General features: G+C 71.7%; 42 protein-coding genes and 1 pseudogene (1 of these 43 only partly in view). 22 read left to right on the plus strand and 21 right to left on the minus strand.

Annotated elements, in window-relative coordinates:
* Positions 1-780 carry the 5' portion of an MFS transporter gene (locus ABTZ54_RS09430; protein WP_351659053.1) on the minus strand. 627 nt of this gene lie to the left of the window's left edge, so 780 of the gene's 1,407 nt are visible here — the first part of the coding sequence; its start codon is at positions 778-780; its stop codon lies off the left edge, out of view.
* A 92-nt stretch (positions 781-872) separates the two neighbouring features.
* Here ABTZ54_RS09430 and ABTZ54_RS09435 point away from each other — a divergent pair, with 92 nt between their 5' ends.
* The 6 genes from ABTZ54_RS09435 (at position 873) to era (ending at position 6,451) form a co-directional block, all read left to right on the plus strand.
* Positions 873-1,760, plus strand: a complete 888-nt coding sequence (locus tag ABTZ54_RS09435) for a helix-turn-helix transcriptional regulator (RefSeq protein ID WP_351659055.1) — start codon at positions 873-875, stop codon at positions 1,758-1,760.
* 93 nt (positions 1,761-1,853) lie between these two features.
* Entirely contained in the window at positions 1,854-2,216 is a 363-nt protein-coding gene (locus ABTZ54_RS09440; RefSeq protein WP_351659058.1) for a cytidine deaminase-like protein, read from the plus strand.
* Between the two features lie 205 nt (positions 2,217-2,421).
* Positions 2,422-2,898: a hypothetical protein gene (locus ABTZ54_RS09445; RefSeq protein ID WP_351659061.1), complete on the plus strand. Its 477-nt coding sequence runs from the start codon at positions 2,422-2,424 to the stop codon at positions 2,896-2,898.
* A gap of 192 nt (positions 2,899-3,090) precedes the next feature.
* Positions 3,091-4,428, plus strand: coding sequence for a beta-xylosidase (locus ABTZ54_RS09450; RefSeq protein WP_351659064.1), 1,338 nt, complete (start codon positions 3,091-3,093; stop codon positions 4,426-4,428).
* Positions 4,429-4,492: 64 nt separating this feature from the next.
* Positions 4,493-5,479 (plus strand): DUF916 domain-containing protein, encoded by a 987-nt coding sequence (locus tag ABTZ54_RS09455; protein WP_502997207.1) that lies wholly within the window; start codon positions 4,493-4,495, stop codon positions 5,477-5,479.
* Positions 5,480-5,500: 21 nt separating this feature from the next.
* On the plus strand, positions 5,501-6,451 hold the full coding sequence (gene era, locus ABTZ54_RS09460) for a GTPase Era (RefSeq protein ID WP_502997208.1): 951 nt from the start codon (positions 5,501-5,503) through the stop codon (positions 6,449-6,451).
* A 4-nt stretch (positions 6,452-6,455) separates the two neighbouring features.
* On the opposite strand, the gene ABTZ54_RS09465 is transcribed toward era, so the two are convergent.
* From ABTZ54_RS09465 to ABTZ54_RS09475, 3 genes are all read right to left on the minus strand, one after another.
* Positions 6,456-7,259, minus strand: a complete 804-nt coding sequence (locus ABTZ54_RS09465) for a hypothetical protein (protein ID WP_351659070.1) — start codon at positions 7,257-7,259, stop codon at positions 6,456-6,458.
* A gap of 131 nt (positions 7,260-7,390) precedes the next feature.
* Entirely contained in the window at positions 7,391-7,657 is a 267-nt protein-coding gene (locus ABTZ54_RS09470) for a protealysin inhibitor emfourin (protein ID WP_351659073.1), read from the minus strand.
* Positions 7,658-7,677: 20 nt separating this feature from the next.
* Positions 7,678-8,742 carry a M4 family metallopeptidase gene (locus ABTZ54_RS09475; RefSeq protein WP_351659076.1) on the minus strand — a complete coding sequence of 355 codons (1,065 nt, stop codon included), beginning with the start codon at positions 8,740-8,742 and terminating at the stop codon, positions 7,678-7,680.
* A gap of 295 nt (positions 8,743-9,037) precedes the next feature.
* Between ABTZ54_RS09475 and leuA the strand changes: the two genes are divergently transcribed.
* From leuA to ABTZ54_RS09490, 3 genes are all read left to right on the plus strand, one after another.
* Positions 9,038-10,807: a 2-isopropylmalate synthase gene (leuA, locus tag ABTZ54_RS09480; RefSeq protein ID WP_351659079.1), complete on the plus strand. Its 1,770-nt coding sequence runs from the start codon at positions 9,038-9,040 to the stop codon at positions 10,805-10,807.
* A 239-nt stretch (positions 10,808-11,046) separates the two neighbouring features.
* Positions 11,047-12,381 (plus strand): choice-of-anchor A family protein, encoded by a 1,335-nt coding sequence (locus ABTZ54_RS09485; protein ID WP_351659081.1) that lies wholly within the window; start codon positions 11,047-11,049, stop codon positions 12,379-12,381.
* A gap of 154 nt (positions 12,382-12,535) precedes the next feature.
* Positions 12,536-13,231 (plus strand): tellurite resistance TerB family protein, encoded by a 696-nt coding sequence (locus ABTZ54_RS09490; RefSeq protein ID WP_351659084.1) that lies wholly within the window; start codon positions 12,536-12,538, stop codon positions 13,229-13,231.
* On the opposite strand, the gene ABTZ54_RS09495 is transcribed toward ABTZ54_RS09490, so the two are convergent.
* From ABTZ54_RS09495 to ABTZ54_RS09505, 3 genes are all read right to left on the minus strand, one after another.
* Positions 13,206-14,642, minus strand: a complete 1,437-nt coding sequence (locus ABTZ54_RS09495) for a tetratricopeptide repeat protein (RefSeq protein WP_351659086.1) — start codon at positions 14,640-14,642, stop codon at positions 13,206-13,208. The genes ABTZ54_RS09490 and ABTZ54_RS09495 overlap by 26 nt on opposite strands.
* A gap of 67 nt (positions 14,643-14,709) precedes the next feature.
* Positions 14,710-16,083 carry an FAD-dependent oxidoreductase gene (locus ABTZ54_RS09500; RefSeq protein ID WP_351659089.1) on the minus strand — a complete coding sequence of 458 codons (1,374 nt, stop codon included), beginning with the start codon at positions 16,081-16,083 and terminating at the stop codon, positions 14,710-14,712.
* Positions 16,084-16,217: 134 nt separating this feature from the next.
* Entirely contained in the window at positions 16,218-17,051 is an 834-nt protein-coding gene (locus ABTZ54_RS09505) for a hypothetical protein (RefSeq protein ID WP_351659091.1), read from the minus strand.
* Between the two features lie 645 nt (positions 17,052-17,696).
* Between ABTZ54_RS09505 and ABTZ54_RS09510 the strand changes: the two genes are divergently transcribed.
* The 6 genes from ABTZ54_RS09510 (at position 17,697) to ABTZ54_RS09535 (ending at position 22,140) form a co-directional block, all read left to right on the plus strand.
* Positions 17,697-18,290 (plus strand): hypothetical protein, encoded by a 594-nt coding sequence (locus ABTZ54_RS09510; protein WP_351659094.1) that lies wholly within the window; start codon positions 17,697-17,699, stop codon positions 18,288-18,290.
* A gap of 586 nt (positions 18,291-18,876) precedes the next feature.
* Entirely contained in the window at positions 18,877-19,443 is a 567-nt protein-coding gene (locus ABTZ54_RS09515) for a DUF1707 SHOCT-like domain-containing protein (protein ID WP_351659096.1), read from the plus strand.
* A 75-nt stretch (positions 19,444-19,518) separates the two neighbouring features.
* Complete coding sequence (locus ABTZ54_RS09520; RefSeq protein ID WP_351659099.1) at positions 19,519-19,983, plus strand: pyridoxamine 5'-phosphate oxidase family protein; 465 nt, start codon at positions 19,519-19,521, stop codon at positions 19,981-19,983.
* Positions 19,984-20,021: 38 nt separating this feature from the next.
* Positions 20,022-20,771, plus strand: coding sequence for a DNA repair protein RecO (gene recO, locus ABTZ54_RS09525; RefSeq protein ID WP_351659102.1), 750 nt, complete (start codon positions 20,022-20,024; stop codon positions 20,769-20,771).
* A 13-nt stretch (positions 20,772-20,784) separates the two neighbouring features.
* A complete protein-coding gene (locus ABTZ54_RS09530) occupies positions 20,785-21,609 on the plus strand; it encodes an isoprenyl transferase (RefSeq protein WP_351659105.1) in 825 nt (274 codons plus the stop codon).
* 15 nt (positions 21,610-21,624) lie between these two features.
* Positions 21,625-22,140 (plus strand): YcxB family protein, encoded by a 516-nt coding sequence (locus ABTZ54_RS09535; protein ID WP_351659108.1) that lies wholly within the window; start codon positions 21,625-21,627, stop codon positions 22,138-22,140.
* A gap of 59 nt (positions 22,141-22,199) precedes the next feature.
* Here the strand turns inward: ABTZ54_RS09535 and ABTZ54_RS09540 are convergent, their stop codons facing one another.
* The 4 genes from ABTZ54_RS09540 to ABTZ54_RS09555 all read right to left on the minus strand — a co-directional run bounded on the left by ABTZ54_RS09540 (position 22,200) and on the right by ABTZ54_RS09555 (position 25,394).
* Positions 22,200-22,610 carry a Fur family transcriptional regulator gene (locus ABTZ54_RS09540; protein WP_046905672.1) on the minus strand — a complete coding sequence of 137 codons (411 nt, stop codon included), beginning with the start codon at positions 22,608-22,610 and terminating at the stop codon, positions 22,200-22,202.
* A 71-nt stretch (positions 22,611-22,681) separates the two neighbouring features.
* Positions 22,682-23,575, minus strand: a complete 894-nt coding sequence (locus ABTZ54_RS09545; protein WP_351659111.1) for a metal ABC transporter permease — start codon at positions 23,573-23,575, stop codon at positions 22,682-22,684.
* Between the two features lie 11 nt (positions 23,576-23,586).
* Positions 23,587-24,375 (minus strand): metal ABC transporter ATP-binding protein, encoded by a 789-nt coding sequence (locus tag ABTZ54_RS09550; RefSeq protein WP_351659114.1) that lies wholly within the window; start codon positions 24,373-24,375, stop codon positions 23,587-23,589.
* Positions 24,376-24,410: 35 nt separating this feature from the next.
* Positions 24,411-25,394: a metal ABC transporter substrate-binding protein gene (locus ABTZ54_RS09555; RefSeq protein WP_351659117.1), complete on the minus strand. Its 984-nt coding sequence runs from the start codon at positions 25,392-25,394 to the stop codon at positions 24,411-24,413.
* A gap of 165 nt (positions 25,395-25,559) precedes the next feature.
* On the opposite strand from ABTZ54_RS09555, the gene ABTZ54_RS09560 reads away from it, so the two are divergent.
* A complete protein-coding gene (locus ABTZ54_RS09560) occupies positions 25,560-26,939 on the plus strand; it encodes a glycine--tRNA ligase (protein WP_351659120.1) in 1,380 nt (459 codons plus the stop codon).
* 100 nt (positions 26,940-27,039) lie between these two features.
* On the opposite strand, the gene ABTZ54_RS09565 is transcribed toward ABTZ54_RS09560, so the two are convergent.
* The 3 genes from ABTZ54_RS09565 to ABTZ54_RS09575 all read right to left on the minus strand — a co-directional run bounded on the left by ABTZ54_RS09565 (position 27,040) and on the right by ABTZ54_RS09575 (position 30,198).
* On the minus strand, positions 27,040-27,627 hold the full coding sequence (locus ABTZ54_RS09565) for a TetR/AcrR family transcriptional regulator (protein ID WP_351659123.1): 588 nt from the start codon (positions 27,625-27,627) through the stop codon (positions 27,040-27,042).
* Positions 27,628-27,644: 17 nt separating this feature from the next.
* On the minus strand, positions 27,645-28,685 hold the full coding sequence (locus tag ABTZ54_RS09570) for an aldo/keto reductase (protein WP_351659126.1): 1,041 nt from the start codon (positions 28,683-28,685) through the stop codon (positions 27,645-27,647).
* Positions 28,686-28,746: 61 nt separating this feature from the next.
* Positions 28,747-30,198 carry an MFS transporter gene (locus tag ABTZ54_RS09575; protein WP_502997209.1) on the minus strand — a complete coding sequence of 484 codons (1,452 nt, stop codon included), beginning with the start codon at positions 30,196-30,198 and terminating at the stop codon, positions 28,747-28,749.
* Between the two features lie 101 nt (positions 30,199-30,299).
* Here ABTZ54_RS09575 and ABTZ54_RS09580 point away from each other — a divergent pair, with 101 nt between their 5' ends.
* Positions 30,300-31,298, plus strand: a complete 999-nt coding sequence (locus ABTZ54_RS09580) for an MmyB family transcriptional regulator (RefSeq protein ID WP_351659129.1) — start codon at positions 30,300-30,302, stop codon at positions 31,296-31,298.
* On the opposite strand, the gene ABTZ54_RS09585 is transcribed toward ABTZ54_RS09580, so the two are convergent.
* Positions 31,253-32,749 (minus strand): MFS transporter, encoded by a 1,497-nt coding sequence (locus tag ABTZ54_RS09585; protein ID WP_351659131.1) that lies wholly within the window; start codon positions 32,747-32,749, stop codon positions 31,253-31,255. The genes ABTZ54_RS09580 and ABTZ54_RS09585 overlap by 46 nt on opposite strands.
* 52 nt (positions 32,750-32,801) lie before the next feature.
* On the opposite strand from ABTZ54_RS09585, the gene dusB reads away from it, so the two are divergent.
* The 5 genes from dusB (at position 32,802) to ABTZ54_RS09610 (ending at position 40,806) form a co-directional block, all read left to right on the plus strand.
* Positions 32,802-33,938 (plus strand): tRNA dihydrouridine synthase DusB, encoded by a 1,137-nt coding sequence (dusB, locus tag ABTZ54_RS09590; protein WP_351659134.1) that lies wholly within the window; start codon positions 32,802-32,804, stop codon positions 33,936-33,938.
* A 367-nt stretch (positions 33,939-34,305) separates the two neighbouring features.
* The gene (ppdK, locus tag ABTZ54_RS09595; RefSeq protein WP_351659137.1) at positions 34,306-37,017 is read left to right on the plus strand and encodes a pyruvate, phosphate dikinase; all 2,712 of its coding nucleotides are present in this window, start codon (positions 34,306-34,308) and stop codon (positions 37,015-37,017) included.
* A 562-nt stretch (positions 37,018-37,579) separates the two neighbouring features.
* Positions 37,580-38,614, plus strand: a complete 1,035-nt coding sequence (locus ABTZ54_RS09600; protein WP_351659140.1) for an ArsR/SmtB family transcription factor — start codon at positions 37,580-37,582, stop codon at positions 38,612-38,614.
* A gap of 81 nt (positions 38,615-38,695) precedes the next feature.
* A complete protein-coding gene (locus tag ABTZ54_RS09605) occupies positions 38,696-40,288 on the plus strand; it encodes a right-handed parallel beta-helix repeat-containing protein (RefSeq protein WP_351659143.1) in 1,593 nt (530 codons plus the stop codon).
* Between the two features lie 107 nt (positions 40,289-40,395).
* Positions 40,396-40,806: a VOC family protein gene (locus ABTZ54_RS09610; protein WP_351659146.1), complete on the plus strand. Its 411-nt coding sequence runs from the start codon at positions 40,396-40,398 to the stop codon at positions 40,804-40,806.
* Positions 40,807-40,825: 19 nt separating this feature from the next.
* Here ABTZ54_RS09610 and ABTZ54_RS09615 read toward each other — a convergent pair whose 3' ends face one another.
* The 6 genes and pseudogenes from ABTZ54_RS09615 to ABTZ54_RS09640 form a co-directional block, all read right to left on the minus strand.
* A complete protein-coding gene (locus ABTZ54_RS09615; protein ID WP_351659148.1) occupies positions 40,826-41,590 on the minus strand; it encodes an SDR family NAD(P)-dependent oxidoreductase in 765 nt (254 codons plus the stop codon).
* Positions 41,591-41,627: 37 nt separating this feature from the next.
* Positions 41,628-43,013, minus strand: a complete 1,386-nt coding sequence (locus ABTZ54_RS09620) for an MFS transporter (RefSeq protein WP_351659151.1) — start codon at positions 43,011-43,013, stop codon at positions 41,628-41,630.
* 75 nt (positions 43,014-43,088) lie between these two features.
* On the minus strand, positions 43,089-43,673 hold the full coding sequence (locus ABTZ54_RS09625; protein ID WP_351659154.1) for a TetR/AcrR family transcriptional regulator: 585 nt from the start codon (positions 43,671-43,673) through the stop codon (positions 43,089-43,091).
* 32 nt (positions 43,674-43,705) lie between these two features.
* On the minus strand, positions 43,706-44,032 hold the full coding sequence (gene nirD, locus ABTZ54_RS09630) for a nitrite reductase small subunit NirD (protein ID WP_351659157.1): 327 nt from the start codon (positions 44,030-44,032) through the stop codon (positions 43,706-43,708).
* Entirely contained in the window at positions 44,029-46,575 is a 2,547-nt protein-coding gene (gene nirB, locus ABTZ54_RS09635) for a nitrite reductase large subunit NirB (RefSeq protein ID WP_351659160.1), read from the minus strand. Before nirB ends, nirD begins: the two co-directional genes overlap by 4 nt.
* A gap of 1 nt (position 46,576) precedes the next feature.
* Positions 46,577-46,976: pseudogene (locus tag ABTZ54_RS09640) on the minus strand (hypothetical protein); the annotation flags it as partial.

Raw genomic sequence — 46,976 nt, forward strand, 5'->3', positions numbered from 1 at the left:
CGCCGTCAGCAGGGCGACGCCCGCGACCAGGGTGACCAGGACGTCCGCGCCGCCGAAGCCGCGCTCGGCCGCCGTCGACAGGGCGTAGATCAGCGAGAGCAGACCGCCGGTGACGGTCACCGCGCCCGGCACGTCCAGCTTCGGGCGCTCCGGGGTGCGGGACTCGGGCAGCAGGCCCGGCGCCAGCGGCAGCACGATCAGGCTGAACAGGGTGAGCAGGCCCATCGTGGAGCGCCAGCCCAGGGTGTCGGTCATGACCCCGCCGAGGACCATGCCGATCGTGAAGCCCAGCGACAGCAGGGTGCCGGAGATGCCGAGCGCCCGGTCGCGCAGCGGGCCCTCGGGGAAGGTGGTGGTCAGCAGCGACATGCCGGTCGGCACGATCATCGCCGCGCCGAGGCCCTGGAGGGCGCGCCCGGTGAGGAAGGAGGCCGGGTCCCAGGCGAGGGTGGCGAGCAGGGAGGCCGCGCCGAACAGGGCCAGGCCGGTGAGGAACAGCCTCTTGCGCCCGTACAGGTCGCCGAGCCGGCCGGACAGCAGCAGGAAGCCGCCGGACGGCAGGGCGAAGGCGGTGACCGCCCACTGGAGGGCGGCGGGGCTGAGGCCGAGGTCGGCGCCGAGCACCGGCAGTGCCACGTTCAGGACGGAGAAGTCCAGCGCCACCATGAACTGGGCGGCGCAGAGCACGATCAGGATGAGCCGGGAGCGGCCGGAGAGGGACGGGGGAGCGGGGGCGGGAGCCGGAGCGGTGGAGCGGTCCGGAGAGGTCACGGTTGCCATGCCCACGACTCTGGTGGCTCGGGAACAACGGTGGGGAGCGGGAACTTATCCTGTTGGTCGCACCACCAGGCATCCAGGGGGAGGAAGCAGACGTGGCCACGGCATTGGAGAGCACCGACGCGAAGGCGCACCGGCTGGCCGAGCTCCGCGAGTTCCTGATGAGCCGCCGGGCCCGGGTGAGCCCCGCCGAGGCGGGCCTGCCCGACGGCGGTGCGCGCCGCCGCACCCCGGGCCTTCGCCGCGAGGAGGTCGCCGTCCTCGCCGGGGTCGGGGTGTCCTGGTACCAGTGGCTTGAGCAGGGCCGGGACATCACGGTGTCGCCGCAGGTCCTGGACTCGGTGGCGCGGGTGCTGCGGCTCAGCCCGACCGAGCGGCGCCATCTGTACGTGCTGGCGGCGCTGAACCCGCCGGCGCCGGAGCTCGCCCCGGAGGACCGGGACATGTGCCACGGGCTGCGGCGGCTCATCGAGACCTGGATGCCGTTCCCGGCGCACATCATGGACCAGTACTGGAACACCGTGATGTACAACGACGCGGCGGCGATCGTGCTCGGCATGCGGCCGGAGATCGTGCAGAACTGCCTGATCGCCTTCTTCACGGACCCGATCTACCGGGTGCGTTCGCCGCGCTGGCACGAGGTCGCCCCGAAGGTCGTCGCCCAGTTCCGCTCGGCCTGCTCGGAGTGCCCCGACGACGAGGGCTTCCGGGAGGTGGTCGAGGAGGCGAAGGCGGCGAGCGGGGAGTTCGCGGAGCTGTGGGAGCGCCGGGACATCCTGCCCGGCGGCCAGAACCGCAAGGAGCTGGAGCACCCCCTGGTCGGCCCGCTGGTCGTGGAGGCCACCCAACTGCGCGTCCCGGCCCGCCCGGACCTGGTGATCGTCCTGCACACCCCGCTCGCGGAGGCGGACACGGCCGCCAAGCTGGAGTGGCTGGTCTCGCCGGAGGGGCGGCGCGGGGCGATGTATCCGGTGGCGGGCTGAGCGGCCCCCCCCGGGTGTCCGGGGTTCGGTAGGCCGGTGTCCGCAGGTCGGGCGGCCGCTCGTGGGCGGCTCGGGCCGTCCTATCCTCGGATCATGACACTCAACCGCGAGCACGACGACCTCGGTGCCGAGGACCTCAAGATCATCACGCTGGCGCGCAGCGCCCGCGCCCGCAACGGGGTGCCGGAGGGTGCGGCGGTACGCGACGAGACCGGGCGGACGTACGTCGCCGGCACGGTCGAGCTGGAGTCGCTCAAGCTGAGCGCGCTGCGGACCGCGGTCGCCATGGCGGTGGCCAGCGGCGCCCAGTCGCTGGAGGCCGCGGCCGTCGTCTCGGCCGCGGAGACCGCCTCCGCCGAGGACCGCGCGGCGGTGCGGGACCTGGGCGGGCCGGAGACCCCGGTGCTGCTCGCCGGCCCGGACGGGCGCCTCAAGGCGGCGGTCGCGGCGGGCTGAGCCCGTACTCCTGTGCTTCGAGGGGCCCGGCGCGCGTCGCGTGCCGGGCCTCTTGCGCGTTTGTGAAGGATCAACGGAACTTCTCTTGCCTTCCCCGCTCCGGTACGCATCAATAACAGCGACCGGTCCGACGGACCGTCAGATTCTCGCCACAGACGCAGTGTCCGCACCCCTGCGTTCGCCATCGGAAGGGGTACGACCCGTCATGAGAAGCAGAACCGCCTTGGGGACCACCGCGGCGCTCGCCGGAGCGCTCGCCGCCACCGCCCTCGCCTTCGCGCCCGGCGCCTACGCCGTGTCGCCCGGCACCGCCACCGCGAACTACGACTGCGGGTCCTGGGGCGGCGGCGGCGCCACCCTCACGGCCACGCAGAGCGGCACCACCGCGACCATCACCATCACCTCCGCGGTGAAGACGCCGGTCGCGGTCGCCAAGGACACCATCAACTCCACGCTGACGCTGGCCAAGGGCAGCGGCGGCACCCGGGTGTTCACCGGGACCAAGAACCCGGCCATCCCCATGAACGGGTCGGTCACCATGGGCCCGCTCACCGGGACGGTGGCCTCCGGCGACAGTCTCAACTCGTACTTCGGGGGCACCGCGCTCAAGATGGTGATCTTCGGTGTCACCGTGAACTGCGACGCCCTCAGCACGCAGTCGCCCGGGCCCTTCGTGTTCTGAGTCCTTCCCGCACGGCCGACCGGTACCGCCGATGGCGGTGCCGGTCGTTGCTGTGACCTGCGGAAATTCGACAACCGCAGCGATCTTGACAGTATCTGATGGGTCATCAGTCGATGGGTCTCGATTGCATTGACTTCTCTCGGCCCACAGCCGTCAATGGCGCCCTCTCATCCCTCAGGAGGGGACCCACACATGGCACTCGAACGAAGCCGCGCGGCGGCTCGAAGACGGCGTCGCTGGACGGCCGTCCTCGGCGCCACCGCGCTCGCGCTCACCGCCGGCGGCGCGCTCGCCGCACCCGCCGGAGCCTCCACGACCTCCGTCCCCGTGGACTTCGCCACGCACTGCGTGCCGCCGCCGATCGCGGGCATCCCGCCGATCGACGGCACCACCACGGCGCAGATCACGGTCGACAACGGCGCGCCCAAGGTCGGCGACACGGTCAAGGTCACCTACACGGTCACCAAGCCCGCCGCCTCCAACCCGGTGGACCTCGCCCTCCCGGCCGACATCATGACCCCGAGCGGCAAGGTCACCCTCGGCGGTGCCCAGTCCGGCGCGGTCACCGTCACCGGACTGAAGAAGAACCCGCCCATCCCGGGCAAGGGCACCTTCCCGGCGTTCTCCATGACCGGCACCTTCACGGTCACCACGCCCGGCGACATCACCCTCTCGCCCGGCGACTACAACATCCACACCAGCTACATCATGGAGCTGGACACCCCCTGCACCGTCAGCAACGCACCCGTCTCCGAGACGGTCACGGCGAGCGCGCAGCCCGGGGCCAACGAGCGCGCGCTCCAGCTCGCCAACGCCTCCGGCGCGCCCGGCGTCCGGGTCACCGTCTCCGGCTCCAAGTTCACCCCGCTCACCGACGTCACCGTCGTCGGCCGGGCCGGAGCCGCCGAGACCGGCGACCGGATGACCGTCACGACCGACAGCGAGGGCGGCTTCATGGCCCGCCTGAAGGTCAACGACAAGGCGACCACCGGGATCGTCGCGTACGAGGGCGCCGCCTGGGACCCCGCCAAGGGCGCGGGCCCCGTCGCGTACCAGGTCATCGACGACACCCCGGCTCCGCCGAACAGCCAGAAGATCACGGCCTCGGTCAAGGCGGGCCAGCTGTCGATGACCCAGGCCGGTGACACCGTGCAGCTCTCGGCCGTCGACTTCGGCCAGGGCGGCGCCGCCACCGGACCCCTCCAGACGGTGACCGTCAAGGACTTCCGCGGCGGCCCCGCGGGCTGGTCCCTGAGCGGCAAGGTCACCGACTTCACCGGACCGGGCGGGGCCATCGGCGCCGACCGGCTCAGCTGGACGCCGTCCTGCACCACCAAGGAGGGCAGCCCCAGCACCTGCGTCCCCGGCGCGGCCGGACCCGTCGGCGCCACCGGCGCCACCCTCGCCTCCACGCCCAACGGCACCCTCACCGGCGGCGAGTTCACCATCGACGCGGGGCTCTCCCTCGACGTCCCGGCGTTCACGGCGCCCGGCGGTTACGCGGGCGTGCTCACCCTGACGCTGTCCTGACCGCCCGACGGGCCGGCCGCGCACCCGGCCGGCCCGTCGCCGACTTCCCAAGGGGTCCGCACCCGTGCGCAAGCCGTACGTCCTCCTCCTGAGGGTCCTCCGCGTCCTGAGCCCGCTGGTCGCCGCCCCGCTGCTCGGCGGGCTGCTCGGCGGGCTCGCCGCCGCGCCCGCCTCCGCCGCCGAGAACGGCGAGTGGGCCGTCTACCCGGCCGCCTCCCAGCTCGGCAGCCGCCCGTACTTCTACCTCTCCGCGGACCCCGGCACCGCCGTCACCGACCGCGTCACCGTCGCCAACAAGACCGCCGCCCCGCTCAGCTTCCTGCTGTACGGGGCCGACGCGTACAACACCGAACGCGACGGCGGCTTCGCCGTCCGCACCCGGCAGGAGCGGCAGACCGGCGCCGGCGCCTGGATCAGGCCCGCCCGCGACCGGGTCACCGTCCCGGCGCACTCCGCCGTCACCGTCCCCTACACCCTCACCGTCCCCGCCGACGCCGAACCCGGCGACCACCCCGGCGCCGTCGTCGCCCTCGACGAACGGATCGCCAAGGGCTCCGGCGGCTCCGTCGCCCTCGGCGTGCAGCGCGCGGTCGCCGCCCGGGTCTATCTGCGGGTCGGCGGCCCGACCGTGCCCGCCCTCGGCGTCGAGGACGTCACCCTCGACCAGGACCGGCCGCTCGTCCCCGGCGCCGGCACGAGCACCGCCGTCGTCTCGTACACCCTGCACAACCGCGGCAACGTCACCCTCAACCCCAAGGTCGCCCTCAAGGCCCAGGGGCTCTTCGGGCGCACCCTGCTCACCCGCGACCTGGACCGGCTGCCCGCCGAGCTGCTGCCCCGGCAGAAGATCCGGCTCACCGCGCGGTGGACCGGAGCCCCGCAGCTCGACTGGGGCGACCTGACCCTGACCGCGACCGCCAAGGACGTCCGCGAGTCCGGCCGGGTCTCCTTCCTGGCCCTGCCCTGGCTGCCCCTCGCGGTGCTCGTCGCCGGGGGTGCGGCGGGCCTCGTCGGCCTCCGGATCCGGCGGCGCAGGGCACTGAGTACGTGAGGTGGCCGTCCATCGGGGAGAATGGCCCCCATGAGCGCTCGTACTGATGAGAACACCGCCCCCCACCGGGCCGGCTTCGCCTGCTTCGTCGGCCGCCCCAACGCGGGCAAGTCCACCCTCACGAACGCTCTGGTCGGCCAGAAGGTGGCCATCACCTCCAACCGGCCGCAGACCACCCGGCACACCGTCCGGGGCATCGTGCACCGCCCCGACGCCCAGCTGATCCTGGTCGACACCCCCGGCCTCCACAAGCCGCGCACCCTGCTCGGCGAGCGCCTCAACGACGTCGTGCGCACCACCTGGGCCGAGGTCGACGTGATCGGCTTCTGCCTGCCCGCCGACCAGAAGCTGGGCCCCGGCGACCGCTTCATCGCCAAGGAGCTCGCCGAGATCAAGAAGACGCCCAAGGTCGCGATCATCACCAAGACCGACCTGGTCGACTCCAAGACCCTCGCCGAGCAGCTGATCGCGATCGACCTGCTCGGCAAGGAGCTCGGCTTCGAGTGGGCGCAGATCGTCCCCGTCTCGGCCGTGGGCAACAAGCAGGTCCAGCTCGTCGCCGACCTGCTCATCCCGCTCCTGCCGGAGTCCCCGCCGCTGTACCCGGAGGGCGACCTCACCGACGAGCCCGAGATGGTCATGGTGGCCGAGCTGATCCGCGAGGCCGCCCTCGAAGGCGTACGCGACGAGCTGCCGCACTCCATCGCGGTGGTCGTCGAGGAGATGATCCCCCGCGAGAACCGCCCGGCGGACCGGCCGCTCCTCGACATCCACGCCAACGTGTACATCGAGCGCCCCAGCCAGAAGGGCATCATCATCGGCCCCAAGGGCAGCCGCCTCAAGGAGGTCGGCATGAAGTCCCGCAAGCACATCGAGGCCCTGCTCGGGACCCCGGTCTTCCTCGACCTCCACGTGAAGGTCGCCAAGGACTGGCAGCGGGACCCCAAGCAGCTGCGGAAGCTGGGCTTCTAGCAGGTCAGACGAGGGACGACGGGGCTCCCGCGACGGCGCCGGCGGGAACCCGGACCTTCACCGGCTCACCCTGCCCGGTGAGGGTCAGGGTGGTCGTGGACTCGATCACTCCCTCGATGATCATCTCCAGCCGGACCTGCGCGAGCCGGCCGCGTCCGTCGATCCACACATCGGCGGTGGCGGGTATCGCGCCGCCCAGCATGTCGCGCATCTGGTCGACCTTCTTCCGGGCGTCCGCCGACATGTTCAGCGTCAGCGCCGCATGGGTGAGCTCGCCCCGGTAGCGGGTGGCGGAGGTCCCGGCCAGGTCCTCCTTCCCGACCCGCTGGTAGCGCTCCGCCCGGACCGCCTGGCGCAGCAGGAACTCGGGGTCGTTGCCGGGGGCCTTGAGGAGCCGCTCGGCCTTCATCTCCGAGCGGTCCACGAACGTCCAGTCGGCCGACTCCAGCTTCGTCCCACCCCGCAGGTAGAGCCGCTCAGGGGTGAAGACCTGCTCGAACCGGGCCGCGTCCTCGATGCCGACCACGAGCGTTCCCCGCTTCTGCCTGAAGTCATGGCCGCCCTTGCCCGTGACGGCGTACGCGCGGTCACCCGGCCGGCCGACCTCCCACCGGTACGCCGTACGGGCCGAGGTGAGCCCCTCGACGGCCGCCTTCACCACCCGCGCGTGGTCGGCCTCGGCCGTCGCGGAGGCGGATGCGGATGCGGTGGGCGCGGTGGTCTTCGGTGCGGCGGCCGGGGCCTTGGCCGCGCACCCGGCGGTGAACAGCGTGAGGCAGGCCAGGGCCGAGGACAGGGAACGGCGCATGAGGGTGGAACTCCAGGAACAGACGACATGAAACGGGAGGACGGGCACGGCGTACGCCTGTGCCCGTCGTCCATTCGTGCAGCCTATCCAGGGCGTACCGAGGCCCTGACCTGGGCTTCCCCAGGCAGGAGCTACGCGCCCTCGTCGAGGACGAGCTGGATCAGCTCGCGCTGGTCGGGGGTGAGGTCCGGGTCGGCCCATTTCACGGTCTTGCCGTCGATCGTGATCTCGTAGCCGAAGCCGTCGGGGACGCCGCGGCTCTCCGGCTGGGGTGGGGCGGCGAGGGCCTCGCGGGCCAGGGTCCTCAGTCGCTCGTGTTCGGGTCGGCCGTCCGTTTCCAGCTCGGCCGACTTCTCGATGCCCGCGAAGCCCCCTGTGCGTACGACGCGAATCTTCATGGGGCCTGTCTACCGCACCCTCAGGAGGTCGGCACGCCGACGGTCGCCCAGGCCTTGAGGACGGCCTGGACCTCCTTGCCCTCGCCGTAGAGGGTGCGGGCCGTCGCGGCCGTGGCCCGCGCGAAGGCGGCGAAGTCGGCGTCCGACGCGAGCTCGCCGCCGGTCATCACCCCGTACCAGATCTTTCCGGCCCGGTCCCAGGCGTTGCCGCCGAGGTCGGTGGCCAGCAGGTAGAAGGCGTGGTTGGGGATGCCGGAGTTCAGGTGCACCCCGCCGTTGTCGCGGCTGGTGTGGATGTAGCCGTCCATGGTGGAGGGCTGCGGGTCCTTGCCGAGGACGTCGTCGTCGTAGGCGGTGCCGGGCTCCTTCATGGAGCGCAGGGCGACTCCCCGGTCGATGGCGGGGCCGAGGAGTCCTTCGCCGATGAGCCAGTCGGCCTGTTCGGCCGTCTGGCCCAGCGCGTGCTGCTTCACGAGCGAGCCGAAGACGTCCGACACGGACTCGTTGAGGGCGCCGGACTGGCCGTAGTACTCCAGGTTCGCGGAGTGCTGGGTGAAGCCGTGGGACAGCTCGTGGCCGATGACGTCCACCGGGATCGTGAAGTCGAGGAAGAGCTCCCCGTCGCCGTCGCCGAACACCATCTGCTCGCCGTCCCAGAAGGCGTTGTCGTACTTCTCGTCGTAGTGGACGCTCGCGTTCAGCGGCATCCCGTTGCCGTCGATCGAGTGATGGCCGAAGGCCTTCAGATAGAGGTCGAACGTGGCGCCGAGTCCGTCGTACGCGCGGTTGACGGTGGCGTCCGCGCTCGCCGGACCGCCCTCGTCGCGGACCTTGACGCCGGGCAGCGTGGTGCCGTGCCCCGCGTCGTACATCGTGCGCAGGGGCGTGTCCGACAGCGCGCCGGCCGGTGCGGCCAGGGGCGCGATCCCCCTGGCGGCGGTCACCCGGCGGCGGGTGCGCTGGGCCCCGTCGATCTCCAGGGTGCGCTGCGCGGGCTCGAAGAAGCGGGGGTCCTCGGCCTGCGCCAGCCGGTCCAGGAGGTGCGGCGGGACGATGGTGCAGAAGACGGGCGTGTGGGAAGTCATGACGGCAATGTCGCACTGAGTGCCCCGACTGTCACGACTAGCGACCATGATTGGCGAAATGGAGTGATGGATCACCTTTCGGGATTGACGCCGACACCGTCCCGCATACTGAAACGGGACGTCCGCCCCCGCCAGTGCTGGGCTATGGTGACGCACATCATGCGTTTCGGGCTGCTTCTCCTTAGCTGCCGCGGCGAGGGCCTGTAGTCGTAGGCCGACCCCCTCCCCGCGGGTTTCGGTGTTGCGTTCGACAGTCGGCCGTCCCTGTTCCAGGACTTCCGAGGAGCCCTACGCAATGTCCCAGTCGCCGTTCGTCAGCCGTCCGACGCCCGTCACCACCGCGACGCACACCCAGAAGCCGTCCGGGATGCCCGTCCACAAGTACGGGCAGTACGAGGCCGTCGACATCCCCGACCGCACCTGGCCCGACCGCCGCATCACCAAGGCGCCCCGCTGGCTGTCCACGGACCTGCGCGACGGCAACCAGGCCCTGATCGACCCGATGAGCCCGGCCCGCAAGCGCGAGATGTTCGACCTGCTGGTCCGGATGGGCTACAAGGAGATCGAGGTCGGCTTCCCGTCCTCCGGCGAGACGGACTTCGCCTTCGTCCGCTCGATCATCGAAGAGGGCGCGATCCCGGACGACGTCACCATCTCCGTACTGACCCAGGCCCGCGAGGACCTGATCGAGCGGACCGTGGAGTCCCTGAAGGGCGCCCACCGCGCCACCGTCCACCTGTACAACGCCACCGCGCCCACCTTCCGCCGGGTCGTCTTCCGCGGCTCGAAGGAGGACATCAAGCAGATCGCCGTCGACGGCACCCGCCTGGTGATGGAGTACGCCGAGAAGCTGCTGGGCCCGGAGACCACCTTCGGCTACCAGTACAGCCCGGAGATCTTCACCGACACCGAGCTGGACTTCGCCCTGGACGTCTGCGAGGCGGTCTGCGACGTCTGGCAGCCCGGCCCCGGCCGCGAGATCATCCTCAACCTGCCCGCCACCGTGGAGCGCTCGACGCCCTCCACGCACGCGGACCGCTTCGAGTGGATGGCCCGCAACCTGACCCGCCGCGAGTACGTCTGTATCTCCGTCCACCCGCACAACGACCGCGGCACCGCCGTGGCCGCCGCCGAACTGGCCGTCATGGCCGGCGCCGACCGCGTCGAGGGCTGCCTGTTCGGCCAGGGCGAGCGCACCGGCAACGTCGACCTGGTGACCCTGGGCATGAACCTGTTCAGCCAGGGTGTCGACCCGCAGATCGACTTCTCGCAGATCGACGAGGTCCGCCGGACCTCCGAGTACTGCAACCAGATGGAGGTCCACCCCCGCCACCCGTACGCGGGCGACCTCGTCTACACCGCCTTCTCCGGCTCCCACCAGGACGCCATCAAGAAGGGCTTCGACGCCATGGAGGCCGACGCGGCCGCCCAGGGCAAGACCGTCGACGACATCGAGTGGGCGGTCCCGTACCTGCCCATCGACCCCAAGGACGTCGGCCGCTCCTACGAGGCCGTGATCCGGGTCAACTCGCAGTCCGGCAAGGGCGGCATCGCGTACGTCCTGAAGAACGACCACAAGCTGGACCTGCCCCGCCGGATGCAGATCGAGTTCTCGCGGATCATCCAGACCAAGACCGACGCCGAGGGCGGCGAGGTCACCCCGGCGCAGATCTGGTCCGTCTTCCAGGACGAGTACCTGCCCAGCGCGGACGGTTCCGCGGCCTGGGGCCGTATCCAGCTGCGCTCCGGCCAGTCGACCTCCGACACGGACGGCACCGACACCCTGAAGGTCGAGGCCGTCGTCGACGGCGTCGAGACCGTCCTGACCGGCTCCGGCAACGGCCCGATCTCCGCCTTCTTCGCCGCCCTCCAGGCGGTCGGCGTGGACGCCCGCCTGCTGGACTACCAGGAGCACACCATGAGCGAGGGCGCCTCCGCGCAGGCCGCCTCGTACATCGAGTGCGCCATCGACGGCAAGGTCCTGTGGGGCATCGGCATCGACGCCAACACCACCCGCGCCTCGCTGAAGGCGGTCGTCTCGGCGGTCAACCGCTCGGCGCGCTGAGGCACCTCCCGGGCCGCTGCCCCGCACCCCTCCGAGGGGCGCGGGGCAGCGGCGCGCCCGGGAAGTGTGTGAAGTGCGTCACGGTTTCAGGTTCACTTAAGGAAGATCCTGTCGACATGCCGGAATCGGCGGCATATCAGGTGAGTTGACGCCACATCAGGGCATGACGGAAGGTCGGCACGTCCGCCTGGATCATCCCCGGACACCACCCTCCCCGCACTCCTCGACCTGGAGCTCGCATGCGCACGTCCGCCGCCGTGGCCGCCGTCCTCGCCGTGACCGGAGCCGCCCTCACCTGGGCCCCCGCCGCCTCCGCCACCACCGCGTGCGAGACGAATCCGCTCGGTACGGCCGGCCGCTACGCCGAGTTCGTCGAGAAGGACTCGATACGCCACTCCGACTCCGAGGGCGCCGTCGCGGTCGGCGGCGACGCCACCTTCGGCGACCCGAAGCAGCCCTCCGGCTTCTCCATCGGCAGCCGCCTCACCTCCGGCGACCTCGCCGCGCTCCCCGGCGGCCACAGCCTCGTCGTCGGCGGCACCCTCTACGCCAACCAGGTCGTCCTCGACAAGGGCACCGGCATCGCCGGCAAGGTCGTCGACCGCTCCACCAAGGGCTCCGGCTTCGGTGTCGACGGCGACAAGGTGAAGGAAGGCGGCTCGCCGACCTCGCCGATCGACTTCGGCAAGGAGTTCACCTCCCTGCGCGCCCTCTCCACCGGCTGGGCCGCCGTCGAGCCCAACGGCACCGTCGGCCGCTCCACCGACTACCAGGGCCTGATGCTCACCGGCACCGACGCCAAGCTGAACGTCTTCGCCGTGTCCGCCGCCGACCTCCAGAAGGCCGGCGCGATCTCCCTCAAGGTCCCGGCCGGCTCCTCCACCCTCGTCAACGTCCTCGGCGGCTCGTACGACATGAGCACCGCCCCCACCTACGGCGTCTACCTCTGGGACGAGGCCAAGGGCGCGCTGGTCATGGACGACTACAACGCGGGCAGCGACGCCTTCAAGAACGTCCGCTCCAAGCTGCTGTGGAACTTCCCGCAGGCCGAGAGCGTGAAGAAGAACTACACCTCCTGGCCCGGCACGATCTTCGCGCCCAACGCCACCGTCGAGATGGGCGGCCCCGGTGTCGGCCCCGGCCACGTCAACGGCTCCGTCGTCGCCGAGAAGCTGGTCACCGTGCCCGGCGCCGAGACCCACCAGATGAACTTCACCGGCTGCCTGCCCACCGACACCACCCCCGGCAAGCCCCCGGTCACCCCCGAGCAGCCCAAGCCCACCCCGACGGACGTCCCCACCAAGCCGGCGACCCCGACCACCCCGTCGGGCAGCCCGTCCGGCCCGGCCACCCCCACCCCGTCGGAGTCGTCCCCGTCGTCCCCGGCCTCCCCGTCCCCGTCCTCCTCCACCTCGGAGGGCGCTCCCGCCCCGTCCCCCTCGTCCACCCCGGAGGGTGATCTCGCCACCACCGGTTCGGCCTTCGGCCCGGCCGCGATGGGGATCGCCGGCGCGATCGTCCTGCTCGGCGGCGGCTTCCTGGCCTTCGCCAAGCTGCGCAAGCGCGCCTCCTGACCTCCCGACCGAGACCCGCCGGACCCCCGAGGGGCCCGGCGGGTCTCGGCCATCTCCCTGTCGTTCTGCTGACGAGGTGCTGACGCCGCATCATCGATGTGGCTAACATCACGCCAACACCGGCAGTGCTGCCGGGACGTGGAGGAGGTGCGGCGTGCGGTCGACGCGGAAGTCATCGGACCGGAGCAGGGTTCTCTGCGGGATCCGCACCTCCTGGAACACGATCGGCGACGGCGAGTTCTTCTGCGAGGAGTGCGGCGGGGACCGCAACTACCGCCGCCGCACCGGCCGCCGCCGCTTCGCCCTCCTCGGCGTGCCGCTGCTGCCCCGGGGCGCCGCGGGACCGGTCGTCGAGTGCGCCGCCTGCCACACCCACTTCGGTACGGACGTGCTGACCCACCCGACCACCGGCCGCTTCTCCGCGATGCTGCGCGACGCCGTCCACACCGTCGCCCTCGCCGTCCTCGCCGCCGGCGGCACCACCTCCCGCACCGCCGTCGACACCGCCGCCGCCGGGGTCCGCGCGGCCGGGTTCACGGACTGTACGGCCCTCCAGCTCATCGACCTCGTCGAGGCGCTCGCCGCCGACACCGGGCGCTTCCTGCCCGACGTCAGCAGCGGCGGAGCGGCCCTCGCCATCGAACTCCACGAGGCCCTCGAACCCCTCGCCCCGCACCTGGCCGCCGCAGGCCGAGAATCGATCCTGCTCCAGGGCGCCCGCATCGCCCTCGCGGACGGCCCGTACAGCCCGGCCGAACGGGAGGTGCTGGGGACGGTCGGCAACGCGCTGGCGCTGTGCGCGGACGACACGGCGCGGTTGCTGGCTACGGCGCGGACCACGTCGTTGTAGGGGTGCCCGCCGCTCGTTCCGTCGCCCCCAGGTGGGCGAAGGTCGCGTGGGCGGCGGTCAGCGCGTGCCGGGCCGAGCCGGTGTCGCCCGCCGCCCGTTCCGCCGCCGCGAGGAGCGTCAGCGTCCGCGCCTGCTCGTACGGGATCCCCAGCCCCCGCCAGAGCGCCAGCCCCCGCCGCAGGGGCTCCCGCGCTCCCGCGCCCCGCGTGCACGCCCCGCGCGCGGTGGCGGCCATCGCGGCGAGCAGCGGCACACCCCGCGCCGAGGCCAGCGCCTCCAGCTCCACCACCGCCCCCTCGGCGGCACCGGGCCCGCCGACCGCGAGCCGCACCTCGACGAGGGCGGCGAGCAGACGGGCGCGGCCGAGGACGTCGTGCGACGGGTCGCTCTGGCAGTCCAGGGCCAGCAGCAGCCCGGCGAGCGCCGCGTCCGCCCGGCCCTGCGCGAGCCGGAGCAGCGCGAGCCCCGGCTGGGGGACCCGGCCAAGACCGTACGCGCGGGCATACGAGCGGGCCGCCTCGTCCAGGCGCCCCTGCCGGCGCTGCACCTCGCCCATGGCGTACGAGGCGGCGGCCGTGGCGTCGAGCGCGTCCTCCAGGGCCTCCTGGCACACCAGCCGCGCCTCCTCCTCGGCACGCGCCCAGTCGCCGAGCAGGTCGAGCACCTCGACGTGATGGAGGCGGCAGGGGGCGCGGAAGGGGTTGGGCGCGGCCGCGCACCAGGTCATCGCGGCGCGCGTCCACTCCACCCAGCGCCCGAACTCCGCCGCGCCCCTGCACGTGTCGAGCGTCAGGCGGTACAGGAGGCCGGTGGTCGTCGCGCTCGGCTCGCCGCGCGCCACGGAACCCATCGCCGCGTCCAGCAGCGCGAGCCCCTCGGCCCGGCGGCCCCAGGCCAGGAGCAGCGCGCCCTCGGCCTGGCGGCTCAGGGCGAGCAGGCCGGGGCCGCCGGAGCGGGCGGCGAGCCGGTGCATGCGCCGGGCGGCGGCGAGAGCGGCGGCCGGATCGTGCCGCGCCTCGGCCTCGGCGATGTCCGTGAGGGCGAGGAGGCACTGTTCGGGGCAGTCGGGCCGCCCCTCCAGGTGGTGCCGGGCCCGGTGCAGCCAGCCCGCCGAGGCGACGGGCCGGCCGAGGCGCCCGTACGCCTGGTGGAGCCACCAGGCCGTGCGCCCGGCGCCCCGCCAGTCGCCCTCGGCCACGTGGGCGGCATGGGCGCGCAGGCGGACGGAGACCGACTCGTCGACGTGCCCGGACCACCAGGCGGAGTCGGCGAGCGCGTCGAGATCCCGGGGGCGGAGGGGGCCCCGGGGGCCGGCGGGGTGCCGGTCGGCCTCGTGGAGGCGGGCGTAGGAGCCGGGACGGTCCTCGGGGGCCGCCGAGCCAGGGCCTCGGGCCCGCTCGCGGACGCTCATGGCGGTCACTTCCCTTCGCGCCCCCCGTGCTTTCAGCGTAGGACGGGGGGGCGCGGAGGGGTGCGGGTCAGCCCAGGTCGACGCCGCTGGCGCGCAGCATCTCGTCCCGCTCGACGATCTTCACGCGCTCGCGGCCCTGCGGCTCGCCGAGCGCCTTCTCGGCGGCGTCGAGCGCGTACCAGCCCTCCCAGGTGGTGTACGCGATGCCCTTGCCCTCCAGGAAGGACACGACCGCGTCCTCCTGCGGGGACTCGGGGGAGAGGAGCCGCCCGTTGGCGTGGTCGTCGAGGAGGTTGGCGACCGTCTCGTTGGCGTCGCCCTTGGTGTGGCCGATGAGGCCGACGGGGCCGCGCCGGATCCAGCCGGTGACGTACGTGGAGGGCAGGTGGGCGCCGCTCTCCTCGACGACCCGGCCGCCCGCGTCCGGGACGGTGCCGCTGGCGGCGTCCCAGGGCAGCTTGGGCAGCTCGTCGGAGAGGTAGCCGACGGCGCGGTAGACGGCCTGGACGTCCCAGTCGGTGGTCTGGCCGGTGCTCTTCACGTTGCCGGTGCCGTCGAGCTCGGTGCGCTCGGTGCGCAGGCCGACGACCTTGCCGTCCTCGCCGAGGATCTCGGAGGGCGACTCGAAGAAGTGCAGGAAGAGCTTGTGCGGGCGGTCGCCGATGTCGCGGATCGCCCAGTTCTCCAGGGTCTTGGCGACCATGTCGGTCTGCTTGTTCTTGCGCCGCTCGGCGATGGAGCCCTCGTCGTAGTCGATGTCCTCGGGGTTGACGATGACCTCGATGGTGGGCGAGTGATCGAGCTCGCGCAGCTCCATGGGGCTGAACTTGGCCTGGGCGGGGCCGCGGCGGCCGAAGACGTGGATCTCCAGGGCCTTGTTGGCCTTGAGGCCGTCGTAGACGTTCGCGGGGATCTCGGTGGGCAGGAGCTCGTCGGCGGTCTTGGCGAGGACGCGGGCGACGTCGAGCGCCACGTTGCCGACACCGAGGACGGCGACCTTCTCGGCCTCCAGCGGCCAGGTGCGCGGGACGTCCGGGTGCCCGTCGTACCAGGAGACGAAGTCGGCGGCGCCGTACGAACCGTCGAGCTCGATGCCCGGGATGTTCAGGGCGCGGTCGGCGGTGGCGCCGGTGGAGAAGATCACGGCGTCGTAGAAGGCGTGCAGGTCGTCGAGGTGCACGTCGGTGCCGTAGTCGACGTTGCCGAAGAGGCGGATCTGCGGCTTGTCGAGGACCTGGTGGAGGGCGGTGATGATGCCCTTGATGCGGGGGTGGTCGGGCGCGACGCCGTAGCGGATCAGGCCGAACGGGGCGGGCATCCGCTCGAAGAGGTCGATGGACACACCCGGCTCGGTGGCGGCCTCGGACTTCAGCAGAGCGTCAGCGGCGTAGATTCCGGCGGGGCCGGCGCCGACGATCGCGACCCGGAGGGGGCGGGGCATGACGGGGTTCCCTTCGCAAGCGACATGGCGGCGAAGCCGCCGACACTTAGGTCACCCTAAATAACCCGTCGCGGGGAGTGGTACCCGCCCCCGGTCTATGGCCTCATAAGGCGGACTTATGGGTTCCATAAGTGTCAGTTCCATGCGGGCCCCTCGAAGACGCCGAGGAAGGCGCCGACCACCGAAACGACGACGCCGGCGGCGAAGAGCAGGCCGATGCCGAGGACGAGCAGCGCCATGCCGCTGCTCAGGATCCGCTGGGATCGAGTCCGGAGGGGCACGACGCGGCCCGGGTCCCGAGGGTCGTACACCGCCATGATGTTCCACGTCTCGGAGCTGCCCCGCACGGTGCGGATCAGGCCGCCGGGATCCGTGTACGCGTACGTGGCGCGCTGGTCCCGGAGCCGGATGGCGGAGGTCCGGACGCCGTGCCTCCGCAGGTACCACTCCTCGTACGGCTCGAACAGCAGCACCGTGCCGAACGCCGCGAACGGGATCGCGGTGACGGAGAACGGGATGATCGCGACCAGGGCGGCCGGATGCCCCGTGACGCCCACGAGGACGCACAGCGCGGCCGCGGCGAGCAGGGCGAACAGGGACCCTCGCTTCACCCGGCGGATCCAGTTCCGGTAACTCGGCTGGTAGAGACGCTCGCCCGTGACGAGACCCGCCCCGTCGACCGCCTCGGTCCGCTCCGGCAGAACCCTGTTCACGGCCTCGGCGAAGGCGAGCCCGGCGGCCTCGTCCACGTCCTGGACGTGGTGGACGTAGGTCGTGGCCGTCTCGGGCCCGCTAGTCAGCTTGATCGTGACGGTCCGTCCCTCGACGAGAACCCTGCTGATTGCCTTCAGCGGGATATGGGTCTCCTCGTGGGGGCGCCGTATGAGCAGCGCGTCGCCTTCGGGACGTACGACGGTGTCCTTGCCGCTGTGCAGGACGGGTATGGGGATCGGCGAAGTGGTCGGCATGGGCGTGATCGTATGGCTCGGCGTCAGCGCGGGGGAGGGGTACGGGTGGTGGGGGTCCTGGTGGGCTTCTGGTGCGGCCGCCCTCTTTCCGAGTGTGGCCGCCGGAGCCGGGCCGTCAAGGGCGCTCCCTGCGGTCGCGTCGCTCCGCGATTCCGCTGCGCTCCACCCTTGACGGCCCGACTCCGGCGGCCTTTTCACACTCGGAGGGCGGCCGGGGGCGGGGCCGCGCGACCTCTCCGGTTAGTGGCCGGGCGGGCGGGGCGGCGTGCGGGCCGGTGGGTGGGGAGGCCGGGTATCGGCCGTTCTCCGATGGCGGGGCGCGGGCCGGTGGGTGGGGGGCTGGGTTCGTAGCCGGGGCCGGTGGGCGGGTTTCCCTATGCTCGGGGTGCGCGGTTGTGGAATGGGGCGGCGGGGCTCGGCTCGGCGGCGGACGGCCGGTGGGGGCCTGGGCCTCATGCCCCGCTGGTCAATGCCTTCGCGCGTGGGGAGGGTTGGTGGTCGCCTCTCCTGTCACACGAGTGCCGGTCTGCCTCATCGAGGAGCGGGAGATGGGACTTTGCATCGCGTCTCGGTCGGCTCGGTAGGCTGGCTCGTCGCTAAGTCATTCGATGCCGGAACTACTTGCTTGCACTGCGGGAGTCACCCTTGAAGAGATGGACGGCCTGTGCGGCGGTCGCCGTGGGTGTGACCGGACTGGCGGTCGACGGGATTCGAAGGCTGATCGAGCTCCGACGCCTCCGGGCCGACCCCGACCTGGAGCCCGCTTTGCCCCTGCGGACAGGCATCACACGCACGACATCGCTCCTTCTGGCGAGCGCGCTCTTGGCCGTGTCGCTCACCGGCTGCGCGCTGCTGGATCTCGCCCGGACCTGCGAGGGGACCGACGCCCGGGTAGCGGAGCTGGCGGCGCTCGACATTCTCGACTCCCGGCCCGACGAAGCCGCCGTCGCGCGGGGCTTCGAGAAGGTCGACGCCGGCTGCTGGGCGGACAGCGGCGATGTCGTGGTGTACGCCGGGCGGACATACGCCTTCCCTGGCACGCGGGACGAAGTGGCCACGCATTACCGGACGGTGGCGCTTCGGGATGGGTGGAGTCCGGGCCGCGAGGCCTCGCCCTCCGACGACCTGTGCTTCACCAAAGACGCCATGAGCCTGCAAGTCGTCTTCCCCACCGCCGGTGCCGGTTACTCGATCAACGTGGACTCGTACGTGAACAGCGGCGCAGTGTCTGGGTGCTAAGTCCGTGCCCGAGCGATGCGTGGCCCCATTCCTCACCTCTCCTGTCACACGAGTCCCCGTTCGTCCCATCTCGGCTCGCGAGATCGGACTTTGCACCCCGAACCCATCAGAGTGACCAGCGGGGCATGAGGCCCGGTCACCCACCGGCCGTTCGCCGCTGAGCCGTGCCCCGCCGCCCCATTCCACTGCCGCGCACCCCGAGCCGAGGGAAGCCCGCCCACCGGCCCCGGCCACAAACCCAGCCCCCACCCACTCACCCGACGGACATCGCACCAACCCCGGCCGATACCCGGCCTCCCCACCCACCGGCCCGCACGCCGCCAGCCGGGCCCGGCCACTCCCCTCCTCGTCCGCGCGGCCCCGCCCCCGGCCGCCCTCCGAGAGGTCTTTCGCGCCTGGAGCCGCCGGGTCAAGGGTGGCCGTAGGCCATCGCGCAGCGACGCGACCGTAGGGAGCGCCCTTGACGCGGTGGTGGAAGGTGCGACTCTCGGAAAGAGGGCGGCCGCACCAGAAGCCCACCCGACCTCCCACCACGAGCACCACCACCCCCTCCGCACCCGCCGCCTACCTTCCAAGGGTTGACCACATGACGCAGCACGACCTCGACATCCTCGCCTCCGACCAGGAGCGGTACGCCGCCGAGGAGCGGCTGCGGTTCGCCGTCGAGGTTGGGCGGCTTCCGCTCGAACAGCTCGCGTCCCGCCTCGACGAGGTGCATGCCTCGCGCACCCGTGGCGACCTCGAAGTCGCCTGCCGGGGGCTGCCCGCGCCCGGTCCCCGGGACGCCCTCGTCGTCGACCGGGCCCCCACCTCGGGGCGTTTCGTCGCGGGGATCTTCGGCGGCTTCCATCGCAAGGGGCAGTGGGTCGTGCCCCCGCGCATGACCTTCTGGTCCATGTGGGGCGGCGGCAAGGTGGATCTGACCGAGGCGCGTTTCAGCAGCCAGGAGACGCGGATCCGGGCCGTCGCCCTCTGGGGCGGCACCAAGATCTTCGTCCCGGAGGACGTCGAGGTCGACGTCCGCGGCTTCGGACTCTTCGGCGTCTTCGACAAGCGCGCCGCCCGCCGCACCGGCACGCCCGGCCGGCCCCGTGTGGTCATCAAGGGGCTCGCCCTCTTCGGCGCGGTCGTCACCCGGACCGGCAAGCACTGAGGCCCGGGTCCGCCTCCGGACCTAGGGCCTGCGCCTCATGCGTACCGCGCACCCCGCTGGCTAGGGTCGGCAGCCATGCAGCAAGCCACGGAGATCAGCCGCCGCGACCCGGCGGAACGCATTCGGGACACCCTCGGACGGCTCGGTTCGGAGCGTGACATCTGGGTGTCGACGTCCCACCCCGACCACGGCCCGCATCAGGTGCCCCTGTGGTTCCTCTGGGACGGGCACGCGGTGTGGCTGTGCACCGGCGCGGGCTCCGCGACCGTACGCAACGCGCGTGAGGAACCGCGCGTACGGCTGGCCCTGCCGGACGCCCTCGATGTCGTACTGCTCCAAGGGGAGGCGACGTGCTACCCGGCGGCGGAGGTCCCGGAGGCCGCCGCGGACGCCTTCGCGGGCAAGTTCGGCTGGGATCCGCGACGGGAGGAGGGCCCGTACGCGTATCTGCGCGTGGTGCCGCGTACCGTGCGCGCCTGGCGCGGAGAACCGGAGCTCCGGGGCCGGGTCGTGATGCGCGAGGGGGCCTGGGTGGGCTAGCGGCCCGGGGCGCTCTCCCCGTACGGGAGAATGGCCTCATGAGTCTGTTCCGCGACGACGGCATCGTGCTGCGCACCCAGAAGCTGGGTGAAGCGGACCGCATCATCACGCTGCTCACGCGGGGGCACGGGCGGGTGCGTGCCGTCGCGCGCGGGGTGCGGCGGACCAAGTCGAAGTTCGGGGCGCGGCTCGAACCGTTCTCGCACGTGGACGTGCAGTTCTTCGCTCGGGGGAGTGAGCTGATCGGGCGCGGGCTGCCGCTGTGCACGCAGAGCGAGACGATCGCCGCGTACGGCAGCGGGATCGTGACGGACTACGCCCGGTACACCGCGGGGACCGCCATGCTGGAGACGGCGGAACGGTTCACCGATCATGAGGGCGAGCCGGCCGTGCAGCAGTATCTGCTGCTCGTGGGCGGGCTGCGGACCCTGGCGCGGGGGGAGCACGCGCCGCATCTGATCCTCGACGCCTTTCTGCTGCGCTCGCTCGCGGTGAACGGGTACGCGCCCAGTTTCGACGACTGTGCGAAATGCGGACTTGCCGGGCCCAACCGGTTCTTTTCGGTCGGTGCGGGCGGAGTCATATGCGGCGACTGCCGGGTGCCCGGAAGCGTCGTACCCTCTGCGGAGGCCGTAGGCCTGCTCAGCGCGCTGCTCACCGGCGACTGGGCGACGGCGGACGCGTGCGAACCGCGTCACGTCAGGGAGGGCAGCGGCCTCGTGTCGGCCTATCTGCACTGGCACCTGGAGCGCGGGCTGCGCTCGTTGCGGTACGTAGAGAAGAGCTAGGAGAACCATCGCCATGGCCATCGCACGACTTCTCGGGCGCCAGCGCCGGGAGTACGCCACCCCCGAGCCGCACCCGTCCGGCGCCCGCCCGCCGAAGCTCCAGCCGGAGCTCGTGCCCGAGCATGTCGCGATCGTCATGGACGGCAACGGCCGCTGGGCCAAGGAGCGCGGGCTGCCGCGCACCGAGGGGCACAAGGTCGGCGCCGAGCAGGTGCTCGATGTGCTCCAGGGCGCGATCGAGATGGGCGTCGGATCCATTTCGCTGTACGCCTTCTCCACGGAGAACTGGAAGCGCTCGCCCGAGGAGGTGCGCTTCCTCATGAACTTCAACCGCGACTTCATCCGCAAGTCCCGCGACCAGCTCGACTCCCTCGGCGTACGCGTGCGCTGGGTGGGGCGGATGCCCAAGCTGTGGAAGTCGGTGGCCAAGGAGCTCCAGGTCGCGCAGGAGCAGACCAAGGACAACACCAAGCTCACGCTGTACTTCTGCATGAACTACGGCGGGCGGGCGGAGCTCACGGACGCGGCGCAGGCGATGGCCGAGGACGTCCGGGCGGGGCGGCTCGACCCCGCGAAGATCACCGAGAAGACGATCCAGAAGTACCTGTACTACCCGGACATGCCGGACGTCGACCTCTTCCTCCGCCCCAGCGGCGAGCAGCGCACCTCCAACTACCTGATCTGGCAGAGCGCGTACGCCGAGATGGTCTTCCAGGACGTGCTGTGGCCCGACTTCGACCGCCGCGACCTGTGGCGGGCCTGTGTCGAGTTCGCCCAGCGCGACCGGCGCTTCGGCGGCGTGGACCCGGCGGACCTCGCGGTCCTCGACAAGGGCTGAGCGGGGATCCGGGACATGGTGGAGCTGGTCTACACGCCTACGCGTGACGATGTCTTCGACGCCGTACGCGTCCAGATGCGGTTCGGGACGTTCCGGCGGGCGCGGGTGCTGATGCGGATCACCACCGGTCTCGCGGCCGTGGCGCTCGCCGTGCTGTTCTTCCTCGCGCCGGGTGAGCCTCCGGTGGGCGGGATGGTCTTCCTGGCGGCGCTCGGTCTGATGGGCCTCGTCCTGGTGCCGCTCATGCCCCGGCTCACCGCCCGGCAGCTCTTCCCGCTGATCGAGCGGCAGGGCGAGCACCAGGCCCGGGTCGAGGAGGACGGGGTCCGCTGGACGAGCCGGGACAGCGAGGTCGTGGGCCGGTGGCAGCTCTTCTCGCGGTACGCCGAGACGCCGGACCAGTTCGTGCTGCTCTCGGCCGACAAGGGCCGGGTCGGGGTCGCCTTCCTGCCCAAGCGCGGGCTCGCCGACGCCGGTGACGCCGACCGGCTCCGCGAGGTCCTGGACCGGAACATCACCCGGATCCGCTGACGTCCGTACGAAGAGGCCCGCACCGGGTGTTCCCGGTGCGGGCCTCCTCGTATGTCAGGTCACTTCGCCGCGCACTCCGCGCAGGTGCCGAAGATCTCCACCGTGTGCGCCACGTTCACGAAGCCGTGCTCGGCGGCGATCGTCTCCGCCCACTGCTCCACGGCCGGGCCCTCCACCTCCACGGCCTTGCCGCAGACGCGGCAGACCAGGTGATGGTGGTGGTCGCCGGTCGAACAGCGCCGGTAGACCGTCTCGCCGTCGCTGGTGCGCAGCGCGTCCACCTCGCCCGCGTCCGCGAGGGACTGGAGCGTGCGGTAGACGGTGGTGAGGCCGACGGAGTCGCCGCGGTGCTTGAGCATGTCGTGCAGCTCCTGCGCGCTGCGGAACTCGTCCACCTCGTTCAGCGCCGCCGACACGGCGGCCCGCTGCTTGGTCGAGCGGCCTCGTACGGGGGGTCCTGCCGTCACCACGGGGGCCTCCTTGAATCTTGTCTGCCCCCGCCATTCTGCCAGCCCCCCGCCCCCCTGGGCCCGGACCGGGCTCAGACCTTCACGTCGTCCGTGGGACGCCTGGTGCCGGGGAGCTCCGCGTCGCAGCCGTGCGCGGCGGTCTCGGCGGCCCGGGCGCGGCGCCGGGCGAGCGGGGTCGCGAGAAGGGTCAGGGCGATGAAGACCCCGATCGCGAGGAGCACGATCGTCGCGCCGGGCGGCACGTCCTGGTAGTACGAGGTGACCGTGCCGGTCAGGGTGACGCCGGTGCCGATGACCACGGCGAGCACGAAGGTCGTACGGAAGGACCGGGACAGCTGCTGGGCGGCGGCCACCGGGACCACCATCAGCGCGCTGACCAGGAGCAGGCCGACGACCCGCATGGCGACCGTGACGGTCACGGCGGCGGTGACCGCGATGAGCAGGTTGAGGAACCGCACCGGCAGGCCGGTGACGCGGGCGAACTCCTCGTCCTGGCTGACCGCGAAGAGCTGGCGGCGCAGGCCGACGGTGACGAGGACGACGAAGGCGGCCAGGATGCCGATGGCCGTGACGTCCTCGGCGGAGACCGTCGAGAGGGAGCCGAACAGGAACGAGTTGAGGTTGGCGTTGGAGCCGGTCGGCGAGAGGTTGATCAGGAGCACGCCGCCGGCCATGCCGCCGTAGAAGAGCAGGGCGAGGGCGAGGTCGCCGCGGGTCTTGCCGTACGCGCGGATCAGCTCCATCGCGACGGCGCCGACGACGGCGACGGCGGTGGCCATCCACACGGGGCTGGTGTTCAGCAGGAAGCCGAGGCCGACGCCGGTCATGGCGACATGGCCGATGCCGTCGCCCATCAGCGCCTGGCGCCGCTGGACGAGGTAGATGCCGACGGCGGGCGCGGTGATGCCGACGAGGACGGCCGCGATGAGCGCGCGCTGCATGAAGGCGAGCTGGAGGAATTCCATGGGGGCCGTCCTCAGGTCAGCAGACCGGTACGGAGCGGCTCGTCGGCCGCGTGCGGGTGGACGTGGTCGTGGCCGGGCAGCGCGTGCTGGCCGACGGCCTGCGGGGGCGGGCCGTCGTGGACGACGCAGCCGTCGCGCAGGACGACCGCGCGGTCGATCAGCGGCTCAAGAGGGCCGAGCTCGTGCAGGACGAGGAGGACGGAGGTGCCGCCGGCGACCTGCTCGCGCAGGGTCGCGGCGAGGATCTCCTGGCTGGCCAGGTCGACGCCGGCCATCGGCTCGTCCATGATCAGCAGCTCGGGCTCGGAGGCGAGCGCGCGGGCGATGAGCACCCGCTGGTGCTGGCCGCCGGAGAGCGCGGCGACGGAGTCCTTGGCGCGGTCGGCGAGGCCGACGAGGGCGATGGCCCGGTCGACGGCGGCCCGGTCGGCCCTGGTGGTCAGGCCGAAGCGGCGGCGGGAGAGCCGGCCGGAGGCGACGACCTCGCGGATGGTGGCGGGCACGCCGCTGGCGGCGGTGGTGCGCTGCGGCACGTAGCCGACGCGCGCCCAGTCGCGGAACCGCTTCTGCTCGGTGCCGAACAGCTCGATGCTGCCACCGGTCAGCGGCACCTGGCCGATGACGGAGCGGACGGCGGTGGACTTGCCGGAGCCGTTGGCGCCGAGCAGGGCGACGACCTCACCGCGCTGGACGGTGAGGTCGACGCCGCGCAGGACGGGGCGCGAGCCGAGGGCCGCGGTGGCTCCGCGGACGGAGATGACGGGTCCGTCGTGCACGGCTGCGCTCACGGGTGCGCTCACGGGTGCCTCCTGCTGCTTTCCCTGCTGGGTGGGTGTCACTTCGCGCCGAGGGCCTTCTGCAGCGCGGCGAGGTTGGACCGCATGACCTCGATGTAGTCAGCGCCCTTGGACTTGTCCGTGATTCCCTCCAGCGGGTCGAGGACATCGGTGGTGAGGCCGGTGTCCTTCGCGAGGGTCTTGGCGGTCTTGTCGCTGGCGAGGGTCTCGAAGAAGACGGTGGAGACCTTGTCCTTCTTCGCGATGTCCTGGAGTTCCTTGACGCGGGCGGGGCTCGGCTCGGACTCGGGGTCGATGCCGGTGATGCCCTCCTGCTCCAGGCCGTAGCGCTCGGCGAGGTAGCCGAAGGCGGAGTGGGTGGTGATGAAGGTCTTGGTGGTGGTGTCCTTGAGGCCGGTCTCGAACGAGGTGTTCAGCTCGTCCAGCTTCTTCACCAGGGCGTCGGTGTTCTTCTTGTAGTCGGCGGCGTGGTCCGGGTCGGCCTTCTCGAAGGCGGCGCCCACGCCCTTGGCGACCTCGGCGTACTTCACGGGGTCGAGCCAGATGTGCGGGTCGGCGCCGGCCTCGGACGCGTGGTCGTGGCCGGCCTCCTCGGAGGCGGTGCCGTGGTCGTGGCCCGCGTGGCCGCCGACCTCGGTGCCGTGCTCCTCCAGCTTGGTGAGGGTGGCCGCGTCGACGGTGTTCTTGACGCCGGCCTGGGCGATGGCGTCGTCGACGGCGGGCTGGATGCCCTTGAGGTAGAGGACGACGTCGGCCTCGCCGAGCTCGCCGATCTGCTTCGGCTTGAGCTCCAGGTCGTGCGGCTCGACGCCGGGCTTGGTGAGGGTGTCGACGGCCACGTGGCCGCCGCCTATCTGCTCGGCCAGGTACTGCATGGGGTAGAACGACGCCACCACGTCCAGCTTGCCGCCGCTCCCCTTGCCGGCCGCGTCCGGGCTTCCGGAGCAGGCGGAGAGGGTGACGAGACCGAGGGTGACGGCTCCGGCGACGGCGGTGGCGGGTATCAGACGGCGTACGTTCATGACACTCATTTTCAACAAAAGTGGAAACGGTTGTCAATTGCCGAACGCTTCGTCCCGGTGTGTTCCCGCGCACTCCGGGACCAGGAGGAACCGATTTGATACGGGGGGTGCGGGCGCCGGTAACCTGAGGCATTCGCACTTCGTCGTCGTAATGAAGAGAGCACCGTGGCCGCCGACAAGATCGACACCATCGTCAGCCTGAGCAAGCGCCGTGGCTTCGTCTACCCGTGCAGCGAGATCTACGGTGGCCAGAAGGCCGCCTGGGACTACGGACCGCTGGGTGTCGAGCTCAAGGAGAACCTCAAGCGTCAGTGGTGGCGCTACATGGTCACCTCGCGCGAGGACGTCGTCGGTATCGACTCGTCCGTCATCCTGGCCACCGAGGTGTGGGAGGCGTCCGGTCACGTCGCCACCTTCACCGACCCGCTGACCGAGTGCACCTCCTGTCACAAGCGCTACCGCGCCGACCACCTGGAGGAGGCGTACGAGGAGAAGCACGGCCGCCTCCCCGAGAGCCTCACCGACCTCAACTGCCCCAACTGCGGCAACAAGGGCACCTTCACGGAGCCCAAGCAGTTCTCCGGCCTGCTTTCCACGCATCTCGGCCCGACCCAGGACACCGGCTCCGTCGCGTACCTGCGCCCCGAGACCGCCCAGGGCATCTTCACCAACTTCGCCCAGGTGCAGACCACCTCGCGCAAGAAGCCCCCGTTCGGCATCGCGCAGATGGGCAAGTCCTTCCGGAACGAGATCACTCCGGGCAACTTCATCTTCCGCACGCGCGAGTTCGAGCAGATGGAGATGGAGTTCTTCGTCAAGCCGGGCGAGGACGAGCAGTGGCAGGAATACTGGATGGAGCAGCGCTGGAACTGGTACACCGGCCTGGGTCTCCGTGAGGAGAACATGCGCTGGTTCGAGCACCCGGCGGAGAAGCTCTCCCACTACTCGAAGCGCACCGCCGACATCGAGTACCGCTTCTCCTTCGGCGGCAGCGAGTGGGGCGAGCTGGAGGGCGTCGCCAACCGCACCGACTACGACCTGAACGCCCACTCCAAGGCCTCCGGCGCCAACCTCACGTTCCTTGAGCAGGAGACGGGCGAGCGCTACACGCCGTACGTCATCGAGCCGGCGGCCGGTGTCGGCCGCGCCATGCTGGCCTTCCTGCTCGACGCGTACATCGAGGACGAGGCGCCGAACGCCAAGGGCGTCATGGAGAAGCGCACCGTGCTGCGCCTCGACCACCGCCTGGCCCCGGTCAAGGTCGCGGTCCTGCCGCTGTCCCGCAACCCGCAGCTCTCGCCGAAGGCCAAGGGCCTCGCGGCCGACCTGCGGCAGAACTGGAACATCGAGTTCGACGACGCCGGCGCCATCGGCCGCCGCTACCGTCGCCAGGACGAGATCGGCACCCCGTACTGCGTCACCGTCGACTTCGACACCCTCGACGACAACGCGGTGACCGTGCGCGAGCGCGACACGATGAAGCAGGAGCGCGTCTCCCTCGACCAGATCCAGAGCTACCTGGGCAGCCGTCTGCTCGGCTGCTGAGTCGGGTCACCCGTACGGGAAAGCCCCCGGTTCCGTCCTCGGAACCGGGGGCTTTCCCGTACGTACGTAGGGGGCGGCGGGTCGGTGGGGTCGGCGGGGGCTACGGGCGCAGGCCGCGCAGCAGCAGGCCGACCACCGACTCGAACTCGGACTCGATCGCGGGCCGCCGCCACTCCGGCGCGTAGGCCGGGTCGTGGAAGCGGGCGGTGGCGTGGAAGAGCGCGCGGGCCGTGGCCTCCGGGTCGGCGTCGGTGAACTCGGCCTCCCGGGCGCCCTCCTCGACGATCGAGCGGACCTGGTCGATCAGCGCCTCGACGTGCCGGTCGACCACGTCGCTGTTCTCGTCGATGAGCACGCCGTAGGTCGCGAACAGCTCCGGGTCCCCGCCCGCCTTGTGCCGCTTGGCCTCGAAGAGGGTCGCGAACCAGGAGTGCAGCTTCTCCGGCGCGGGCCGCCCGGGGGCGCCGGTCAGCTCGGCGAGGGCGACCTCGGTGCGCGAGAGCCAGCGCTCGGTGACCGCCTCGCGCAGCGCCGCCTTGGTGCGGAAGTGGCGGTAGACGCTGCCGTGGCTGACGCCGAGCACCCGGGCCACGTCCACGACGGTCGCCTTGGCGGGGCCGTAGCGGCGCAGCACCTCCTCGGTGGCTTCGAGGATGCGCTCTGCGGTCAGGGTTTCGGTGGCGGCCATGACACCGACACTACCGGTCAGTGCTCGCTGTCCAGGTGGGCCATCTGGGCCGCCGGATAGCGCTCGCCGGCCGCCGCGCCCGCCGGGACGGCCTCCTCGATCGCCGCCAGGTCGGCCGCGTCCAGCGTCACGTCCAGGGCGCCGAGCGCCTCGGCGAGCCGGTCCCGGCGACGGGCGCCGACCAGCGGGACGATGTCCCCGCCGTGCCGGGGCCCCTGGGCGAGGACCCAGGCGATGGCGGTCTGCGCGACCGTCACGCCCTTGGCCCCGGCGACCTCGCGGAGCCGGTCCACCAGGTCCAGGTTGCGCGTCAGGTTGTCGCCCTGGAAGCGGGGGGACATGCCGCGGAAGTCGCCGGCGCCGAGGGTGCGGTCCCGGGTGAAGTGGCCGCTGATCAGGCCTCGGGAGAGGACCCCGTAGGCCGTGACGCCGATGCCCAGCTCGCGGGCGGCGGGCAGGATCTTCTCCTCGATGCCGCGGGATATCAGCGAGTACTCGATCTGGAGGTCGGAGATCGGGGCGACGGCCGCCGCCCGGCGCAGGGTGTCGGCGCCGACTTCGGAGAGGCCGATGTGCCGCACATGGCCCGCCTCGACCAGCTCGGCGATGGCGCCGACGGTCTCCTCGATCGGCACGTCGGGGTCGACGCGGGCGATCCGGTAGATGTCGATGTGGTCGGTGCCGAGGCGCTGGAGCGAATACGCCGCGAAGTTCTTCACCGCGGCCGGGCGGCCGTCGTATCCGGAGAAGCCGCCCTCCACCGTGCGCAGGGCGCCGAACTTCACGCTGGTCAGGGCCTGCTCGCGGGCGGCCGCGGGGGCGGTGCGCAGGGCCTCGTTGATCAGCAGCTCGTTGTGCCCCATTCCGTAGAAGTCGCCGGTGTCCAGGAGGGTCACGCCGGCGTCGAGGGCGGCGTGGAGGGTCGCGATCGACTCGGCACGGTCGCTCTCGCCGTACAGCGCGGACATGCCCATGCAGCCGAGACCGAGGGCGGAGACCCGGGGGCCGGTGGTGCCGAGGGAGCGGGTGGGGAGAGGAGTGTGCGTCGTGTTCGTCATGGAACAACCATGGCATGTGCGATGACAGATTTCAATATCTGTCATTCCCTCTTCTTCTCGTTCACTCCATCGAGCGAGGCAGCCGCAGGCTCAGCAGCAGCGTCACCACCACCACACCCAGCTGCACCAGCAGCGTCGTGGTCAGCGCCGTGCCCATCTCGGCCGGCGAGGAGGCCAGCGACAGGAAGAGCGAACCGAGCGTCGCCACCCCCAGCGCCATCGCCGACTGCTGGGTCGTCACCATGACCCCGCTGCCCACGCCCGCCTGCTCGCCCGGCACCTCCGACAGCACCACCCGGAACAGCACCGGCAGCTGGAGCCCCTGGCCGAAGCCCGCGACCGCCATGCCCGGCAGCAGGTCCGCCACCGAGAGCTCCGACCAGCCGCGACCCACGGCCCAGGCGATCAGCCCGATGCCCACCGCCTGGAACACCGCGCCCACCGGGACGACCCGGGTGCCCCAGCGCCGTACCAGGCGTGGACCGGCCAGCGAGGCCGCGAAGAACGCCACCGCCATCGGCACCAGCGCCAGACCCGAGGTCACCGCGCCCATCGCGAGGCCCTGCTGGAGCGCCACCGCGACCACGAACATGAAGCCGCTGAAGCCGCCCGACAGCGGCAGCACCACCGCGAGCCCCCGGCGCAGCGAGACCAGACCGAGCAGCCTCGGCGGCACCAGCGGCGTCCGGCCCCGGCGGTCCGCCCGCAGCTCCACCCACCAGAACGCCCCCGCCGCGAACGGGAAGACGCCGAGCGCCAGCCAGGTCCACAGCGGCCAGCCCGCCGCCCGGCCCTCGGTCAGCGGGGCCAGCAGCGTGAGCAGGCTCAGCGCGAGCAGCAGCGTGCCCGGCACGTCCACCGGAGCGGGCCGGTCCGAGCGGGTCTCGGGGACGGCGCGGGCCGCCAGCAGCAGCCCGAGCAGCGCCACCGGCACGTTGACCAGGAAGATCGCCCGCCAGCCGCTGCCCGCGAGGTCGGCGGCGACCAGCACGCCGCCCAGGATCTGGCCGGCCACCATCGAGAGGCCCGCGGTCGCCCCGTACAGGCTCAGCGCCCTCGCGTGCCGGGCGCCCGACGTCGAGGAGTGAATGGTCGCCAGGACCTGCGGCAGCATCAGGGCCGCCGCGGCACCCTGTGCCACCCGGGCACCGACCAGCGTCCAGGCGTCCGGGGCGAGCCCGCAGGCGAGCGAGGTCAGGCCGAAGGCGCCCATCCCGGCGAGGAAGAGCCGACGGCGCCCGAACAGGTCGCCGAGCCGCCCGCCGAGTACGAGCAGCACCGCGTACGACAGGCCGTAGCCCGCGACGACCAGCTCCAGGAGGGCCGGTCCGGCGGCGAGGTCGTGGTCGATGGTCGGCAGGGCGACATTGACGATGAAGAAGTCGATCAAGGGCAGGGCGGCGCCGAGCAGCACCGTGAACAGGCCGAGCGTGCCGAGGGCCGGACGGGCCCGGCCTGCCGACGCGGCGGCGGTCCGGGCGGGAGTGCGGGGAGGAGGGGATGTCGTCGTCACGCGACCGACGATCGGCCCTCGCTCAGCCTGGTACCAGAGTCTCCTTATCCTGGTACAAGCACTACCTGGCAACGGGCTGAGCGCCCCGGCACCCTGGGAGCATGACAGTCATGACGGCCGCCGCGAGGAAACAGGCTCCGGAACCCGACATCCGGCGGCACGAGCTGGCCGGCTTCCTGCGCAGCCGCCGCGAACGCATCACGCCCGAGGAAGTCGGCCTCCCGCGCGGGCGCCGCCGTCGCACCCCGGGGCTGCGCCGGGAGGAGGTCGCCCAGCTCTCCGCCGTGGGCGTCACCTGGTACACGTGGCTGGAGCAGGCGCGGCCGATCCAGGTCTCCCCGCAGGTCCTCGACGCCCTCGCGGGCGCGCTGCTGCTCGACCCGACCGAGCGGGCCCATCTCTTCGCCCTCGCCGGACAGGCCGACCCGCACCCCGAGGCGCCCTGCCCGACCGTCACCCCGGCGCTGCGCCGACTGCTCGACCAGCTGGAGCCGGTGCCCGCCGCCGTCCAGAACAGCCGCTTCGACTTCCTCGCCCACAACCGCACCTTCGGGCGCCTCTTCTGCGACCTGGACGCCCTGCCCCGCGAGGACCGCAACAGCCTCTGGCTCGCCTTCACGAACGAGGAGTTCCGCGCCTCCGTCACCGATCTGCCGGACGTTCTGCGCATGCTCTCCGGCAAACTCCGCGCCTCCATGGCCGAGCATCTGGCCGAACCCGCCTGGACGGGGCTTGTCCGGCGGCTGGAGGAGGCGTCGCCCGAGTTCCGCGAGATCTGGGCCCGGCACGACGTGGTCGCCGCCGGGGGCCGCACCAAGTTCATCCGCAACGCGCACGTCGGACTGCTCAGGTTCGAGCACACCAACCTTTGGCTCGGCCCGACCGCGGGGCCCGCCCTCGTCACGTACGTCCCCGTGGACGACGAGACCCGGGCCGGGGTCGAACGCCTCCAGGAGCTCGTCCTCACGGAGGAGAAATCCGCCACCGCGCGGGAGCGGGTCGGGGCGGAAACCGGGGCCCAGGCCCCTAAGGATGCCCCTCAGGAAGGGGCCCCTCACGCCTCCTCGGCCCGGGAAGGCGCCGCCTTCGCCGGTGTCTGAGCGGCGGCGTCCTCCGCCGCGAGCCGCCGCGCCGTCCGCTCCGCCGTCCCGCGCGCCCACGCCCCGCTGGTCAGCGCCCCGGCCACCAGCACGCACAGCCCGCAGCCGGTGATGATCCAGTAGGCGGGCTTGCTCGCCGCCACGAAGCCGTCGAGCCCGGCCGAGGCCGTCGTGTGCGCGGCGGCGGCCAGCCCCGCGCTCAGCACCGCGCCCGCCACGGCGACCCCCAGCGTCTGGCCGATCTGGCGGCTGGTGGACGCCACCGCCGCGGCCACCCCGGCCTGCGCGCGGGGCATCCCGGACACCGCCGTGTTGGTGATGGGCGCGTTCACCATGCCGAAGCCGATGCCGAAGACCACGTAACCGGTGAACAGCAGCGGCGTGCTCCGCTCCGCGTCGAAGGCCGCGAAAAGCAGCGTGCCCGCCGCCATCGCCGCCCCCGAGACCAGCAGCGAGGGGCGCGGCCCGCGCGCCCCCACCAGGCGCCCGGACAGCGGGGCGAAGACGAAGGTCATCGCCGCCATGGGCAGCATGAAGAGCCCGGCACGCAGGGCCGAGAGGCCCCGGACGTCCTGGAGGTAGAGCGTGTTCAGGAAGAGGAAGCCGCCCAGCGCCGCGAAGGCGCAGACCGCGATCACCGTGGCCCCGCTGAACGGCGCGCTGCGGAAGAACCGCAGGTCGATCAGGGGCTCGCGGCGCCTCGGCTCGTAGACCAGGATCCCGATCAGGGCGCCCACCGCCACCCCCGCGAACAGCGGGCTGGTCTCGATGATCGCGTACGTGAGCGAGCCCAGCAGCAGCGTCACCAGGACCTGGCCCACCGGGTCCGGGCGCCGGGGCCGGGGCGCCCGGGACTCGGGGACGTACCGGAGGGTGAGGAGCAGCGCGGCCAGGCCGATGGGCAGGTTGACCCAGAAGATCGCCCGCCAGCCGACCGACTCCACGAGCAGGCCGCCGACCAGCGGGCCCGCCGCCATGGAGACGCCCACGACCGCGCCCCAGACGCCGATGGCCCGCGCGCGTTCGGCCGGATCGGTGAAGGTGTTGGTGATGATCGACATGGCGACCGGGTTGAGCATGGAGCCGCCCACCGCCTGCACCATGCGGAACGCGACCAGCGCCTCCAGGCTGGGCGCGAGCGAGCAGAGCAGCGAGCCGAGCACGAAGAGCACGAGTCCGGCGGTGAAGACCTTGCGGCGGCCGATCCGGTCGGCGGTGGAGCCGGAGAGCATGAGCAGCGAGGCGAGCACCAGGGTGTAGGCGTCGATCGTCCACTGGAGTCCGGAGACCGAGGCGTCCAGCTCGCGCTGCATGGAGGGGAGCGCCACATTGAGGGCCGTGTTGTCCAGGCTGACGATCAGCAGGCTCATGCAGCAGATCGCCAGGACCAGCAGCCGGCGGCGCCGGGGGAGCGGGGCAGCGGGGAGCCGCGGGGGTGTGAGCTCGGACATGTGCGGATAGTACGGCTGTCTAACGACCTCCGCAGTGCGCGACAATGGGCGGATGACCGCGTTCTCCCCCCTCGCCATCGGGCCGCACATCGTGCAGCCGCCGGTGGTGCTCGCGCCGATGGCCGGCATCACCAACGCCCCCTTCCGCACCCTCTGCCGTGGGTTCTCCGGAGGGAAGGGCCTCTTCGTCAGCGAGATGATCACGACGAGGGCGCTGGTCGAGCGCAACGAGAAGACCATGCAGCTCATCCGCTTCGACGAGACCGAGAAGCCGCGCTCGATCCAGTTGTACGGCGTCGATCCGGTGACCGTCGGCAAGGCCGTCCGCATGATCGTGGACGAGGACCTGGCGGACCACATCGACCTGAACTTCGGCTGCCCGGTCCCCAAGGTGACCCGCAAGGGCGGCGGCTCGGCCCTCCCGTACAAGCGGCCGCTGCTGCGCGCGATCCTGCACGAGGCCGTGTCCAACGCGGGCGACCTGCCGGTCACGATGAAGATGCGCAAGGGCATCGACGATGACCACATCACCTTCCTGGACGCCGGGCGGATCGCCGTCGAGGAGGGCGTCACCGCCATCGCCCTGCACGGCAGGACCGCCGCCCAGCACTACGGCGGCACGGCCGACTGGGACGCCATCGCCCGGCTCAAGGAGCACGTGCCGGAGATCCCGGTGCTCGGCAACGGTGACATCTGGTGCGCCGACGACGCCCTGCGCATGATGCGGGAGACCGGCTGCGACGGCGTGGTCGTGGGCCGTGGCTGCCTTGGGCGCCCGTGGCTCTTCGGGGACCTCGTGGCGGGCTTCGAGGGGACCGGGGAGTACGCGCAGCCGGGGCTGCGGGTGGTCGCGGACACGATGGTGAAGCACGCGCGGCTGCTCGGCGAGTGGCTGGGCGACGAGTCGCGCGGTGTCGTCGACTTCCGCAAGCACGTCGCCTGGTACCTCAAGGGCTTCTCGGTCGGCTCGGAGATGCGCAAGAAGCTGGCGATCACCTCGTCCCTCGACGAACTGAGCGCTCAGTTGAGCGAGCTCGACCTGGATCAGCCCTGGCCGGTGGGCGCGGACGGCCCTCGGGGTCGTACGTCCGGAAATGGGCGGGTTGTCCTGCCGGACGGCTGGCTGAAGGACCCCTATGACTGCGCCGGAGTGAGCGAGGACGCGGAGCTGGACACGTCCGGCGGGTGAGATGAGGCCGGGATTCGGGCCCTTCCTGGCGAGTGATTCTCGCCACCCTTGATAGGGGTACTGCTCAGATGAGCAGGTTACGGGCCCGTCTCGTGCTTGAAGGGTGGCACGGAGTGCCACCCTTTTTGCGTTCAAGAGTTGAACGCAGATGCTCCGTTGGGCGCTCACTTGAGCGGCCAAGTCCTGGAATGAGTCAACTCGGCTTCGGGGCGTGAAAGCGGAAGCTACCTGTCAGTTACTTTCGATGTGCTGGCGGACGGGTGGTTAAGACCGGGTGACCGGTAGGCGTACCTCCCCAGAAGCCTTCGATCTGGGTATGTTCCTCGCCGTCAGGGCAGCCAACCGAGTCATCGAGGAGTCGGGACCCGTGTCGGAAAACAATGATCAGAAGTTCGTGTACGACTTCACCGAGGGGAACAAGGACCTCAAGGACCTTCTCGGTGGCAAGGGCGCGAACCTGGCCGAGATGACCAACCTCGGTCTGCCGGTCCCCCCCGGCTTCACGATCACGACCGAGGCCTGCAAGGTCTACCTCGAGAGCGGCTCCGAGCCGGTCGAGCTCCGCGACGAGGTCACCGCGCACCTCGACGCGCTTGAGCGCCGGATGGGCAAGAAGCTGGGCCAGGCGGACGACCCGCTGCTGGTCTCGGTCCGCTCCGGCGCCAAGTTCTCGATGCCCGGCATGATGGACACGGTCCTCAACATCGGCCTCTCCGACGTCTCCGTCGAGGGCCTCGCCCGCCAGGCCGACAACGGGCGCTTCGCCTGGGACTCGTACCGCCGCCTCATCCAGATGTTCGGCAAGACCGTCCTCGACGTGGACGGCGAGCTCTTCGAGGACGCCCTCGACGAGGCCAAGGCCGCGAAGGGTGTCACCAGCGACACCGACCTGGACGCCGACGACCTGAAGAAGGTCGTCGAGCACTTCAAGAAGATCGTCAAGACCGCGACCGGCCGCGACTTCCCCCAGGACCCGCGCGAGCAGATGGACCTCGCCATCGAGGCCGTCTTCAACTCCTGGAACACCGACCGCGCGAAGCTGTACCGCCGCCAGGAGCGCATCCCGGGCGACCTCGGCACCGCCGTCAACGTCTGCTCCATGGTCTTCGGCAACCTCGGCCCCGACTCCGGCACCGGCGTCGCCTTCACCCGCGACCCGGCCTCCGGCCACGCGGGCGTCTACGGCGACTACCTGCAGAACGCGCAGGGCGAGGACGTCGTCGCCGGCATCCGCAACACCGTGCCGCTCGCCGAGCTGGAGTCGATCGACAAGGCGTCGTACGACCAGCTCATGCAGATCATGAACACGCTGGAGACCCACTACAAGGATCTCTGCGACATCGAGTTCACCATCGAGCGCGGCCAGCTCTGGATGCTCCAGACCCGCGTCGGCAAGCGCACCGCCGGTGCCGCCTTCCGCATCGCCACCCAGCTCGTGGACCAGGGCCTCATCGACGAGGCCGAGGCGCTCCAGCGCGTCAACGGCGCCCAGCTCGCCCAGCTGATGTTCCCCAAGTTCGACGAGAACGCGAAGGTCGAGCAGATCGGCCGCGGCATCGCCGCCTCCCCGGGCGCCGCCGTCGGCAAGGCCGTCTTCGACTCGTACACGGCCGTCAAGTGGTCCCGCTCCGGCGAGAAGGTCATCCTGATCCGCCGCGAGACCAACCCCGACGACCTGGACGGCATGATCGCCGCCGAGGGCATCCTCACCTCCCGCGGCGGCAAGACCTCGCACGCCGCCGTCGTCGCCCGCGGCATGGGCAAGACCTGTGTCTGCGGCGCCGAGGAGCTGGAGGTCGACACCAAGCGCCGCCGGATGACCACCGCCTCCGGCGTGGTCATCGAGGAGGGCGACGTCGTCTCCATCGACGGCTCCACCGGCAAGGTGTACGTCGGCGAGGTGCCCGTCGTACCGTCCCCGGTCGTCGAGTACTTCGAGGGCCGCATGCACGCCGGCGCCGACGACGCCGACGAGCTCGTCCAGGCCGTCCACCGGATCATGGCCTACGCCGACCGCGTCCGCCGGCTGCGCGTCCGCGCCAACGCCGACAACGCCGAGGACGCCTCCCGCGCCCGCCGCTTCGGCGCCCAGGGCATCGGCCTGTGCCGCACCGAGCACATGTTCCTCGGTGAGCGCCGCCAGTACGTCGAGCGGCTCATCCTCGCCGACACCGACGAGGAGCGCGAGGAGTCGCTGAAGGCGCTGCTCCCGCTGCAGAAGCAGGACTTCGTCGAGCTCTTCGAGGCGATGGACGGCCTGCCCGTCACCGTCCGGCTGCTCGACCCGCCGCTGCACGAGTTCCTGCCCGACATCACCGAGCTCTCGGTGCGCGTCGCCCTCGCCGAGGCCCGCAAGGAGCCGCACGAGAACGACCTGCGCCTGCTCCAGGCCGTGCACCGGCTGCACGAGCAGAACCCGATGCTGGGTCTGCGCGGCGTCCGCCTCGGCCTGGTCATCCCCGGCCTGTTCACCATGCAGGTCCGCGCCATCGCCGAGGCCGCCGCCCAGCGCGTCGACGCCAAGGGCGACCCGCGCGTCGAGATCATGATCCCGCTCGTCGGCACCGTCCAGGAGCTGGAGCTGGTCCGCGAGGAGGCCGAGGAGGTCATCGCCGAGGTCCGGGCGCAGACCGGCGTCGACCTCGCGCTGGCCCTGGGCACCATGATCGAGCTGCCGCGCGCCGCCGTGACCGCCGGTCAGATCGCCGAGGCCGCCGAGTTCTTCTCCTTCGGCACCAACGACCTGACCCAGACGGTCTGGGGCTTCTCCCGCGACGACGTGGAGGCCAGCTTCTTCACCGCGTACCTGGAGAAGGGCATCTTCGGCGTCAGCCCCTTCGAGACCATCGACAAGGACGGCGTGGGCGCCCTGGTCCGCAGCGCCGTCGAGGCCGGCCGCGCCACCCGCCCCGACATCAAGCTGGGCGTCTGCGGCGAGCACGGCGGCGACCCGGAGTCGGTGCACTTCTTCCACGAGGTGGGCCTCGACTACGTCTCCTGCTCGCCCTTCCGGATCCCGGTGGCGCGCCTGGAGGCCGGCCGCGCGGCGGCCGAGGCGAAGGGCAGCGACAGCCGCTGACCCGATGACCACCGGAGCCGCCGCTCGTCCCCGACCCTCAATACCGATGGGCGGCGGCTCCGGTTCGCAAGAGAGACGGGGCGGACACCTTGTGCGGAGGTGTCCGCCCCGTCGTATTTCGTCCCGGGCGCGGCGTTACATGATCGTTGGGCAAATGTGAGTTCCTGTTCAAGTCCATGCTCGAATGCGAGACATTCGCGACATCGGATTATTGGACATTGAACGACAATGAGCGCTGTCGAACGCCGTTCAAACGACGTTGGACTTTCGCAAAGAATGAGACAGGCGCGACCCCCGGATCCCCACCCGGAGGCCGCGCCCATTTTTCGTCGGGCAGGTGAGCCGCAACCTCGCCGACCGCCGCCGGACGAGACGAAGCCCCCCACGGTCTTCGCCACGTCACCTCGGTCCTGAAGGTTTCCTGCCCGACACGCACAGCTTTTCGGTTGACCTGTGTTCGCCGCGAGGCTTTTCAAGTGTGGCTGAAACACCCTGGTAACGTGCAGTGATGCTGTGCATACTCGTCGTCGGGGGTGGTTGCGAGTGCACAGGTGGGGGTTCCATGCTGCGGATTCATTTCAGCGGAAACGACTTGGCCGGGGTCCGGATGGCCGCCCGGCCGGACGTTCTCTGGGAAACGATTCTCAGTTTTCACCGTTTAAGGGACCGGCGCGGATCGGTGGTCTACCGCGAATGGCGGTCGGAAGCACGCATACGGCTGGGCGACGAGACCCGGCTGCTCGCCGCGCTCGTTCCGGGCCGCGGCTATTTCCCCGACTTCCTGACCCCGCCGCAGGGCATCCTCGGCGTCGATGAGGCCCTCGACGCGATACGCGCGACCCCGCCGGGCCGGATCCACGCCGAGCTCTCCCTGATCGGCGCCACCCGGACCGCCCGCGCCGGCCGCCCCGCCGTGCCGGCCGCGCTGCGCGCCCTCGCGGAAGGCGCGTCGGAGCCCCTGGGACGGCTCGTCGCCGCCCTGCGCGGCTACCACCGGGCCGCCGTCGAACCGTACTGGTCGCACATCCAGGCCCGGGTCGAGGCCGACCGGGCGGTACGGGGCAGGGCCCTGCTCGACGGGGGCGCGGAGGAACTCCTCGCCTCGCTGCCGCCGATGCTCCGCTGGCGCAGCCCCGTCCTGGAGGCCGACTACCCCGTCGACCGGGACGTGCACCTCGACGGGCGCGGGCTGCTGCTCCAGCCCTCCTTCTTCTGCCGCGGCACCCCGGTCGTCCTGCGCGACCCCGGGCTGCCGCCGGTGCTGGTCTACCCCGTCACCCACAGCGAGGCGCCGACCGTGCGCGAGCCGGGCCTGCCCTCGCTCGCCAAGCTGGTCGGCCACACCCGCTCCGCCGTCCTCAACGCCATCGGCGACGGCGGCACCACCAGCGAACTGGCCCGCCGGGCCGGGGTCTCCCTCGCCTCCGCGAGCCAGCACGCGGGCGTGCTCCGCGAGGCGGGTCTGGTCGCCACGCTGCGGCACGGCAACGCGGTGCTGCATACGCTCACGCCCTTGGGCGCGGCCCTTCTCGGGGGTGCGGGCCGGACCCCCCGTGAGACGCGCTGCTACGCGCGGAACGGGACGGTCACGTCGTAGGCGGTGCTGGGTGACCTGCGGGTCAGGCTCTGACGTAGCCTCCTCCTCCGAAGATCGACATCGATACGAGGGGGAAGCAGCGTGGAGCGCCGTTCGCTGATGCTGGCCATGGGCGGGTTCGTCGGAGCGTGGGGCGGTGGCGCCGTCCTCGGTGCGGAGCCCGCCGCCGCGGCGGGGACCGGCGGCACAGGCGGCACCGTCGTCAGCGTGCTCGACCACGGTGCCAAGGGTGACGGAACGGCCGACGACACGGCCGCGTTCAAGAGCGCGCTGGCCGCCGTGAAGGGTGTGGGAGGTCCGGCGACCCTGCTCATACCGCCGGGCACCTACCTGACCGGAGCCGGGCTCGTCGTCGGCTCCGGGACCACCGTCTCCGCGTACGGCGCCCGCATCGTCCGGACCGGGGACAACGGCGGCCTGCTGAAGAACTTCGACTCCGTCACGCCCGTGTACGGCTACGAGGGCGCGGGCTCGATCGCCGTCCTCGGCGGCACCTGGGACATGCGCGGCGGGGTCTTCAGCGCCCAGAGCGACGCCATGGGCTTCGCCCACTGCGAGGGCGTCCTGGTCAAGGACTGCACCTTCGTCGACACCCCCTCCGCGCACGCGGTCGAGCTGAACGCCGTCCGGAACGCGGCCGTCGTGAACTGCGTCTTCGACGGGCACCACCCGGGCGACGGGGCGAGCCTCACCACGAAGGAGGCCGTCCAGATCACCTGCGCCACCCAGGGCAACCTGCCCGCCCCCGCGTACGACGCCACCCCCTGCGAGGACATCCTCATCACCGGCTGCACCCTGCGCCCGGGGACGACGACCGGGCCGTTCGGCGCGCTGTGCGGGGACCACTGGGGCGCCAAGGGCGTCTTCCACAAGCGGATCCGGGTCATCGGCAACACCGTCGAGAAGAGCGGCGCGTACGGTGTCCGGGCCGCCGACTGGCAGGACTCGGTCATCGCCGACAACACGATCACCAGCACCGCCTCCCACGCCGTCTACCTCAACTCGCCCCAGGGCAACGGCCTCAGCGGCATCACCGTCTCCGGCAACACCATCCGGAACATCGAGGGCAGCGGCGGCATCTCGGTCACCGTCCCCTCCGGCGGCGCCCGCCACCGGTCCGTCACCGTCACCGGCAACACGATCGAGTCGGTCAAGGGCGAGGCCGGGATCTACGCGACGCAGACCGACGGCCTCACCATCAGCCGCAACACCGTCACCACCACCCTGCGCACCAGCCCCACCGGCAACTGCCAGGCCATCCACGTCCAGAGCTCCCCGAACGCCATCGTCGTCGGCAACAACCTCTCCGACGTCCAGGGCGACGGCATCGGCGTGGACTCCGCCGCCACCGGCACCCTCGTCGCCGACAACACCGTCCTCACCACGACCGGTTACGGCATCAGCTCGGGCGTCGGCGGCGCCACCCTGCGCGGCAACCGGATCACCGGCGCCACCGCCTACGCCGTCCGGGTCGGCGGCAACGCGGCCGGGACCTTCGTCCAGGGCAACACCGTCGGCGCCGTCAACGGCGGTGCCTCCGCCGCCGCGATCGGCGTCATGGCGGGCTCCACCGACACCTGGCTGGTCGGCAACGACCTGACCGGGCGGGGGGCGGGGGTGGCCGCCGTCGCGGACTCCGGGGCGGGGACGACGTCCGTGCAGAACGTGGTCTGAAGCATGATCTGAAAAAAGTTTCGGCGCGGCGATGAGTTTCGTCGCCGCGCCCCGTCTTAACTCTCGTAAGCGCTGCTACGGAAGTGACAGAAGAGAGAGACGACACCATGGCTCAGATGATCTTCGTGAACCTGCCCGTCCAGGACCTCGACGCCAGCAAGGCGTTCTGGAACAAGCTGGGCTTCTCCTTCAACCCGCAGTTCTCGGACGAGTCGACCGGCTGTCTGGTGATCAGCGACACGATCTTCGCCATGCTGCTCACCGAGGAGAAGTTCCGGACCTTCACCGCGCCGGGCAAGGACGTCTCCGACGCGACGAAGAGCACCGAGGTGCTGATCACGCTCAGCCGCGAGTCCCGCGAGGGCGTCGACGAGCTGGTCGACGCGGCCCTCGCGGCGGGTGGCGGCGCGGCGAAGGAACCGCAGGACCACGGCTTCATGTACGGGCGTTCCTTCGCCGACCTGGACGGCCACCACTGGGAGGTCTTCTGGATGGACCCGGCCGCCGTCCAGGGCTGAGCCCGCCCGGCGGACGCTGTCAGGCCGAGACGCCGCCGTCGACGACGAGGTCCGCCCCGATCGTCGAACCGGCGGCGTCGGACGCCAGGTGCAGCACCGCCGCCGCCACCTCCGCCGCCGAGGAGATCCGCCCCAGCGGCGACTCCTCCTTCATCCGGACCTCCCGCTCGGCCGCCGTCTCGCCCGGCCGCAGCGACATCGAGGACTCCGAGGCACCGGGGCTGACCGCGTTGATCCGGATGCCGTCGGCCACGTGGTCGAGGGCGGCCGCCCGGGTGAGCGCGGAGACCGCCGCCTTGGACACCTGGTAGCCGAAGACGCCCGGGATACGTACATGGGGGCCCAGGTTCGAGGAGATGTTGACGATCGCCCCGCCGCCGTGGGCGCGCATGTGGGCGATCTCCGCCTGAAGCGCGTGCAGCACGCCGGTGACGTTGATGTCGAGGAGCGTGTGCCAGTCCTCAAGCGGGAAGTCGGCGGCCGAATGACCGCCACGGAACACCCCCGCGTTGTTCACGGCGACGTCGAGACCGCCGAAGGTCTCCACCGTCGCGCCCACCAGCCGCCGCATGGACGCGGCGTCCGCCACGTCGGCGGTGAACGCCGCCGCGGTGCCGCCCGCCGCCTCGATCAGCGCCACCGTCTCGTCGAGCGTGCCGGAGCTGCGGCCGGCGACGGCGACCTTCGCGCCCTCGGCGGCGAACGCGAGCGCGATGGCACGGCCGAGGCCGGAGCCGCCGCCGGTGACGAGGGCGGTGCGGTCGGTGAAGCGTGCGGGTGTCATGGTCGACTCCTTGGTGGGAAGGTTCACTTGAGGACGTTCACTTGGTACGTGCGGCCGTCGCGGCCAGTGCCGCGAAGCCGAGGGCCGTCGCCGCCAGCGAGGCGGTGTCCGTGCCGAGGGTCAGCACGGCGGCGAAGACGACGGTGGGGCCCAGCTCCATGGCGGTGTTCAGGACCCCGCCCGCCAGGCCGCCGTCCTCCGGCGGGACTCCCTCCGTGGCCAGCACGCTCGCCCCCGCGAAGGAGACGGCGGCACCGGCCGGGAGCAGCAGCAGACCGGGCAGCAGCCCGTACGCGTACGGCGTCGCCGGGTCGAGACCGGTGGCCGCGAGCAGCCCGAGGCCCACGGCTCCGGTGCCCAGGCCCGCGGCGGTCGCGCGCCCCGCCCCGTACCGCCGGATCAGCGGCCCGGCCGCCCGGCCCGCGAGCAGCAGTGCGACGGCGAACGGCACGAAGGCGCCCGAGGTGCGCAGCGCGGACCAGTCGCGGCCCTCCTGGAGGCCGAGCGACAGCAGGACGAAGACACCGGCGGTGCCGGACGCCGTGAGCGCCACGGCGGCGAGCCCCACGCCCCGGCGGCGGTCGCGCAGGAACGCGGGCGGCAGGAGGGGGTCCGGCGCTCGTCGTTCCAGCCGCGCGAAGCCCGCGAGGAGGGTCAGGCCGACCAGCAGCGGGAGGAGGACGGCGGGGGAGTCCCAGGGGTGGGCGTCGGTGAGGACGAGTCCGTAGCTGGCGAGGGTGATGCCGGTGGTGGCGAGCAGTGCGCCGGGGAGGTCGAGGCCTCGGGTGGTCCGTCCTCGGTTCCTCTCCGGTGCCGTGTCCGGCAGCAGCCTCGGGGCCAGGAGCAGCGCGGCGGCCGTGACGGTGACCGGGACCGCGAAGGTCCAGCGCCAGGAGGCGGCGGCCGAGATCACCCCGGAGAGCAGGTTGCCCGCCGTCGCGCCCAGGACGGCCAGTCCGCCCCACGTGCTCATCGCCTTGCTGTACGCGGCGGGCGCCGGGTACAGGGCGCGCAGCACGCCCATCGCCGCGGGTGCCACGAGCGCGGCGCCGAGCCCCTGGGTGAACCGGGCCGCCAGCAGCGTGCCGTACCCGGCGGCGAGTGGGGCGAGGGCGGACGCGACGCCGAAGACGAGGAGCCCGGTGGTCAGCGTCCGGCGCCCGCCGTACCGGTCGGTGAGCCGGCCGCCGAACAGCAGCAGCCCGGCGAAGGTCAGGCCGTACGCGGCGCTGAGCAGGATCAGGTCGGCCCGGTCCAGGCGCAGTTCGGCGCCGATCCGGGGGAGCGGGACGGCGAGGGCGGCGAGGGTGAAGATCAGGGTGGCCTGGACGGTGCCGAGGAGGGCGAAGGCGGGGGCCGCTTTTGGCAGTGACCTCGGTGTCGGCGGTGCCGGCGGTGCCGGAGCGGGCTTTGTGCTGAGCATGGATCCCCCGTAGTGTAATGGACCGTTCATTCCCGAATAAGGTTCGAAGAAAGGGCGCCGCCCGGCGCCCTCTTCTCAGTCGAGCAGTGTCAGCGCCTGTTCCGCCGCGTCGCGCACCCTGTCCGGGTCGCTCGACGCCTTGCCGACCACCCGCAGGCCCTGCATCAGCACCAGCAGCATCCGCGCCAGCGCCCGCGGGTCCCGGTCCTCCGGGAGCTCGCCCTGTGCCACCGCCCGCGTGAGCGCCGCGTGCAGCAGCGTCTCCAACTGCTCCCAGCTGCGCTCCACGCGGCGCGCCACGCCCGCGTCGTGCGGGCCCAGTTCGGCGGCCGAGTTGGTGACCAGGCAGCCGCGCAGCCGGGTCTCGTCCGCGCCCGACTCCGCGGCGAAGCGGCGCACCAGGGCGCGGACGGCCGGCAGGGCGGGGCCCGGCGCCGACAGCTCCGCGAACAGGCGCGGGTCGTGCGTCTGCGCGTACCGCTCCATCGCCTTCAGGTACAGCTCGTGCTTGTTGCCGAAGGTCGCGTAGAGGCTCGCGCGGCCGATGCCCAGGTGGTCGACCAGGTCGGCCATGCTCGTCGCCTCGTACCCCCGTGCCCAGAACAGGTCGAGGGCCGAGCGGAGCGCCGCGTCCGGGTCGAATTCCTTTGTCCTGGCCATGGGGGGACGATATGCCTTTCTGGAACGATCGGTCAAGTCAGGCGGAGTTCGTAGACCCGTACCGACACCGCGTCGTCGTCCAGGCACCTGCCCGTCTCCAGGTCGAAGCGCTGCTTCAGCAGCGGCGACGCCACGAACGGGCGGCCCGCCGCCGAGCCGGTCAGGCCCCGCGACAGCACCTGCGCGCCCGTGAACGGGTCGCGGTTGTCGATCGCGTACGCGCGGCCCGTCCGGTCCTTGAACACCGCCGCCTGCCGGCCGTCCGGCAGCAGGGCCGCCACGCCCCGGCCGGGGGTGAGCCGGTGTTCCTCGCAGACCGGGGTCCACGCGTCGGCGGAGTGGGAGAGTTCGAGCATCATCGGGTCGGGGTCCCTTCGCGCGTGCCGATGGTCAGGAGTTCCAGGTCGGGCTTGATCTGGTCGCGCTCCGGCACGAACCGCACCGTCGGGTCCGGTGCCTCCGGCGCGTTCACGAACGACACGAAGCGGCGCAGCCGCTCCGGGTCGTCCAGCGTCTGCGCCCACTCGTCCCGGTAGCCGGCCACGTGCGCCGCCATCAGCGCCTCCAGTTCCGCGCACAGCCCCAGCGAGTCGTGCACGACCACGTCCCGCAGGTGGTCCAGGCCGCCCTCCAGGCGGTCCAGCCATACCGACGTGCGCTCCAGGCGGTCCGCCGTGCGGATGTAGAACATCAGGAAGCGGTCGATCAGGCGGATCAGTTCGGAGTCCGACAGGTCCTGCGCGAGCAGGTCCGCGTGGCGCGGGGTCGCGCCGCCGTTGCCGCCCACGTACAGGTTCCAGCCGGTGGCCGTCGCGATCACCCCGAAGTCCTTCGACTGGGCCTCCGCGCACTCCCGGGCGCAGCCCGAGACGGCCGACTTCAGCTTGTGCGGGGCGCGGAGGCCTCGGTAGCGGAGTTCCAGGAGGATCGCCGTCCGTACCGAGTCCTGCACGCCGTAGCGGCACCAGGTCTGCCCTACGCAGGACTTCACCGTGCGCAGCGCCTTGCCGTACGCGTGTCCCGACTCGAAGCCCGCGTCCACGAGGCGGGTCCAGATCGACGGGAGCTGCTCGACCCGGGCGCCGAACAGGTCGATCCGCTGGCCGCCGGTGATCTTCGTGTACAGGCCGAAGTCGCGGGCCACCTCGCCGATCACGATCAGCTTCTCCGGGGTGATCTCGCCGCCCGGGATGCGCGGCACCACCGAATAGGAGCCGTTGCGTTGGAGGTTGGCCAGGAAGTGGTCGTTGGTGTCCTGGAGTGCGGCCTGCTCGCCGTCCAGGATGTAGCCGTCCGCGCCGATCGTCGGGGCCAGGCTCGCCAGGATCGAGCCGATCGTCGGCTTGCAGGTCTCGCAGCCCTCTCCGCCCTTCGCCTGTGGGTGGCCGTGCGAGTCCAGGAGTTCGGTGAAGGTCGTCGTCCGGAGGGTGCGGGCGATCTCGTACAGCTCGCTGCGGGTGTACGGGAAGCAGGCGCACAGGCCCTTGGTGGCGGGCTCCGGCAGCAGCTTCTCGATCAGCTTGACGCAACTTCCGCAACCCGTACCCGCCTTGGTGCACTTCTTCACCTCGGGCAGCGTCGCGCACTGGGTGATCGCGTGCTTGGTTACGTTGTGGCAGGAGCAGATCACCGCGTCGTCCGGCAGTGCGGTGGGGCCCAGGGCCTGCGAGCCCGCGCCCGCCTGAGCCGGGAGTACCAGTTGCTCCGGGGAGACCGGGGGCTTCGTGCCCGTCAGCGGGCGGAGTAGACCGTACGAGTCCGCGTCGCCGACCAGGACGCCGCCCAGCAGCGTGCCCTCCGTGTCCACCACCAGCTTCTTGTAGATGCCGGAGCGCGAGTCCGCGTACACGACGTCCAGGGAGCCGTCCGTGGTGCCGTGCGCGTCGCCGAAGGACGCCACGTCCACGCCCAGCAGCTTCAGCTTCGTCGACAGGTCCGCGCCGGTGAAGCCGTCCGTCGGCTCCTCGGCGATCGTCGCCGCCGCCGTCCGGGCCATCTCGTAGCCCGGTGCCACCAGGCCGTACACCCGGCCGTCCGAGGCTTGCGCGCACTCGCCGATCGCGAACACCCTCGGGTCTGAGGTGCGGCAGTGCTCGTCCACCGTGATGCCGCCGCGCTCGCCCACCGTCAGGCCGCAGTCTTGGGCCAGTTGGTCTCGGGGGCGGACTCCTGCCGAGAACACCACCATGTCCGTGCGCAGTTCCGAGCCGTCGGAGAGGCGCATGCCTGTCACCTTGTCGGCTGTGGTGATGACCTCCTGCGTGCCCGTTCCGGTGTGGACCGTCAGGCCCATGCGCTCGATCGTGCGCAGCAGCGCCGCTCCGCCGCCCTCGTCCACCTGCACCGGCATCAGGCGTGGGGCGAACTCCACCACGTGGGTGTCCAGGCCCAGGCCCTTGAGTGCGCCCGCCGCCTCCAGGCCCAGGAGTCCGCCGCCTACCACCGTGCCGGTCGTGGCGTTCTTGGCGTACTCCTCGATCGCCAGCAGGTCCTCGATCGTGCGGTAGACGAAGCAGCCCGTGGCGTCCTTGCCCGGGACCGGGGGGACGAAGGGGTACGAGCCGGTGGCCAGGACTAGGGTGTCGTACGTGAGCGTCCGGCCCGAGGTGGTCGTCACCGTGCGGGCCGTCCGGTCGATCGTGTGGGCCGCCGTGTCGGTGTGGAGTTCGATGCCGTGCCTCTCCAGGAAGCCCGGTTCGACCATCGACAGCGCCTGTGGGGTCTTCCCCGAGAAGTACGAGGTCAGCTGCACGCGGTCGTAGGCCGGGCGCGGTTCCTCGCAGAGCACCACGATCCTGGCCCTCGCGGTGACCTGTCGGTCGGCCAGTGCCTCCAGGAAGCGCTGGCCGACCATGCCGTGGCCTACCAGGACGATGGTGGGGCGGGTGGGCTGGGTCGGCATGTCAGGAGCCTCCGTCGTGGGTGAGCAGGTGGAGCAGGTTCGCGTCCTGGGGGAGGGGGGTGTCGCCCTCCCAGGTCTGGGCCAGCGTTCCCACCGAGGTCAGGTCGCCGAGGAGTACGCCGCCCACCAGGCGGTCGCCGCGGACGACGACCTTGCGGTAGGCGCGGCGGGTGGCGTCGGTGAGCTGGATCACGTCGTCGCCGGGGGCGGGGGTCGTCTCGCCGAACGTCGCCAGGTCGAGGGTGTCCGCGCCGCCCAAGGTGAGGCGGGTCAGGGCGCGGGTGCCGGTGTAGTGGGGGGTGCGGGGCTCGGCCACAGGGCCCGCAGACCGCCCTCCAGGGGCGGCGTGAAGAGCCCGGCTACCAGGACGGCGGCGTAGGCCAGGAAGAGGTTGCCGATGC

The organism is Streptomyces sp. NPDC094032 (genome assembly GCF_040303965.1).
In the GTDB taxonomy this organism is placed as follows: domain Bacteria; phylum Actinomycetota; class Actinomycetes; order Streptomycetales; family Streptomycetaceae; genus Streptomyces.

What these genes read in the sequence shown, in the direction of transcription:
- ABTZ54_RS09440 (WP_351659058.1), top strand. Translation starts at nt 1,854, where the DNA reads ATGACACTCAACCGCGAGCACGACGACCTCGGTGCCGAGGACCTCAAG.
- ABTZ54_RS09445 (WP_351659061.1), top strand. Translation starts at nt 2,422, where the DNA reads ATGAGAAGCAGAACCGCCTTGGGGACCACCGCGGCGCTCGCCGGAGCG.
- ABTZ54_RS09450 (WP_351659064.1), top strand. Translation starts at nt 3,091, where the DNA reads ATGGCACTCGAACGAAGCCGCGCGGCGGCTCGAAGACGGCGTCGCTGG.
- era (WP_502997208.1), top strand. Translation starts at nt 5,501, where the DNA reads ATGGCCCCCATGAGCGCTCGTACTGATGAGAACACCGCCCCCCACCGG.
- ABTZ54_RS09465 (WP_351659070.1), bottom strand. Translation starts at nt 7,259, where the DNA reads ATGCGCCGTTCCCTGTCCTCGGCCCTGGCCTGCCTCACGCTGTTCACC.
- ABTZ54_RS09470 (WP_351659073.1), bottom strand. Translation starts at nt 7,657, where the DNA reads ATGAAGATTCGCGTCGTACGCACAGGGGGCTTCGCGGGCATCGAGAAG.
- ABTZ54_RS09475 (WP_351659076.1), bottom strand. Translation starts at nt 8,742, where the DNA reads ATGACTTCCCACACGCCCGTCTTCTGCACCATCGTCCCGCCGCACCTC.
- leuA (WP_351659079.1), top strand. Translation starts at nt 9,038, where the DNA reads ATGTCCCAGTCGCCGTTCGTCAGCCGTCCGACGCCCGTCACCACCGCG.
- ABTZ54_RS09485 (WP_351659081.1), top strand. Translation starts at nt 11,047, where the DNA reads ATGCGCACGTCCGCCGCCGTGGCCGCCGTCCTCGCCGTGACCGGAGCC.
- ABTZ54_RS09495 (WP_351659086.1), bottom strand. Translation starts at nt 14,642, where the DNA reads ATGAGCGTCCGCGAGCGGGCCCGAGGCCCTGGCTCGGCGGCCCCCGAG.
- ABTZ54_RS09500 (WP_351659089.1), bottom strand. Translation starts at nt 16,083, where the DNA reads ATGCCCCGCCCCCTCCGGGTCGCGATCGTCGGCGCCGGCCCCGCCGGA.
- ABTZ54_RS09505 (WP_351659091.1), bottom strand. Translation starts at nt 17,051, where the DNA reads ATGCCGACCACTTCGCCGATCCCCATACCCGTCCTGCACAGCGGCAAG.
- ABTZ54_RS09515 (WP_351659096.1), top strand. Translation starts at nt 18,877, where the DNA reads ATGACGCAGCACGACCTCGACATCCTCGCCTCCGACCAGGAGCGGTAC.
- ABTZ54_RS09520 (WP_351659099.1), top strand. Translation starts at nt 19,519, where the DNA reads ATGCAGCAAGCCACGGAGATCAGCCGCCGCGACCCGGCGGAACGCATT.
- recO (WP_351659102.1), top strand. Translation starts at nt 20,022, where the DNA reads ATGAGTCTGTTCCGCGACGACGGCATCGTGCTGCGCACCCAGAAGCTG.
- ABTZ54_RS09530 (WP_351659105.1), top strand. Translation starts at nt 20,785, where the DNA reads ATGGCCATCGCACGACTTCTCGGGCGCCAGCGCCGGGAGTACGCCACC.
- ABTZ54_RS09535 (WP_351659108.1), top strand. Translation starts at nt 21,625, where the DNA reads ATGGTGGAGCTGGTCTACACGCCTACGCGTGACGATGTCTTCGACGCC.
- ABTZ54_RS09545 (WP_351659111.1), bottom strand. Translation starts at nt 23,575, where the DNA reads ATGGAATTCCTCCAGCTCGCCTTCATGCAGCGCGCGCTCATCGCGGCC.
- ABTZ54_RS09555 (WP_351659117.1), bottom strand. Translation starts at nt 25,394, where the DNA reads ATGAACGTACGCCGTCTGATACCCGCCACCGCCGTCGCCGGAGCCGTC.
- ABTZ54_RS09565 (WP_351659123.1), bottom strand. Translation starts at nt 27,627, where the DNA reads ATGGCCGCCACCGAAACCCTGACCGCAGAGCGCATCCTCGAAGCCACC.
- ABTZ54_RS09570 (WP_351659126.1), bottom strand. Translation starts at nt 28,685, where the DNA reads ATGACGAACACGACGCACACTCCTCTCCCCACCCGCTCCCTCGGCACC.
- ABTZ54_RS09580 (WP_351659129.1), top strand. Translation starts at nt 30,300, where the DNA reads ATGACAGTCATGACGGCCGCCGCGAGGAAACAGGCTCCGGAACCCGAC.
- ABTZ54_RS09585 (WP_351659131.1), bottom strand. Translation starts at nt 32,749, where the DNA reads ATGTCCGAGCTCACACCCCCGCGGCTCCCCGCTGCCCCGCTCCCCCGG.
- dusB (WP_351659134.1), top strand. Translation starts at nt 32,802, where the DNA reads ATGACCGCGTTCTCCCCCCTCGCCATCGGGCCGCACATCGTGCAGCCG.
- ABTZ54_RS09600 (WP_351659140.1), top strand. Translation starts at nt 37,580, where the DNA reads ATGCTGCGGATTCATTTCAGCGGAAACGACTTGGCCGGGGTCCGGATG.
- ABTZ54_RS09610 (WP_351659146.1), top strand. Translation starts at nt 40,396, where the DNA reads ATGGCTCAGATGATCTTCGTGAACCTGCCCGTCCAGGACCTCGACGCC.
- ABTZ54_RS09615 (WP_351659148.1), bottom strand. Translation starts at nt 41,590, where the DNA reads ATGACACCCGCACGCTTCACCGACCGCACCGCCCTCGTCACCGGCGGC.
- ABTZ54_RS09620 (WP_351659151.1), bottom strand. Translation starts at nt 43,013, where the DNA reads ATGCTCAGCACAAAGCCCGCTCCGGCACCGCCGGCACCGCCGACACCG.
- ABTZ54_RS09625 (WP_351659154.1), bottom strand. Translation starts at nt 43,673, where the DNA reads ATGGCCAGGACAAAGGAATTCGACCCGGACGCGGCGCTCCGCTCGGCC.
- nirD (WP_351659157.1), bottom strand. Translation starts at nt 44,032, where the DNA reads ATGATGCTCGAACTCTCCCACTCCGCCGACGCGTGGACCCCGGTCTGC.
- nirB (WP_351659160.1), bottom strand. Translation starts at nt 46,575, where the DNA reads ATGCCGACCCAGCCCACCCGCCCCACCATCGTCCTGGTAGGCCACGGC.